The 57,671-nt window shown below is 71.8% G+C and carries 42 protein-coding genes and 1 riboswitch (1 of these 43 running past the window's edge); of the genes, 27 read left to right on the top strand and 15 right to left on the bottom strand.

Annotated features, from left to right (window positions below):
* On the bottom strand, position 1 holds a 1-nt sliver of the coding sequence (locus ACFVW8_RS12735; protein WP_389689027.1) for a WhiB family transcriptional regulator. Its footprint begins 335 nt before the window's first position; a 1-nt sliver of its 336-nt coding sequence is all that appears in the window; only part of the start codon is in view: it crosses the left edge, with 1 base visible at position 1; its stop codon lies beyond the left edge, outside the window.
* A 412-nt stretch (positions 2 to 413) separates the two neighbouring features.
* Here ACFVW8_RS12735 and ACFVW8_RS12730 point away from each other — a divergent pair, with 412 nt between their 5' ends.
* The 4 genes from ACFVW8_RS12730 (at position 414) to ACFVW8_RS12715 (ending at position 4,804) form a co-directional block, all read left to right on the top strand.
* Positions 414 to 1,025 (top strand): response regulator transcription factor, encoded by a 612-nt coding sequence (locus ACFVW8_RS12730; RefSeq protein WP_003948568.1) that lies wholly within the window; start codon positions 414 to 416, stop codon positions 1,023 to 1,025.
* Between the two features lie 342 nt (positions 1,026 to 1,367).
* Positions 1,368 to 1,943, top strand: coding sequence for a sigma-70 family RNA polymerase sigma factor (locus ACFVW8_RS12725; protein ID WP_266365316.1), 576 nt, complete (start codon positions 1,368 to 1,370; stop codon positions 1,941 to 1,943).
* Between the two features lie 128 nt (positions 1,944 to 2,071).
* Positions 2,072 to 3,574 carry an IMP dehydrogenase gene (guaB, locus tag ACFVW8_RS12720; protein ID WP_389689025.1) on the top strand — a complete coding sequence of 501 codons (1,503 nt, stop codon included), beginning with the start codon at positions 2,072 to 2,074 and terminating at the stop codon, positions 3,572 to 3,574.
* A gap of 105 nt (positions 3,575 to 3,679) precedes the next feature.
* The gene (locus ACFVW8_RS12715) at positions 3,680 to 4,804 is read left to right on the top strand and encodes a GuaB3 family IMP dehydrogenase-related protein (RefSeq protein ID WP_097870356.1); all 1,125 of its coding nucleotides are present in this window, start codon (positions 3,680 to 3,682) and stop codon (positions 4,802 to 4,804) included.
* 78 nt (positions 4,805 to 4,882) lie between these two features.
* On the opposite strand, the gene ACFVW8_RS12710 is transcribed toward ACFVW8_RS12715, so the two are convergent.
* Together ACFVW8_RS12710 and ACFVW8_RS12705 are read right to left on the bottom strand one after the other, a co-directional pair.
* Entirely contained in the window at positions 4,883 to 5,488 is a 606-nt protein-coding gene (locus tag ACFVW8_RS12710) for a hypothetical protein (protein WP_389689023.1), read from the bottom strand.
* 106 nt (positions 5,489 to 5,594) lie between these two features.
* On the bottom strand, positions 5,595 to 6,857 hold the full coding sequence (locus tag ACFVW8_RS12705; protein ID WP_389689021.1) for a nucleotide sugar dehydrogenase: 1,263 nt from the start codon (positions 6,855 to 6,857) through the stop codon (positions 5,595 to 5,597).
* Between the two features lie 249 nt (positions 6,858 to 7,106).
* On the opposite strand from ACFVW8_RS12705, the gene ACFVW8_RS12700 reads away from it, so the two are divergent.
* The 7 genes from ACFVW8_RS12700 to ACFVW8_RS12670 all read left to right on the top strand — a co-directional run bounded on the left by ACFVW8_RS12700 (position 7,107) and on the right by ACFVW8_RS12670 (position 21,721).
* Positions 7,107 to 8,813: a glycerol-3-phosphate dehydrogenase/oxidase gene (locus ACFVW8_RS12700; RefSeq protein ID WP_389689019.1), complete on the top strand. Its 1,707-nt coding sequence runs from the start codon at positions 7,107 to 7,109 to the stop codon at positions 8,811 to 8,813.
* A gap of 417 nt (positions 8,814 to 9,230) precedes the next feature.
* Positions 9,231 to 11,192: a serine/threonine-protein kinase gene (locus ACFVW8_RS12695; RefSeq protein WP_389689017.1), complete on the top strand. Its 1,962-nt coding sequence runs from the start codon at positions 9,231 to 9,233 to the stop codon at positions 11,190 to 11,192.
* 179 nt (positions 11,193 to 11,371) lie between these two features.
* Positions 11,372 to 14,245 carry a protein kinase gene (locus ACFVW8_RS12690; RefSeq protein ID WP_389689016.1) on the top strand — a complete coding sequence of 958 codons (2,874 nt, stop codon included), beginning with the start codon at positions 11,372 to 11,374 and terminating at the stop codon, positions 14,243 to 14,245.
* 130 nt (positions 14,246 to 14,375) lie between these two features.
* Positions 14,376 to 16,040 (top strand): serine/threonine-protein kinase, encoded by a 1,665-nt coding sequence (locus tag ACFVW8_RS12685; protein WP_389689014.1) that lies wholly within the window; start codon positions 14,376 to 14,378, stop codon positions 16,038 to 16,040.
* Between the two features lie 147 nt (positions 16,041 to 16,187).
* Positions 16,188 to 17,816 (top strand): succinic semialdehyde dehydrogenase, encoded by a 1,629-nt coding sequence (locus tag ACFVW8_RS12680; RefSeq protein WP_389689012.1) that lies wholly within the window; start codon positions 16,188 to 16,190, stop codon positions 17,814 to 17,816.
* Between the two features lie 47 nt (positions 17,817 to 17,863).
* On the top strand, positions 17,864 to 19,705 hold the full coding sequence (locus tag ACFVW8_RS12675) for a GMC family oxidoreductase N-terminal domain-containing protein (RefSeq protein WP_389689010.1): 1,842 nt from the start codon (positions 17,864 to 17,866) through the stop codon (positions 19,703 to 19,705).
* Between the two features lie 291 nt (positions 19,706 to 19,996).
* Positions 19,997 to 21,721: a peptidase gene (locus tag ACFVW8_RS12670; protein WP_389689008.1), complete on the top strand. Its 1,725-nt coding sequence runs from the start codon at positions 19,997 to 19,999 to the stop codon at positions 21,719 to 21,721.
* 320 nt (positions 21,722 to 22,041) lie between these two features.
* Here the strand turns inward: ACFVW8_RS12670 and ACFVW8_RS12665 are convergent, their stop codons facing one another.
* Complete coding sequence (locus ACFVW8_RS12665) at positions 22,042 to 22,344, bottom strand: chorismate mutase (protein WP_389689006.1); 303 nt, start codon at positions 22,342 to 22,344, stop codon at positions 22,042 to 22,044.
* A 350-nt stretch (positions 22,345 to 22,694) separates the two neighbouring features.
* On the opposite strand from ACFVW8_RS12665, the gene guaA reads away from it, so the two are divergent.
* The 4 genes from guaA (at position 22,695) to ACFVW8_RS12645 (ending at position 27,273) form a co-directional block, all read left to right on the top strand.
* Entirely contained in the window at positions 22,695 to 24,281 is a 1,587-nt protein-coding gene (gene guaA / locus ACFVW8_RS12660; protein WP_389689004.1) for a glutamine-hydrolyzing GMP synthase, read from the top strand.
* A gap of 185 nt (positions 24,282 to 24,466) precedes the next feature.
* Positions 24,467 to 25,237 carry a class II aldolase/adducin family protein gene (locus ACFVW8_RS12655; protein ID WP_389689002.1) on the top strand — a complete coding sequence of 257 codons (771 nt, stop codon included), beginning with the start codon at positions 24,467 to 24,469 and terminating at the stop codon, positions 25,235 to 25,237.
* A gap of 126 nt (positions 25,238 to 25,363) precedes the next feature.
* Complete coding sequence (locus tag ACFVW8_RS12650) at positions 25,364 to 26,629, top strand: hypothetical protein (protein ID WP_389689000.1); 1,266 nt, start codon at positions 25,364 to 25,366, stop codon at positions 26,627 to 26,629.
* Positions 26,630 to 26,766: 137 nt separating this feature from the next.
* The gene (locus tag ACFVW8_RS12645) at positions 26,767 to 27,273 is read left to right on the top strand and encodes a DoxX family protein (RefSeq protein ID WP_389688998.1); all 507 of its coding nucleotides are present in this window, start codon (positions 26,767 to 26,769) and stop codon (positions 27,271 to 27,273) included.
* Here ACFVW8_RS12645 and ACFVW8_RS12640 read toward each other — a convergent pair.
* Both ACFVW8_RS12640 and ACFVW8_RS12635 read right to left on the bottom strand, forming a co-directional pair.
* Complete coding sequence (locus tag ACFVW8_RS12640; protein ID WP_389688996.1) at positions 27,180 to 27,443, bottom strand: hypothetical protein; 264 nt, start codon at positions 27,441 to 27,443, stop codon at positions 27,180 to 27,182. The genes ACFVW8_RS12645 and ACFVW8_RS12640 overlap by 94 nt on opposite strands.
* Positions 27,430 to 28,752: a PspC domain-containing protein gene (locus tag ACFVW8_RS12635; RefSeq protein ID WP_389688994.1), complete on the bottom strand. Its 1,323-nt coding sequence runs from the start codon at positions 28,750 to 28,752 to the stop codon at positions 27,430 to 27,432. The genes ACFVW8_RS12640 and ACFVW8_RS12635 overlap by 14 nt, the downstream gene beginning before the upstream one ends.
* 204 nt (positions 28,753 to 28,956) lie before the next feature.
* Between ACFVW8_RS12635 and ACFVW8_RS12630 the strand changes: the two genes are divergently transcribed.
* Both ACFVW8_RS12630 and ACFVW8_RS12625 read left to right on the top strand, forming a co-directional pair.
* On the top strand, positions 28,957 to 30,255 hold the full coding sequence (locus tag ACFVW8_RS12630; RefSeq protein ID WP_389688992.1) for a PspC domain-containing protein: 1,299 nt from the start codon (positions 28,957 to 28,959) through the stop codon (positions 30,253 to 30,255).
* Positions 30,239 to 30,943 (top strand): LuxR C-terminal-related transcriptional regulator, encoded by a 705-nt coding sequence (locus tag ACFVW8_RS12625; RefSeq protein ID WP_389688990.1) that lies wholly within the window; start codon positions 30,239 to 30,241, stop codon positions 30,941 to 30,943. The genes ACFVW8_RS12630 and ACFVW8_RS12625 overlap by 17 nt, the downstream gene beginning before the upstream one ends.
* 1 nt (position 30,944) lies before the next feature.
* Here ACFVW8_RS12625 and ACFVW8_RS12620 read toward each other — a convergent pair whose 3' ends face one another.
* Positions 30,945 to 31,718, bottom strand: coding sequence for a GNAT family N-acetyltransferase (locus ACFVW8_RS12620; RefSeq protein ID WP_389688988.1), 774 nt, complete (start codon positions 31,716 to 31,718; stop codon positions 30,945 to 30,947).
* Positions 31,719 to 31,760: 42 nt separating this feature from the next.
* On the bottom strand, positions 31,761 to 32,807 hold the full coding sequence (locus ACFVW8_RS12615; RefSeq protein WP_389688986.1) for an NlpC/P60 family protein: 1,047 nt from the start codon (positions 32,805 to 32,807) through the stop codon (positions 31,761 to 31,763).
* Between the two features lie 360 nt (positions 32,808 to 33,167).
* Between ACFVW8_RS12615 and ACFVW8_RS12610 the strand changes: the two genes are divergently transcribed.
* On the top strand, positions 33,168 to 33,521 hold the full coding sequence (locus ACFVW8_RS12610) for a hypothetical protein (protein WP_389688984.1): 354 nt from the start codon (positions 33,168 to 33,170) through the stop codon (positions 33,519 to 33,521).
* A gap of 42 nt (positions 33,522 to 33,563) precedes the next feature.
* Here ACFVW8_RS12610 and ACFVW8_RS12605 read toward each other — a convergent pair whose 3' ends face one another.
* The 3 genes from ACFVW8_RS12605 to ACFVW8_RS12595 form a co-directional block, all read right to left on the bottom strand.
* Positions 33,564 to 34,466, bottom strand: a complete 903-nt coding sequence (locus ACFVW8_RS12605; RefSeq protein ID WP_389688982.1) for a hypothetical protein — start codon at positions 34,464 to 34,466, stop codon at positions 33,564 to 33,566.
* Between the two features lie 97 nt (positions 34,467 to 34,563).
* Positions 34,564 to 36,336: a polymorphic toxin-type HINT domain-containing protein gene (locus ACFVW8_RS12600; RefSeq protein ID WP_389688980.1), complete on the bottom strand. Its 1,773-nt coding sequence runs from the start codon at positions 36,334 to 36,336 to the stop codon at positions 34,564 to 34,566.
* A gap of 86 nt (positions 36,337 to 36,422) precedes the next feature.
* Positions 36,423 to 37,583: an NlpC/P60 family protein gene (locus tag ACFVW8_RS12595; RefSeq protein ID WP_389688978.1), complete on the bottom strand. Its 1,161-nt coding sequence runs from the start codon at positions 37,581 to 37,583 to the stop codon at positions 36,423 to 36,425.
* Positions 37,582 to 37,747: riboswitch (cyclic di-AMP (ydaO/yuaA leader) on the bottom strand. (Overlaps the previous gene by 2 nt.)
* 257 nt (positions 37,748 to 38,004) lie before the next feature.
* On the opposite strand from ACFVW8_RS12595, the gene pcrA reads away from it, so the two are divergent.
* Positions 38,005 to 40,443 (top strand): DNA helicase PcrA, encoded by a 2,439-nt coding sequence (gene pcrA / locus ACFVW8_RS12590; RefSeq protein ID WP_389688976.1) that lies wholly within the window; start codon positions 38,005 to 38,007, stop codon positions 40,441 to 40,443.
* Positions 40,444 to 40,495: 52 nt separating this feature from the next.
* Here the strand turns inward: pcrA and ACFVW8_RS12585 are convergent, their stop codons facing one another.
* Complete coding sequence (locus ACFVW8_RS12585; protein WP_389688974.1) at positions 40,496 to 42,046, bottom strand: peptidoglycan DD-metalloendopeptidase family protein; 1,551 nt, start codon at positions 42,044 to 42,046, stop codon at positions 40,496 to 40,498.
* Between the two features lie 405 nt (positions 42,047 to 42,451).
* Entirely contained in the window at positions 42,452 to 43,321 is an 870-nt protein-coding gene (locus ACFVW8_RS12580) for an esterase/lipase family protein (RefSeq protein ID WP_389688972.1), read from the bottom strand.
* Positions 43,322 to 43,724: 403 nt separating this feature from the next.
* Between ACFVW8_RS12580 and ACFVW8_RS12575 the strand changes: the two genes are divergently transcribed.
* A complete protein-coding gene (locus ACFVW8_RS12575; RefSeq protein WP_389688970.1) occupies positions 43,725 to 44,138 on the top strand; it encodes a cobalamin B12-binding domain-containing protein in 414 nt (137 codons plus the stop codon).
* 169 nt (positions 44,139 to 44,307) lie between these two features.
* On the opposite strand, the gene ACFVW8_RS12570 is transcribed toward ACFVW8_RS12575, so the two are convergent.
* Positions 44,308 to 46,104: a DUF5691 domain-containing protein gene (locus ACFVW8_RS12570; RefSeq protein WP_389689049.1), complete on the bottom strand. Its 1,797-nt coding sequence runs from the start codon at positions 46,102 to 46,104 to the stop codon at positions 44,308 to 44,310.
* Between the two features lie 116 nt (positions 46,105 to 46,220).
* Complete coding sequence (locus ACFVW8_RS12565) at positions 46,221 to 47,678, bottom strand: SWIM zinc finger family protein (RefSeq protein ID WP_389688968.1); 1,458 nt, start codon at positions 47,676 to 47,678, stop codon at positions 46,221 to 46,223.
* A gap of 117 nt (positions 47,679 to 47,795) precedes the next feature.
* On the opposite strand from ACFVW8_RS12565, the gene ACFVW8_RS12560 reads away from it, so the two are divergent.
* From ACFVW8_RS12560 to sucD, 7 genes are all read left to right on the top strand, one after another.
* Positions 47,796 to 48,908, top strand: coding sequence for an AAA family ATPase (locus ACFVW8_RS12560; RefSeq protein WP_389688966.1), 1,113 nt, complete (start codon positions 47,796 to 47,798; stop codon positions 48,906 to 48,908).
* Entirely contained in the window at positions 48,905 to 51,304 is a 2,400-nt protein-coding gene (locus tag ACFVW8_RS12555) for a DUF5682 family protein (RefSeq protein ID WP_389688964.1), read from the top strand. Before ACFVW8_RS12560 ends, ACFVW8_RS12555 begins: the two co-directional genes overlap by 4 nt.
* Positions 51,301 to 52,587 (top strand): vWA domain-containing protein, encoded by a 1,287-nt coding sequence (locus ACFVW8_RS12550; protein ID WP_389688962.1) that lies wholly within the window; start codon positions 51,301 to 51,303, stop codon positions 52,585 to 52,587. Before ACFVW8_RS12555 ends, ACFVW8_RS12550 begins: the two co-directional genes overlap by 4 nt.
* 114 nt (positions 52,588 to 52,701) lie before the next feature.
* Positions 52,702 to 53,841 (top strand): hypothetical protein, encoded by a 1,140-nt coding sequence (locus tag ACFVW8_RS12545; RefSeq protein WP_389688960.1) that lies wholly within the window; start codon positions 52,702 to 52,704, stop codon positions 53,839 to 53,841.
* 109 nt (positions 53,842 to 53,950) lie between these two features.
* A complete protein-coding gene (locus ACFVW8_RS12540) occupies positions 53,951 to 55,144 on the top strand; it encodes a hypothetical protein (RefSeq protein ID WP_389688958.1) in 1,194 nt (397 codons plus the stop codon).
* Positions 55,145 to 55,515: 371 nt separating this feature from the next.
* Positions 55,516 to 56,697, top strand: coding sequence for an ADP-forming succinate--CoA ligase subunit beta (sucC, locus tag ACFVW8_RS12535; protein WP_389688956.1), 1,182 nt, complete (start codon positions 55,516 to 55,518; stop codon positions 56,695 to 56,697).
* 21 nt (positions 56,698 to 56,718) lie between these two features.
* Positions 56,719 to 57,603, top strand: a complete 885-nt coding sequence (sucD, locus tag ACFVW8_RS12530; protein WP_389688954.1) for a succinate--CoA ligase subunit alpha — start codon at positions 56,719 to 56,721, stop codon at positions 57,601 to 57,603.
* Positions 57,604 to 57,671 lie beyond the last annotated feature (68 nt).

Below are 57,671 nucleotides of genomic sequence, written 5' to 3'. Positions count from 1 at the left end.
TTGCTTGTCCCCTCGAAACCGTGCTGAGTCGGAAACGGCGTTGTCGTCCGTCGTCGGCCGTGTTCATGACCGTACATCTACGGTGTTAGTAGATGTAAATATGACTGATTGCGAATCTAGTCACAGACACCAGCAAAAGGGAAGAAAACCCGCTAAATGGGGCATAAGTTCCTGGGAAGGTTCAGTTGACGACTGGACGACCCGTGGCGCTCTCCTCCGTGCACGGTCCCTCACGTAGAGTGCCGAACTCGTCTGTCCGACCCGTAACTCTTTCGAGTGACCATCGTTGAGAGTGCGGAGGCGGTTGACAGAGAAAGCGATCGGGCAGATGTCCGAGAGCGTCAACCGCACAGGTGACGACTTGTAACAGCCTGGAGGCTCAAGGTGACGCGCATCAGCTTCGGAGGGCGGTCATGACATCCGTCCTCGTCTGCGACGACTCCCCGCTTGCCCGAGAGGCGCTCCGTCGCGCGGTCGCGACCGTGCCCGGCGTCGAGCGTGTGACGACGGCGGCCAACGGCGAGGAAGTCCTCCGCCGCTGGGGTGCCGACCGTTCGGATCTGATTCTGATGGACGTGCGCATGCCCGGCCTGGGGGGTGTGGAGACGGTCCGTCGGCTGCTCTCCGCCGACCCCGGGGCGAGGATCATCATGCTGACCGTCGCCGAGGACCTGGACGGTGTCGCGCTCGCGGTCGCCGCCGGGGCCCGCGGCTATCTGCACAAGGACGCCTCCCGGGCCGAGCTCAGGGCGACCGTCACCCAGGCGCTGGCCGATCCGACGTGGCGGCTGGCCCCACGCCGGCTGCGGTCGGCCGAGATGGGTGCGGCCCCCACGCTCACGGCGCGTGAGATCCAGGTGCTCGAAGGGATGAGCCACGGCCGCTCCAACGCGGAGATCGGCCGTGAGCTGTTCCTCTCCGAGGACACGGTGAAGACACACGCCAGGCGTCTGTTCAAGAAGCTCGGAGCCTCGGACCGGGCGCACGCCGTCGCGCTCGGCTTCCGTTGGGGCCTGGTCCGCTAGTCCGTTCACGGCCGCGGTGGATCCATCCCCCGCCCGCACACCGGCGGGCGGGGCGGTCCGGGCCAGGGGCGCGTGGCAGGGCCGGTTCCGAGGCCCCGCCCACCGTGCGGCGTCCGGTGCGCACGCTCGTGGCGCCGTCGGATCCCCGGTGGTCCCTTCCCGGTATGTGACGCTTCCCGGCGGATGACGCATCCTTGAGATGTGGAGTTCCTCGGGAACGATTCGGTCGAGCGGAAGGGGAGGGCGCAGGACATGACTTCCGGCGCACCCGCTCATAACGCTTCGGTGCACAACTACGGACGCGGTGCCGCGGATGATGCGGCACCGAGGCACCATGGTCCGATGCGCGACGACGGAACGACGGTGATCGGTGCTCTGGTGCACCGCGCCGTCGAGGGCGACGCGCAGGCCACTCACGATCTGCTGGCTCATGTCCACCCCCTCGCCCTGCGCTACTGCAGGTCCCGGCTGAACCGGCTGCCCGGTGATGCCCGCCACTTCGTGGAGGACCTGGCGCAGGAGGTCTGTGTCGCGGTGCTGATGGCGCTGCCGCGGTACAAGGACACCGGCAGACCCTTCGAAGCCTTCGTCTTCGCCATCGCCGGCCACAAGGTGGCCGACCTCCAGCGGGCCGCGATGCGGCACCCGGGATCGACCGCCGTGCCCTCCGACGAGATGCCGGAGCGGCCGGACGATTCACTCGGGCCCGAGGAGCGTGCGCTGCTCAGCAGCGATGCCGCCTGGGCCAAGAAGCTGCTCGCCAACCTTCCGGACAACCAGCGTGAGCTGCTGGTCCTGCGCGTCGCGGTCGGTCTGACCGCGGAGGAGACCGGGCAGATGCTGGGGATGTCGCCGGGCGCCGTCCGGGTCGCCCAGCACCGTGCGCTGAGCAGGCTGCGGGCACTCGCGGAGCAGTGAGCCGTGATCCGTCGCGGCTCCGTACGAAGCTACAGAACCTCCAGGTGATCTTGCTCGTGGAATGAGACACCCGTGGAGGCCGTTAGCATGGACATCCGCACCGATCAAGGCCATTTGGGGAAGGTGTCATGACTGCAAACGTCGACGGAGTGCCCGAGAAATTCGCGACGCTCGGGCTGACATACGACGACGTGCTGCTGCTGCCGGGCGCATCTGACGTGCTGCCCAACGCGGTCGACACCTCGTCGCTCATCTCGCGGAACGTACGGGTGAACATCCCGCTGCTCTCCGCCGCGATGGACAAGGTGACCGAGGCCCGTATGGCCATCGCCATGGCCCGTCAGGGCGGCGTCGGAGTACTGCACCGCAATCTCTCGGTCGAGGACCAGGTCAACCAGGTCGACCTGGTGAAGCGGTCCGAGTCCGGCATGGTCACCGACCCGATCACGGTCAGCCCCGACGCCACGCTCGGCGAGGCGGACGCGCTCTGCGCCAAGTTCCGCATCAGCGGCGTCCCGGTCACCGACCCGGCGGGCAAGCTGCTCGGCATCGTCACCAACCGCGACATGGCCTTCGAGTCGGACCGTACGCGCCAGGTGCGCGAGGTCATGACGCCGATGCCGCTGGTCACGGGCAAGGTCGGCATCTCCGGCGTGGACGCCATGCAGCTGCTGCGCCGCCACAAGATCGAGAAGCTTCCGCTGGTCGACGAGGCGGGCATCCTCAAGGGCCTCATCACGGTCAAGGACTTCAAGAAGGCCGAGCAGTACCCGAACGCGGCCAAGGACGCCGAGGGCCGTCTGCTCGTCGGCGCTGCCGTCGGCGCCAGCCCGGAGGCGCTGGACCGCGCCCAGGCGCTGGCCGGGGCCGGTGTGGACTTCCTGATCGTCGACACCTCACACGGCCACAACAGCAACGCCCTCAACTGGATGGCGAAGATCAAGTCGTCCGTGAACGTGGACGTCATCGGCGGCAACGTCGCGACCCGCGACGGCGCCCAGGCCCTGGTCGACGCCGGCGTGGACGGCGTCAAGGTGGGCGTGGGGCCCGGTTCGATCTGCACCACCCGTGTGGTCGCCGGTATCGGCGTCCCGCAGGTCACCGCGATCTACGAGGCCGCGCTCGCGGCCCGTGCGGCGGGCGTCCCGGTCATCGGCGACGGCGGCCTGCAGTACTCCGGCGACATCGGCAAGGCCCTGGTGGCCGGCGCCGACGCGGTGATGCTCGGCTCGCTGCTCGCGGGCTGCGAGGAGTCCCCGGGCGAGCTGCTCTTCATCAACGGCAAGCAGTTCAAGTCGTACCGCGGCATGGGTTCGCTGGGTGCGATGCAGTCCCGCGGGCAGGGCCGCTCGTACTCGAAGGACCGCTACTTCCAGGCCGAGGTGTCCTCCGACGACAAGCTCGTCCCCGAGGGCATCGAGGGCCAGGTGCCCTATCGCGGCCCGCTGGGCAACGTGCTGCACCAGCTCGTCGGCGGTCTCCGCCAGACGATGGGGTACGTGGGTGCGGCCTCGGTCGACGAGATGGAGAGCAAGGGCCGCTTCGTGCGGATCACCTCGGCGGGTCTCAAGGAGAGCCACCCGCACGACATCCAGATGACGGTCGAAGCGCCGAACTACAGCAGGAAGTAACACGACAGCGCAGGTGAGGGGCGGTACCGGGAACTCCGGTCCGCCCCTCAGCCGTGTGTCGGGGATACTGGTCAGCGCAGACGTAGAGGGAAAGGCCACACCATCGTGACTGAGATCGAGATCGGGCGCGGCAAGCGCGGCCGCCGGGCATACGCATTCGACGACATCGCCGTCGTCCCGAGCCGCCGGACCCGTGACCCGAAGGAGGTCTCGATCGCCTGGCAGATCGATGCCTACCGCTTCGAGCTGCCGTTCCTGGCCGCTCCCATGGACTCCGTCGTCTCCCCGCAGCACGCCATCCGCATCGGTGAGCTCGGCGGCCTCGGCGTGCTCAACCTGGAAGGCCTGTGGACCCGGCACGCCGACCCGCAGCCGCTGCTCGACGAGATCGCCGGAATGCCGGTCGAGTCCGCCACCCGCCGGCTCCAGGAGATCTACTCCGCCCCCATCCAGGAGGAGCTGATCGGGCAGCGCATCAAGGAGGTGCGCGACTCCGGGGTCGTCACCGCCGCCGCGCTCTCCCCGCAGCGCACCGCCCAGTTCTCCAAGGCCGTCGTCGACGCGGGTGTGGACATCTTCGTCATCCGCGGTACGACCGTCTCCGCCGAGCACGTCTCGGGTGCGGCCGAGCCGCTCAACCTGAAGCAGTTCATCTACGAGCTGGACGTCCCGGTGATCGTCGGCGGCTGCGCCACGTACACCGCGGCCCTGCACCTGATGCGTACGGGCGCGGCCGGTGTCCTCGTCGGCTTCGGCGGCGGCGCCGCGCACACCACGCGCAACGTCTTCGGCATCCAGGTCCCGATGGCCACCGCGGTCGCCGATGTGGCCGGTGCCCGCCGCGACTACATGGACGAGTCCGGCGGCCGGTACGTGCACGTGATCGCGGACGGCGGCGTCGGCTGGTCCGGCGACCTGCCGAAGGCCATCGCCTGCGGTGCGGACGCCGTGATGATGGGCTCCCCGCTCGCCCGCGCTACGGACGCGCCGGGCCGCGGCCGGCACTGGGGCATGGAGGCCGTCCACGAGGACGTGCCGCGCGGCAAGTTGGTCGACCTCGGCTCGGTCGGGACGACGGAGGAGGTCCTCACCGGTCCTTCGCACACCCCCGACGGCTCGATGAACATCTTCGGCGCGCTGCGCCGGGCGATGGCGACGACGGGCTACAGCGACCTCAAGGAGTTCCAGCGCGTCGAGGTGACGGTCGCGGACTCGCAGCACCGGCGCTGAGTGGTCCCTGCATGACGGGAGGGCCCGGACCGCGTGTGCGGTCCGGGCCCTCCCGTGTGTGCGGGATGCGGTCCGCGACTAGTCGGCCGTCTTCTTGGCCGTGGAGAACGCCACCACGGCGGCGACCACGAAGAAGAGGATGCTGATGAAGTCGGAGTCTTCCTTCCACACCGTGTTCAGATCGCTGAAGTGCTCCGTGAAGATCTGCGTGACGGAGTACGGGGACCCGGGCAGCTTGCTGATCATGATCGCCTCACCGAGCAGCTGCCCGGCGTAGACGCCGATCAGGGCGAACAGGCCGCCGAGCACCGGCAGGGCGGGATTGCGGCCGCCGACCTTGCCCGCGGCGAAGCCGACGATGGCGCCGACGCCCACGGCCGCGTAGCCGATCTCGTGCTTGGTGGCGCCGATGATGGCGCCGTAGATCCCCGCGGCGACGATGGCCGCCACGAACGCGGCGAGCAGGCCGAGCCCGACGTTGTCACGCGCCGGTGCCACCGGGGCGAAGGGCGTGCCGCCGCCGAACTGCGGGCCGGGCTGACCGTACGGGCCCGGCTGCTGCTCACCGAACGGGTTGCCGGTCGGGGTGCCCGGCTGGGGCTGACCGTACGGGTTGCCGCCCTGCTGGGGCGGGCCGCCGTACGGCTGCTGCGGCTGGTTCGGCGGTGGTACGGGCTGGCTCATGACGCGATCCCCCTGGGACGGTTGCGCACGACTGTGCGAGAAGTGACGCCGCAGGCTAGCAGTCGCGTCGGACATCGGCCCACGTAAATCCTTGGGGGAACTGCGCTCAGAGCCGGTGCGCGGCTCCGGCGGGGGTCGCGCCGCGGGTGTCGAGAAGGAGTTGCGCCTTCACGGCGAGGCCCTGGAGGTCGTAGGTGCGGTGGTGCTGGAGCAGCACCGTGAGATCGGCGCTGGAGGCCGCTTCGTAGAGCGAATCGGCGCGGGGCACCGGGAGTTCACGTACGCGCCAGTCCAGGACGTGCGGGTCGTGGTAGCCGATCTGGGCCCCCATGTCCATCAGCCGGGTGGCGATCTCGCGGGCGGGGGAGGCCTCCTGGTCGGCGAGGTCCGGCTTGTAGGTGACGCCGAGGAGGAGGATCCGGGCACCCCGTACGGACTTCCCGTGCTCGTTGAGGAGGGTGGCGCAGCGCTGGATCACGTACTGCGGCATCCGGTCGTTGATCTCCTGGGCGAGCGAGACCATGCGCAGCGGGTGTCCGGGGGTGCGGCTGTTGTACGGGAGGTAGCCCGGGTCGACCGGGGCTCCGTGGCCGCCGACACCGGGGCCGGGGCGGAAGGGCTGGAAGCCGAAGGGCTTGGTCTCGGCGCACCGGATGACGTCCCACAGGTCGACGCCGAGGTCGTGGCAGAGCACGGCCATCTCGTTGACCAGGGCGATGTTGACGTGCCGGAAGTTGGTCTCCAGGACCTTCGTCATCTCGGCCTCGCGCGGGCCGCGGGCGCGTACAACCTTGTCGGTGAGCCGGCCGTAGAAGGCCGCGGCCGATTCGGTGCAGGCGGGGGTGAGGCCGCCGATGACCTTGGGGGTGTTGGCGTAGACGTGGGTGCGGTTGCCCGGGTCGAGCCGGGTGGGGGAGTGGGCGAGGTGGAAGTCGCGTCCGCCGCGCAGCCCGGAGCCCTCTTCGAGGAGGGGGAGCAGGAAGTTCTCGGTGGTGCCGGGGGGCACGGCCGATTCCAGCAGCACCGTGGTGTGCGGGCGCAGCCGGGCGGCGAGGGCGCGGGCCGCGTCGCCGACGGCGGCGAGGTCCAGGGTGCGGTCGGGGCCGAGCGGCGTGGGCGCGCAGATCACGGCCGTACGCACCCGGCCGAGCTCGGCCTCGTTGGTGGTGGGGCGGAATCCCCCGGAGAGCATGCGCCGGATGTCGGACGCGGTGAGCGATCCCTCGACGGGGGTGCGGCCCGCGGACAGCTCCGCGAAGGCCCGGGGGTCGGTGTCGTAGCCGACGGTCTGGATACCGGCTGCGACGGCGGCCTGGGCGAGGGGCAGGCCGAGGTGACCGAGTCCGATGACGGCGAGGTCTGCAGGCACGTGGGTGGCCGTCCTTCCCTAAGACCATGGGACAGAAAGTGCAACTGCTGGGGACAGCGCAATGTCAGACTAGGCGTAAATATGACCTATATGTCGCATTGTGTGGCCTTGATCGTCCGGGTGTTGTCCACAGGCGGTGGCTGAAGTCGCGGAGCGCGGACAGAATCGAGAGGTGGGCACGGGCACCCGACCCCACGGTCGGACCGCATCCCCGTGCTCAGGACCACCCCGATCTACCGGGAGGCAGCAGTGAGGACAGCGACACTGGGACCCGCAGAGCGCGGCGAGGCGCTCGCAGCGATGGCCGAGCGAGAACTGGACGTGCTGGTCGTGGGGGCGGGCGTGGTCGGCGCCGGGACGGCACTCGACGCGGCCACGAGAGGGCTCTCGACCGGCCTGGTCGAGGCGCGCGACTGGGCGTCCGGCACGTCGAGCAGGTCGAGCAAGCTGATCCACGGCGGGCTGCGCTATCTGGAGATGCTCGACTTCGCGCTCGTCCGGGAGGCGCTGAAGGAGCGCGGACTGCTGCTGGAGCGGCTGGCGCCGCACCTGGTGAAGCCGGTGCCGTTCCTGTATCCGTTGCAGCACAAGGGCTGGGAGCGGCTGTACGCCGGCTCGGGCGTGGCGCTGTACGACGCGATGTCGGTGTCGTCCGGGCACGGCCGGGGGCTGCCCGTACACCGGCACCTCTCCCGCCGCCACGCCCTGCAGGTCGCGCCCGCGCTGAAGCGGGATGCCCTGGTGGGGGCCCTGCAGTACTACGACGCCCAGATGGACGATGCCCGCTATGTGGCGACGCTGGTGCGCACCGCCGCCGGGTACGGCGCCCATGTGGCGAACCGGGCCCGGGTGACCGCTTTCCTCCGGGAGGGCGAGCGGGTCGTCGGCGTCCGGGTGGAGGACGTCGAGGCGGGTGGCGAGTACGAGGTCAGGGCCAAACAGGTGGTCAACGCCACGGGCGTCTGGACGGATGACACCCAGGCGCTGATCGGCGAGCGCGGCCAGTTCCACGTCCGGGCGTCCAAGGGCATCCACCTGGTCGTCCCGAAGGACCGCATCCACTCCTCCAGCGGCCTGATCCTGCGCACCGAGAAGTCCGTGCTCTTCGTCATTCCGTGGGGCCGGCACTGGATCGTCGGCACCACGGACACCGACTGGGATCTGGACAAGGCCCATCCGGCGGCGTCCAGCGCGGATATCGACTATCTGCTGGAACACGTCAATTCGGTGTTGGCCACCCCGCTGACCAGGGACGACGTCCAGGGGGTCTATGCGGGGCTGCGGCCGTTGCTGGCCGGTGAGTCGGACGCCACCAGCAAGCTCTCGCGCGAGCACACGGTGGCGCACCCGCTGCCGGGCCTCGTGGTCGTCGCGGGCGGGAAGTACACCACGTACCGGGTGATGGCCAAGGACGCCGTCGACGAGGCGGTGCACGGCCTCGACCAGCGGGTGGCCGAATGCGTCACCGAGGACATCCCGCTGCTGGGCGCCGAGGGCTACCACGCCCTGTGGAACGCCCGGGCCAGGATCGCCGCCCGCACCGGACTGCACGTCGCCCGGGTGGAGCATCTGCTGAACCGGTTCGGAGCCATGACCGAGGAGATCCTGGACCTGATCGTCGCCGACCCGGCGCTGGGCGAACCGCTGCCGGCCGCCGACGACTACCTCAAGGCCGAGATCGTCTACGCGGCCTCGCACGAAGGGGCCCGGCACCTCGACGACGTGCTGACCCGGCGGACCCGGATCTCCATCGAGACCTTCGACCGGGGCACACGGTCCGCCCGGCTCTGTGCGGAACTGATGGCTCCGGTGCTCGGCTGGGACAAGGGCCAGATCGACCGGGAGGTCGCGCACTACGAGAAGCGGGTGGAGGCGGAACGGGAGTCGCAGCGCCAGCCCGACGACCTGACGGCGGACGCGGCGCGGCTCGGTGCGCAGGACATCGTGCCCCTCTAGGGCTGTCGTCGAATTGCCGGGCCGGTCCCGGGCCGTTCCGAGCCGTGTCTCTACGGGACGGCTCGGAACGGGGCGGAACTCCACTGCCAGGAGTGCGGGTTCGGGAGCCCTGCCGTCGTCCGGGGGAGGAAGCGCGTTCCAGGATTGTCGCAGTGGGCGCATCGCCCTGGACGACGAGCCGTGGAAGGTAGGAGGCTGCGGGCGTGAGGTGTGGTTCGCTGGGCAGGCTCGCCGTTCCGGGGCCGGGCACGGCAATCACCAGCAGGGTGGCGAGCGGCGCCCTGAGCGCCGGCACGGCAGGGAGTCACTTCCTCCGGCCGCATCATGTGTGTGGACCCGGGCCCCGGCACCAGGACCGGTCCCGGGGTGAGGGACAATGAACGCTCTGCCAGGGCGGGTTGATCGCAGAGGGGACGCATGTCGGAGGCGGAGCAGGCACGGGAGCCCCAACGGGACAAGGACGGACGTCTCCTTGCGGGGCGGTACCGGCTCGGGGAGGTGCTCGGCCGGGGCGGTATGGGCACGGTCCACCGCGCCGTCGACGAGACGCTGGGGCGCACGGTCGCGGTCAAGGAACTGCGGTTCCCGACAGCCATCGACGACGACGAGAAGCGCCGTCTCATCACGCGCACGCTGCGCGAGGCGAAGGCGATCGCCCGGATCCGCAACAACGGCGCGGTCACGGTCTACGACGTGGTCGACGAGGACGACCGCCCGTGGATCGTCATGGAGCTCATCGAGGGCAGGTCGCTGGCCGAGGCGGTGCGCGAGGACGGTGTCCTGACGCCGAGACGGGCGGCCGAGGTCGGCCTCGCCATACTCGACGTGCTGCGCTCGGCGCACCGCGAGGGCATCCTGCACCGTGACGTGAAGCCGTCCAACGTGCTGATCTCCGAGGACGGCCGGGTCGTGCTGACCGACTTCGGGATCGCCCAGGTCGAGGGCGACCCCTCCGTCACCTCTACAGGCATGCTCGTCGGCGCCCCCTCGTACATCTCGCCGGAGCGGGCCCGCGGGCACAAGCCGGGACCGCCTGCCGACCTGTGGTCGCTCGGCGGACTGCTGTACGCGAGCGTTGAGGGCTGCCCGCCCTACGACAAGGGCTCCGCCATCGCGACCCTGACGGCGGTGATGACCGAGCCGCTCGACCCGCCGAAGAACGCCGGCCCGCTGGAGGAGGTCATCTACGGCCTGCTCGCCCGGGATCCCGAGCAGCGGCTCGACGACGCCGGTGCGCGCGCCCTGCTCAACGATGTGATCAACGCCCCCGAGCAGCCTGAGACCCCGGTTCCGCCGCCGGCCGATGCCACCCAGGTGATGGCGCTGCCCAAGGTGCCCGCCCCCGCCAGGCCCGCGTCGAAGCCGGGCGAGACGGGCGAGGGCGCCCGCGACCGGCTGCGCGGGGCACTGCGCTCCGTGCGGAACGCGAAGGCGCCCGTCGCCGCGGCGGGCGCCGAGTCCGCCACCCCGGCCGCCGCACCGTCCGCGCCGGCCCGGCCCGCCGCGGCTCCCGCGACGGCCACCGCCTCGGCCTCCGGAGCGGTGCCGCCGCCGCGTCCGGCCACCTCGCCGACCACCCCGCCCCGGGCCTCCCTCACGGATGTGGTGCCGCGCCGCACCCTGGCGATCATCGCGGCCGTCATCGTGCTCGCCGTGCTCGGCACGGTCCTCGCGCTCACCCTGGGCGGCGACGACAAGGGCACCGACAACGCGGGCAACGGCAAGGACGGCGCAGCCGCATCGGCCGGCGCCTCGGCGGCCGGCGGCTCCGCCGCGACCGCCGGTACGGAACAGGGCGGCAGCGGCAAGGGCCAGGGTCAGGGCGAGAACGGCGACGGCCAGGACAAGGGCAAGGCCGACGACTCCGGCAAGGGGTCGGGCAAGGGCGACGACGATGACGCGCCGGATGCCGAGGACGCACTGCCCGCCGGGTACAAGTGGGTCACCGACAAGCGGTTCCACTTCACCATGGCGATGCCGAAGGGCTTCGAGCGCAATTCGATCGCGGGCAGCAACTCCGGCGGCATCTACAACGTCGACAAGGGCTTCCCGCGCGTCCAGATCGACTACAACAGCTCGCCGGGCGATGACGCGGCCTCCGCCTGGAACGCGCTGAAGGGCGCGGTTGCGGGCAGCAGCAGCGGGTACCAGCACCTGGGTATAAAGAAGGTCCAGTACAACGGGTACCCGACCGTCGCCGACTGGCAGTTCGAGCGCAACGAGCACGGCCAGCGCAGCCGCATCCTGAACCGCGGTTTCAAGGTCGACGCCAAGCGCGGCTACTCGATCATGATCAGCTGCAAGGCCGACGCATGGGACGGCAAGGCGTGCGAGACGCTGCGGAAGACGGCGTTCGGCACGTTCAAGCCGCTCGACTGACACGACTGCCCGGCCGGGTTGCGCCGACCCTGCCGCGCGGCCGCCGGTTGCCACGTATTGTGAGAGCTCGAAGACCGTACGCAGCCGAAACCGTAAGTCAATTGCACAGTAAGTGACCGCAATTGGTGGGTTTCGTGCGGTCTACGTGACCGGGGGACAGCGCGCTCTGGGGAGGCGTCGTGGACGACTATGCGGGTCGGGTGCTTGCCGACCGCTACCGCCTTCCGCTGCCCCCGTCCGATGCGTACGAACTGGTCGAGACCCGGGCGTTTGACACCTACAGCGGACAGGAAGTCCTGGTCCGCCAGGTGCCGTTGCCCGAGGTCGTGGACGCGGAGGTGCTCGACGCCGACGGTCTGCCCACACCGGCCCGGCGGACCAGCGGGCGCACGGTGCGGCGGTCCACCGATCCGGCGGTCCGGCGCGCCATAGAGGCCGCCCAGGCGGCGGCCCAGGTACCCGACCACCCGCGGCTCGACCAGGTCTTCGACGTGTTCGCCGAGGCGGGTTCGCTCTGGATAGTGAGTGAACTGGTCGCGGCCCGCCCGCTTGCCGCGCTGCTCGCGGAGCGCCCGCTCAATCCGTACCGGGCCGCGGAGATCGGCTCCGACGTTCTGACGGCGCTGCGCGTGCTGCACGCCCACGGCTGGACCCATCGCAACATCACCGTGCGCACGGTGCTCATCTGCGACGACGGACGCGTCGTGCTGACCGGACTGGCGGCCGGGGCGGCGGAGGAGGCCCTCTGCGGCTACGTGCCCGTACCGCGCCCCGACGACGACGCCGCCGAGGAGGACGGGCAGTACGGCCGCCCCGCGGTGGAGTCGGGCCCCACCGGCCCGTACGTGCCGCCGATGGCGGAGGCGGGGTCCGAGGATCCGTACGCGCCGATGGTGGAGTCCGGTTCCGGCGACCCCTACGCGCCACCGGTGGTCGAGGCGGGTTCCGACGATCCGTACGCGCTGCCGATGGCCGGTTCCGGCGATCCGTATGAGCCGCCCGCCGCGCACGCGCCCTTCCGGCCGCCCGCGCCCCCGCCGCCCGCCGAGGTGCCCGGTTCCCGCGGAGCCGCCGCCATCGAGTCGGCGTCCGATGGCGGATCCGGCGGCCCGCACGGCCCCGGTGAGCTGGAGTCCGTACGCCGTCCGGCGCCGGCCGGCCGGCCGGTCCCCGCACCTGAGCCCGGCAGCGCCGCTCAGGCGCGCGCCGCGCGTGCCGGTGCCATCGCCGCGTACCGCGCGGGCGCCCGCGCCGCCGCCCGCATCAGCGAGGAGGAGCGCCAAGCCGGTACGGACGAGGCGCGCGACACCGGCACCCTGCCGGTCCAGCGTGAAGGTGCGGGCCCCGCCGTCCCCCAGCCGCCGGCCGGCTGGAGCCGCCCGCCCGAGTCCCAGGACCTCTACGACTACGACTACGACTACGACGACGACGATGAGGACGACGACGAGGACGAGGGCCCGTACGACGACGAGGACGACGAGAGCGACGGCGGTCAGGCACCGCCCCGGCGGCTGCATCTGACCGGTTCCTGGGACGACGGCCCCGGCTACGGCCGCCCGGTGCCCGCAGGCGGTTCCAGTGAGGACGCGCTGCGCGCCGATTCCCGCCGCCGGGGCGGCACTCCGGCCGTCCGTCCGCAGCAGCCCGTGGAGCCCCGGGAGACCGCCCCCGGCCGCTGGGACGAGATCGTCGCCGGGAACCGCGACACCTCGCCCTACCGGGGCCCCGCCACCACCCTGGCGGCCGAGCGCGCCCGGCAGGCCCGGATCGCCGTCGTCGGCGCGGTCACCGAGCGCTGGGCGCCCGAGCAGGCCGGACCGGTCCACGAGAACTGGCAGCTGGCGCCGCCCATCGGCCCCTCCACCGACCTCTGGGCACTGGGTGCGCTGCTCTACCGCGCCGTCCAGGGCCACGCCCCGTATCCGGAGGAGAACGCCGCCGAGCTCGTCCAGATGGTCTGCGGCGAGCCGCCGGCCTTCGCCGAGGAGTGCGGCGCGCTGCGGCCCGTGGTCGAGTCGCTGCTGCGGCAGGACCCCACCGAGCGGCCGGACTTCGAGGAGCTGCGCGGCTGGCTGCGCTCCCTCGTACGCGCGGCGCCCGAGCCCGAGGCCGGTCTCGACGTCGTGCCGCTGCCGTCCGTGGACGACACCCGGCTGCCCGTCGTGCGCCGCCGCGGTGAGCTCGTCCGCAAGCGCCGCGGCCGCCGCAACGGTCCGGCGCACGGCCGGCACCGCCAGGGCAAGGGACGGCTGGAGGCGGAGCCCGCCGAGCTCCGCGCACCCAGAGCCGCCAAACCGCCGCGCGAGCCCAAGGGCCCCAAGGCGCTGCGCACCCCGCCCCGTCCGCAGCCGGACGGGCAGCGCGCGCCACGACGGCTCGGCCGGCTGCTGCTCGTCCTGATCCTGCTGGTCCTGGTCGCGGCGATCGTGTACGCCGTGATGTTCATGCCCAAGTCCGGTTCGCAGTCCGGAGCGGGCGCCGACCCCTCCCGTACGGCGTCCGGGGCGCCGGATCCCGGCTCCGGCAGCTCGGACGAGCCGTCGCCCACCGGGTCGGCCGGTGCGCAGAAGCCGCAGACCAGCCGGTCCGCCGTCGCGCTCGCACCCGGCTACGTCCTGCGCAAGGACGCCGAGGGATTCGAGGTCGCGGTGCCCAAGGGCTGGCAGCGCAGCCCCGCCGGCGCGGACCGGCAGATCCGCTACGGCAGCGACGGCTACACCGTGCTGATCGTGCCCGGACGCGACACCGTCAAGGCGAACGGCGCCGACCCGCTCGACTACCAGCGGGACAAGGAGCCGGAGTTGAAGCCGTTCCGGGATTCCAGCTGGTCGTCGGCGAGCGGGCTGCGCCGGATCGACGTCGGCCGACAGGCCATGGCGGAAGGTCAGTTCACCTGGCAGGACGGATCCGGGCGCGAGGTGTACGTGCGCAACCTCGCGATGGTCGTCGGTGGCCGCTACCACATCGTCCAGGTCATCGGCCCGGAGAGCGGGCGTGACAAGGTGTCGGACATCTACCAACAAGCCATCGCTTCCTACCGTGTGACACCCTGATACGCAGCAGGTCCACGGAGCAACGGGCCGACGGGACAAGCATCACAGTGCGATCTCGTGCGCGGTGCGAGGTTCCATGGCCGCATGTCCCATCCGTAACCTGTCATCCGAAGGAACGGGGCAGGGACACGTGGATCGATCACAGAGCACGGACGCAGGACTGGTGCTGGCCGGGCGATACCGACTGGGCGAAGTCCTCGGGCGCGGCGGCATGGGCAAGGTCTGGCGGGCGCACGACGAGGTGCTGCACCGCACCGTCGCCGTCAAGGAGCTGACTGCCGGGCTGTACGTGGCCGAGGCGGACCGGGTGGTGCTGCACGCCCGCACCCAGAAGGAGGCCCGCGCCGCAGCCCGCATCACCCACCCCGGCGTGGTCACCGTCCACGACGTCATCGAGTACGACAACCGGCCGTGGATCGTCATGCAGTACGTCGACGGGCCGTCACTCGCCGACGCCGCGAAGGAATCCGGCGAGGTGGAGCCCCGCGAGGCCGCCAGGATCGGCCTCCATGTGCTGGGCGCGCTGCGCGCCGCGCACAGTGCCGGAGTGCTGCACCGCGATGTGAAGCCGGGCAACGTGCTGCTCGCCCGGGACGGCCAGGTGCTGCTCACCGACTTCGGGATAGCCGCGATAGAGGGCGACTCGACCATCACCAGGACCGGTGAACTGGTCGGCTCCATCGACTATCTGGCACCCGAGCGGGTGCGCGGCGGCGATCCGGGCCCCGCATCCGACCTGTGGTCGCTGGGCGCCACGCTGTACACCGCGGTCGAGGGCACTTCGCCGTTCCGCCGCACCTCCCCGATATCCACCATGCAGGCCGTCGTCGCCGAGGAACCCCAGCCGCCCGTCCGGGCCGGTGCGCTCGGCCCCGTCATCACCGCGCTGCTCCGCAAGGAACCCGCGGAGCGGCCGTCGGCCGCGGAGACGGAACGGATGCTGCTGGAGGCCATGGAGGGGCGCCAGCCCCGGGCGGCCCAGGAATTCGTCCCGACGCAGCGGGTGCCGGACGAGCTGTTGAACGGGCTCGGCGCCGAGGGAGCGACCGGCGGCACGGCCCAACTGCCCTATCCCGGGCCGGGCCCCGCCCAGGCCCCCGGGACCGCGCCGGTGACGACCCGGCGCCGCCGCAGCCGGTGGCGCACGGCGATCCTGGTCATCGCCCTGGCCGCGCTGATCGGCGGCGGTGCGGGGATCGTCGCGATGAAGTACCGCGGCCACTCGGAGAGCGGCAGCGTGAGCGGCGGCACCGGCGCAGGGGACACGGCTTCGCCGGAGGCGGGGAAGCAGAAGCCGTCGAAGAAACCCTCGCCGAAGCCCGATCCGACGAAGAAGGACGTACCGGACGGCTGGCACCGCGCGCAGGACCCCGCGGGGTTCACCGTCGTCGTACCGGACGGCTGGGTGCGCAAGCCGGCCGAGACGTACACCGACTACACCCCGGACAACGGTGTGCACTACCTGCGCATCAGCGTCGACGAGGCACCCGACTTCGAGAACCCGCTGCTGCACATGAAGAACCTGGAAGCGGGTCTGCAGAAGCGGCTGCCGGACTACCGGAACCTGGGCATGCAGGCCAACGCCTACCGTGACCACGACGGCTCGCTCTGGGAGTTCACCTGGACCGAGAAGCCCGGCGAGCCGCGGCACGCCATCGACCAGATGTACTACGCGGACGACGGCGGCCCGGAATACGCGCTGTACATGACGGGTCCGGCAGCGGACTGGGACACCACCCGGGACCAGTTCAACACCATGCTGCGAGGCTGGCGCGCCCCGGGAGACAGCGGCTGACGCCCGAAGATAGCCGCTGATCAGCACTTATGTAGCCAGTAGACACTGGCTCGATCAGTGGGTCCCTGAGCAGGCCTGTTGTGGGGACTGTGAAAAGCTGTTACCCACGGGTACCCAAAGCATCCGGCTGGACGTACTCTCGCCCTCATGACGGACTCGCAGGCCTCCACGCCCACCTCCGCCGCCGGTGTCGGCACCAACCCGGTGGCGGCAGCGCCCGCGGGCGTGCGCACGGCCGCCGATGTGGTGACCCCCGAGGTGATCGCCCAGCTGACCCGTGACGTCGTGGGCGCAGGCCGTACGGCCAACCACACCCCGTTCACCGGGGAGAAGCTGGCCGACCTGCCGGAGTCCACCCCCGAGGACGTGGCGACGGCCTTCGGGCGGGCCCGTGCGGCCCAGCCCGCCTGGGCCGCGCTGCCCGTCCGCGCCAGGGCCGCCGTGCTGCTGCGCTTCCACGATCTCGTCCTCGGCCGACAGTCCGAGGTCCTCGACCTCATCCAGCTGGAGACCGGCAAGGCCCGGCTGCACGCCCACGAGGAGGTGCAGGCGGTCACCGTCGCCGCCCGGCACTACGGACGCAAGGCCGCCTCGTATCTGCGGCCCAAGCGGCACACCGGTGTCGTACCGACCCTCACCAAGGTCACCGAGCTGCGCCAGCCGCGTGGGGTCATCGGTCAGATCGCGCCCTGGAACTACCCGCTGGAGCTGTCCGTCGGCGATGCCCTGCCCGCGTTCGTCTCCGGCAACGCGGTGGTGATGAAGCCGGACACGGAGACCGCGCTGACCGCACTGTGGGCCCGTGACCTGCTGATCGAGGCCGGGCTTCCGGCCGAGGTGTTCCAGGTCGTGCTCGGCGACGGACCCGTCGTCGGCCCCGAGATCGTCAAGCACGCCGACTACGTCTCGTTCACCGGCTCCACCCGCACCGGCCGCGAGGTCGCCCAGGGCGCCGCGGCCCGGCTGGTCGGCGTCTCGCTGGAGCTCGGCGGCAAGAACGCGATGCTGGTCCTGAAGGACGCCGACGTGGAGAAGGCCGCCGCCGGCGCCGTCCGGGCCTGCTTCTCCTCCGCCGGCCAGCTCTGCATCTCCATCGAGCGGCTGTACGTCCACGAGTCCGTCGCCGACGCCTTCGTGGAGCGGTTCGCCGCCCGGACGAAGGCGATGCGGCTCGGCAACTCCCTGGCCTACGGGGCCGATATGGGATCGCTGGTCGGCGAACGCCAGCTGGAGACCGTCAGCCGGCATGTCGCGGAAGCCGTCGAGAAGGGCGCCAAGCTCGTCGCGGGCGGCGTCGCCCGCCCCGACATCGGCCCGCTCTTCTACGAGCCGACCATCCTCGACGGCGTCGAGGCGCCGATGGCCGTCTGCACCGAGGAGACCTTCGGGCCGGTCGTCTCCCTCTACCGGTTCAGTGACGAGGACGAGGTCATCGGCCTCGCCAACGCCACCCCGTACGGTCTCAACTCCAGTGTCTGGACCAAGGACAGCAGGCGCGGCCACCAGGTCGCCGCCCGGCTGCGGACCGGCACGGTCAACATCAACGAGGGCTACGCCCCCGCGTACGGCAGTGTGCAGTCCCCGATGGGCGGCATGAAGGAATCCGGCCTCGGCCGCAGGCACGGCTCCGAGGGCATCCTCAAGTACACCGAGGCCCAGACGGTCGCCCAGCAGCGGCTGATCCCGCTCGCCCCGTCCTTCGGGATGGACGACGAGAAGTACGCGGCCTTCATGAGCCGCAGCCTGAAGGCGATGAAGGCGTTCCACCTGCGCTGACCCCCCACCGGCGCAGCATTTCTGTCCTTTTCGTACCGAGGAGAGCCATGTCCCAGGACAGCCCTGCCCAGAACCAGGCCGGACCGGCCGGCTCGGCCGACGACGACGCCGCGTACGACTACGACGTACTGGTCGTCGGTTCGGGCTTCGGCGGCGCGGTCTCGGCCCTGCGGCTGACCGAGAAGGGGTACCGGGTCGGCGTCCTGGAAGCGGGGCGCCGGTTCAGCCCCGGCACCCTGCCCAAGAACTCCTGGGACCTGAAGAACTACCTCTGGGCCCCCGCCCTGGGCCTCTTCGGCATCCAGCGGGTGCACCTGCTCGGCAACGTCATGGTGCTGGCCGGCGCGGGGGTCGGCGGTGGCTCGCTGAACTACGCCAACACGCTGTACGTGCCCCCGACGCCGTTCTTCGAGGACCAGCAGTGGGCGCACATCACCGACTGGCAGGACGAGCTGAAGCCGTACTACGACCAGGCCCAGCGGATGCTCGGCGTCCGGCTCAACCCGACGACGACACCGTCGGACGTCCATCTGAAGGCGGTCGCCGAGGCCATGGGCGTCGGCGACACCTTCCATCTGGCCCCGGTCGGCGTCTTCTTCGGTGACGGCAAGGACGCCGACGGTACGACGAGGGCGAAGCCCGGCGGCACGGTCGCCGACCCGTACTTCGGCGGTGCCGGCCCCGCCCGCAAGGCCTGCACGGAGTGCGGCGAATGCATGACGGGCTGCCGGCACGGGGCGAAGAACACCCTCAACGAGAACTACCTCCACCTCGCCGAGAAGGCCGGCGCGGTCATCCACCCGATGACCTCCGTCGTCGGGATCACCGACGACCCGGAGGGCGGCTACCGTGTCACCACCGTCCCGACCGACCGCCGCAGGAAGGCGAAGCCGGCGCGGCTGCGCGCCCGCAAGGTGGTCGTGGCGGCCGGTACGTACGGAACCCAGACCCTGCTGCATACGATGAAGGACCGTGGACTGCTGCCCCGGGTCTCCTCCCGGCTCGGCGAGCTGACCCGGACCAACTCCGAAGGGCTCGTCGGAGCGCAGACCTCCGACCGGCGCTACCGCAAGAAGCACGGCGGCAAGGCCGACTTCACCAAGGGCGTCGCCATCACCTCGTCGATCCACCCCGACGAGAACACCCACATCGAACCGGTCCGCTACGGCAAGGGATCCAACGCGATGGGCGGGATGACCATCCTCCAGGTCCCGTACAGCACCCACCGGGTACTGGCATGGCTCGGCAACATCGCCAAGCACCCGACGCTCGCCGTCCGCTCGCTCTCCAACCGGCGCTGGTCCGAGCGGACCATCATCGGGCTCGTCATGCAGTCGCTGGACAACTCCCTCACCGCGTACCGCAAGCCCAGCGGCATCGGGAAGGGGCTGCTCACCGCCCGGCAGGGGCACGGCGCCCCCAACCCGACCCAGATCTCCGAGGCGACCCGGAGCGCCTCGCTGCTGGCCGACGAGATCAACGGCTTCCCCGGCTCCAACATCGGCGAACTGATGGGCACCCCGCTCACCGCGCACTTCCTCGGCGGCTGCCCGATCGGCGTGAGCGCCGATGACGGGGTGATCGACGCGTACCACCGGCTCCACGGACACCCGGGCATCTCGGTGGTCGACGGTTCGGCGGTCTCCGCCAACCTCGGCGTCAACCCTTCGCTGACCATCACCGCGCAGGCCGAACGGGCCATGTCCTTCTGGCCGAACAAGGGCGAGCAGGACCCGCGCCCGGCGCCGGGCGAGGCCTACGAGCGGCTGGCGGCGGTCGAGCCGCAGGCGCCGGCCGTTCCGAAGGAGGCGTTCGGCGCGCTGAGGCTGCCGTTCCTCGGGATGCCGGCGGTACCGCCGAAGAACGCGGGCAAGGCGGGCAAGGCCTGACCAGGCACGGAACAGCAGAAGGGGCTGCACCCCCCTCCGAGTGCAGCCCCTCACGCTCTACCGGTGAAGCCGAGTTACGGATGTGACCGGTGGTTCCGCATGCATGACCTGCAAGGCGTCCCGATGGTTGTCCTGGGACTCACAGAATTCTTATGTGACGCCGCTCACGTCTGAGGCTGTGCTCAATCCGTGACCTGGGTCCGCGCAACTCTTCGTACGGCCCCGGGGTCGAACTCGTACCGCTGCCACAGCGGCCGCACAGTTCCGACGCCCCCCTCAGAAGGTCCCGCGATGACAAGCACGACCCCGAGAGCCGCTCTGCGCCGCGCCGCGGGAAGTCTCGCCGCCGTCGGCCTGCTGGCCGCCGGAGCGTTCGTCCTGGCCGCCCCCGCCCACGCCGGTGAACCCGTCCTGGGCTTCGGCGGGCCCGCCGCTACCGCCCTGTACCCGTACCCGGCGAACGGGGAGCCGCGGCAGGCCTCCGTCGCCGTCACCGTCGACAACCCGTCCCAGGATGAGGAGCACGGCGGTTTCGACGGCGAGTACACCGTGACCTTCGACCTCAGCGGGATCGCGGGCGTCGCCGACGCCGTCTTCGGCGAGCAGGGCGGCGCGGACTGCGCGATCACCGGCACCACCGGCGTCTGCCACGGCTCGGGTGTCCGGCCGGGAGCGAACCCGCTGCCCGAACTCCGTGTCACCGCCGCCGAGGGCAGCGAGGACGGGGACTCCGGCAGCATCCGGGTCACCGGTACGGCGGACGGAGCGACCTTCACCCCGTTCTCCACCAGGATCGGTGTCGGAGGCCCCGACCTGGTGATGGAGCGGGCCCCGCTGAAGCAGGAACTGAAGCCGGGCGGCACCCAGCCGGTCACGCTCGCCTTCTCCAACAACGGCAGCCGCGCCGCCGAAGGCGTGCTGCTCACCCTCGTGTACACGCACGGCATCGAGTTCACCGAGCGGTACCAGAACTGCGAGTACCGGGAGGACGACGCAGGTCAGGGCGTCCCTGTCCGGACCACCGCACGCTGCTCGGTCGAAGGCAGCTACGAGGCGGGCGCCACCTACGAGCTCGCCGAACCGCTGACGCTCCGGGCCACACAGCGCGCCTACCGGGACAGCCTCGTCTACCGGGTCGACGAGGGCGGCCCGGCCGCGCTGGCCGCCGAGCGGGCCGGTGCACGCTTCTCGCCGGGCGCCAAGGGGAACGTGCTCACCCTGAAGGAGCTCCCCACCGCCCGCTCCGCCGATCTGAACCCGGGTGACAACCAGCAGGAGACCGACTTCAGCACGGCGAACACCGCCGACTTCGTGGCCGACGGCGATTCGGCGAGGGGCGTGCGGGGCAGCAGGGTCGAGGCCAATATCGGCTTCCACAACGAGGGGCCGGCCTGGATCGCCGACCTGCGCTCCGGCGACCCCGTCGCCACCCTCGACTTCACCGTCCCCGACGGGGCCTCGGTCACCGAATGGCCCGGCAGCTGCCGGGGCGTCACGGCCGACGGGCAGTACCGCAAGGAGCAGACCGGCGCACCGCGTTATCTCTGCGAGACGGCGACGGCCTTCGGGGAGGACCAGTACTTCGCGCTGCACTTCGATATGAAGGTCACCGAGGTCGTCGCGGGTGCCTCCGGCGCGGTCGTCGTCCGCAACGTTCGGCTGCAGGACCCGCTGCTGCCGTTCGACCCGAAGCGGGAGAACAACACCGCGGCCTTCGTCCTGAACGCCGACGGCCCGGGCGGCTCCGGAACCGGGAGTACGGGAGCCGCGACCTCGGGCTCCCCCGACGGCTCCTCCACCACGGGCGGCTCGGCGGGCGGTTCCGGCGGCGACGGCGGTGCCACGGCGGACGGCTCGTCCGCGACGGGCTCCACGGCTTCGACCGGTTCGGCGGGTTCGGGCGGCGGTCTGGCCGCCACCGGCACGACGGCGCTGACGGCCGCGGCCGCGGCGGCGGCCGCGCTGCTGGCGGGCGGCGTGCTGTACCTGACGGCGCGGCGGCGCGCGGCCCGGTAGCGGGCGGGGAGCCGGCCGGACGCAGATACGGCCGCCTCCAGGCGTCCCCGGAGGCGGCCGTATGCGGGTGACCGGGCTGCTGTCCCCTGCCGACCGGTCACGCACGCCGGTGCGCGGTCCCACGGCGTACATGCAGTACGCCACACGCCCCGGCGGAGCCACGCGTGGTTTCTTCACTCAGCCGCCCCTGGCTGGCACGGACACCGGGACCAACGAAGCCGTGCCGGGCCCGGTCACGCGCCGTACGGGTGAGAGTCCGCCCGAACTGGGATACGCCCTTACAGCCCTGCCGCCCCTTGGGGCGCCTGACCTGCGGTGCGTCACACGCGGCCGCGGCACAGCTCCAGCAGGGTCATCGCCAGGGAGGTGCCGGGCCTGCCGAGCGCGTCCCGGTACTGGCCGAGGATCTCCATCTCGCGGGAGAGGTTCACCCGGCGGCCCCCGGAGGTGATCCGGGCCTCCTGGATGACCGAGGAGACCGCCATCCGTTCCTGGACGAGACCGATGATCCGGTCGTCGAGGGTGTCGATGCGCGACCGGGCGTCGCCGATCAGGGACGCGGCCTCGTCGGTGTGCGCGCCGGTCACCTCGGTGGCGGTGCGGGCGGCTGCGGTGCTGCTCATGGTGGGTCTCCCGGTGGGGTGCGGCTCCCGCCGGCCGACCGGGCCCGGAACGCCGAAACGCCCCGGGCCTGTCGGCCCGGGGCGCCTGGAACGTTGCTTGTCAGTTGCTCAAGCAGCACGACCATGGCAGCCGGCGGGCCGGTTGCCATAGGTAAAGACGAAGGTCGTGTGCTGAAGCATGCCGACAGTATGGACCGGGCGCGGGGCGGGAGCCAACGCGCGGCCCGGATGCTGAGACAGCCGCACCCCGGTGCGGGGGCCCGCCCCGCGCCCGGTGCGAGAAGAGGTGCTCCCGGCCGCCGGTAGAATCGGGAGGACCGACCCCCTCTCCACCGCCGGAAGGCCGCCCCGTGCCAGCAGCACCCCCCGCCGCCCCCGACACCACCACCGACGTGGTCCTCGTTGTCGACTTCGGCGCGCAGTACGCCCAGCTCATCGCCCGCCGCGTCCGTGAGGCCCGGGTCTACAGCGAGATCGTGCCCTCCACGATGCCGGTGGCCGAGATGCTGGCCAAGAACCCGCGCGCGATCATCCTGTCGGGCGGCCCGTCCTCCGTGTACGCCGAGGGCGCGCCCTCGCTCGACCGCGCGCTGTTCGAGGCCGGGGTTCCCGTCTTCGGCATGTGCTACGGCTTCCAGCTGATGGCCACGACGCTCGGCGGCACCGTCGACGACAACGGTGCCCGTGAGTACGGCCGTACCGCGCTCGCCGTCTCCAAGGCCGGCTCGACCCTCTTCGAGGGCACGCCGTCCGAGCAGTCGGTGTGGATGTCGCACGGCGACGCCTGCTCCGCCGCCCCCGAGGGCTTCACCGTCACCGCGTCCACCGACGTCGTGCCGGTCGCCGCCTTCGAGAACGACGAGAAGAAGCTGTACGGCGTCCAGTACCACCCGGAGGTCCTGCACTCCACGCACGGGCAGCAGGTCCTGGAGCACTTCCTGTACCGCGGTGCCGGCATCGAGCCGAACTGGACGACCACCAACGTCGTCGAGGAGCAGGTCGCCCTGATCCGCGAGCAGGTCGGCAGCAAGCGCGCCATCTGCGGGCTTTCCGGCGGTGTGGACTCGGCGGTCGCCGCGGCCCTTGTGCAGAAGGCCATCGGCTCCCAGCTGACCTGCGTGTACGTCGACCACGGGCTGATGCGCAAGGGTGAGACGGAGCAGGTCGAGAAGGACTTCGTGGCCGCGACCGGCGCGAAGCTGAAGGTCGTCGACGCGGAGAAGCGCTTCCTCGACGCCCTGGCCGGTGTGTCCGACCCGGAGCAGAAGCGGAAGATCATCGGCCGCGAGTTCATCCGCGTCTTCGAGCAGGCCCAGCTGGAGATCCTCCAGGAGGACGGCCCCGAGGTCGCCTTCCTCGTCCAGGGCACGCTCTACCCGGACGTCGTCGAGTCCGGCGGCGGCACCGGCACCGCCAACATCAAGTCCCACCACAACGTGGGCGGGCTCCCCGACGACATCGAGTTCCAGCTCGTCGAGCCGCTGCGCCAGCTGTTCAAGGACGAGGTCCGGATGGTCGGTCAGGAGCTGGGCCTGCCGGACGAGATCGTCCAGCGCCAGCCCTTCCCCGGCCCCGGTCTCGGTATCCGGATCGTCGGCGAGGTCACCAAGGAGCGGCTCGACCTGCTGCGCGATGCCGACGCCATCGCCCGCGAGGAGCTGACCGCGGCCGGCCTGGACCGTGACATCTGGCAGTGCCCGGTGGTCCTCCTCGCGGACGTCCGCAGCGTCGGTGTCCAGGGCGACGGCCGCACCTACGGCCACCCGATCGTGCTGCGTCCGGTCTCCTCCGAGGACGCCATGACGGCGGACTGGTCCCGCCTGCCGTACGAGACCCTCGCCAAGATCTCCACCCGCATCACCAACGAGGTCGCCGACGTCAACCGCGTCGTCCTCGACGTGACGAGCAAGCCCCCGGGCACCATCGAGTGGGAGTAACCAACCCCACCCTGCTCCGTGCCGATGCCGCCGTCCGTTCCCACGGGCGGCGGCATCGCCGCGTTCCCGCCGCGAATCGGTGGCCCATTCCTCTGGTCACCTGCGGCAACCGGCGGTAACTTCCGATCCCGTACGCCTGATCCGTATGCCTGATCCCGTATGCCTGGGAGCCACGAGGAGCCGCCATGCCCGAGCCCACACCCATACCCGTGGAGCAGCTCCACTTCGCGATGCCGCCCGTGCACGCCACCGCCGGCGAGGAGCGCGCATACCGCAAGGAACGGCTGGCCGGGGCGTTGCGGCTGTTCGGTGAGTACGGGTACGAGGACGGCGTCTCCGGGCACATCACGGCCCGCGACCCCGAATTCAACGACTGCTTCTGGGTCAACCCGTTCGGCGCCCCCTTCGGGGGGCTGCGGCCGGAAGAGCTGATCCTGGTGAACGGGGAGGGCCAGGTCGTCGAGGGGCGCCACCACGTCAACCAGGCGGCGTTCGCCGTCCACGCCCAGGTGCACCGGGCCCGCCCGGACGTCGTGGCCGTCGCGCACACCCACTCCGTGCACGGCCGCGCGCTGGCCGCGCTGGGGGAGCTCATCGAGCCGATCACACAGGAGTCCTGCGCCTTCTACGAGGACCACGCCCTCTACGACGCGTACACCGGCGTCGTCGTGGACGAGGACGAGGGGCGCCGGATCGCGGCGGCGCTCGGCGGCCGCAAGGCGGTCATCCTGCGCAACCACGGGCTGCTGACCGTGGGCGACTCGGTGGACGCGGCGGCCTGGTGGTTCCTCACCATGGAGCGGTCCTGCCAGGTGCAGCTGGCCGCGCGGGCGGCCGGGAAGCCCGTGCTGATCGAGCACCGGGACGCGGTCGCCACCCGGGAACAGCTCGGCAGCGACCTGGTCGCCTGGATCAACTACCAGCCCCAGTGGCAGCGCATCGCTCGAACGTTCTGACGATCCCACCCGCCCGGTGCGCCCCGATGCGGGAGCAGCCCGTCCCGTACGGCACAATTCGCAGCAATCACAGCTGAGTTGGATTGAGCGACAGTTGTACCGGGGCGGGAAAGGGCGGCGTTCTCCGTGGCGTTGGACGAGGCACGACAAGGCACGCACGGCGGAAGCTGTACGTGCGGTGACTGCCCGCACGGAGCGGGTGAGGGGCACCGGCGCGCGGTAGCGGCGTTCCTGGCCAAGCGGGACGAACTCGCCGCGGGCCAGGGGCTGCCCACCGGGGTCGCCCAGTCCGCCTCCGCGACCAGGCAGTGGGTCTCGGACGAGCTCACCCAGTCCGCCCGCACGGTCGCCGACCGCGGCCGGGAGGCGGGCGACGCCTGGCTGTACCGGGTGTGGCAGCGCACCCTGGTCATCGTGTGGGGCGCCGTCGCCGTACTGGCCGTCGTCGAGGCCGCGACCGCCATCGGGGCGGGCTGGAGCCATGCCCGGACCGCCGGCCTGGTCGCCGGACTCGTCACCGCGGGGCTGCTCACCGCGGCCGCCCACGTCCACCGGGCGCGTGGCGGCCTCCTCGCCCCGCTGATCGGCGAGGACAACCGGCTCTCCACCTCCCGCGCGGTCGCCGCGTCCTGGGTGCTGCTCGCGGTCTTCGCCGTGCTCGTCCTCGCGCTCCAGCTGGCGGTCGCCTCCGGCCACGCGCAGCGCGACGAGCTGATCGAGGGCCTGGACCTGGCGCGCGGCGCCGGCGTGGTCACGGTGCTGGCGCTGGTGTGCGCCATCGCCGTGGTGGTCCGGCGGGTGGTGAGCGTACGGGTGCTGTCCGGGCGGCTGCAGAAGCTGCGGGCCGACCGGCCGCGCGCCGCCGATCTGCTGACCGACGACTCCGGGCGCGGCGGCTTCGCCGATGTGAGTTACGTGCTGGTGTCCACCGTCGCCGTGGTCTTCGCCGGGGTCCGGCTCGCCCGTCGGCCCGAGCAACTTCCCGACCTTCCCTGGGGGCTTGCCCTGCTGGTGGCCGTCTCCGCGGCGGTGTACTTCGCCGGGAAGTACACCGAGTCCGGCCGGCCGGTGGTGCTGTCGGTGGTCAGGGCCCGTGAGGCCGGCGATCTGGACGCCCCGATCCGTACCGGCGACGACATCGAGATCCGTGGCGCGGGCTTCGTCCCGCCCGGCGCCGGGGCCCCCGACCGGCTGGCCCGCATGGTCGTCCGGATCGGCCCGGTCCACGTCCACGTACCGCTGGTCCCGGTCCCCGGCGGCTTCGCCAACCCGACCGACACCGTGCTGACCGTGCCGGTGCCGGTGGAGGTGGAGCCGGGAGTGGTCGACGTACAGGTGGTCACTGCGGCCGGCACGGAGTCGAACCGGGTCGAGATCGACGTGACGGACTAGGGCCTTCGGGGCCCCGGGAGCCGGCCACGCGGAAGGCCGTAGGGTCTGGTGACGGGTCGAACGGTCCGGCGAGGGTCGAATGGCTCTGTGGGCGGGACCGGGCGGTCCGCCGCGGGGCCGCGGGAGGCGGGACAACCATGCACTACGGCATGAACGGGCGCGGGCTGGGCGAGCCGAAGAGCCTGCGGGAGCTGGCACGGGAGCACGCCCTGCTGCCGTTGCGGATCTTCCTCGGGGTCACCTTCGTCTACGCCGGGCTCGACAAGCTGACCGACAGCGCCTTCTTCCACACCGCCGGCACCGGCTCCATCGGCGAGACGATGAACGCGGTCCGTGACTCCGCCGCGATCCCGGCCCTCGTCGACCTCGCGCTCAAGAGCCCGTCCGGCTTCGGCTACGCCATCGCGATCGGTGAACTCCTCGTCGGGATCGGCACGCTCCTCGGCCTGTGGACCAGGATCGCCGCACTCGGCGGTGCGCTGATCTCGCTGAGCCTGTGGCTGACCGTCAGCTGGGGGACCGAGCCGTACTACCTCGGCAACGACCTGATCTACCTCATGGCCTGGCTGCCGCTGCTGCTCGGCGGGGCCACGTCGTTCTCGGTGGACGGCGTGCTCCCGCCGCGCCGGCGCCGGATCCGGTAGGCCACCCAGGTCGTCAGCACGGCGATCCCGAGGCCGCCGGCGAACAGCGCGACGAAGAACACCAGCGGGGCGTTCCAGAGGCCCGCGGCATCGGCTGCGTAACCGGCAGCCAGGCCCAGCATCACCAGGCCCGCCACGGCCCGTCCCGGCCGGATCTCATGACGCAGCACGGTTGACCTCCACCTGTCCGAAACCGGCTTCCAGATCCAGCTCGACCGTGCCGCCCGGCTTGCTGCCCTCGGCCGGCCGCAGTGTCTGATGTTCGTTCTGCGAGGAACGGATGTCCACATCGACTCTGCGCCGGCCGTCCAGCAGCATGATCACGCCGAGGTCCGTCCGCGCGTGCACCTTCACGGTGACGGTCTTCGGAACGTGCACCAGGACCCGGCCCGCCCGGACCTCCACCCGGGTCCTGACCGTGTCGCCCTTGGGGACGGCGATCCGGCTGAGGTCGAGCTCCGCCATTCCGGAGGCCACCTCGTAACGCGGCTGCACGGCGGCGACCGTCGCCGGCCGCCACTCCTCACGCACCCATCTGGTGGGGATGTCCTTGGGGAGCGCGGACGCGCCCGCCAGCAGACCCGCCGTGATCACCGCGAGCAGGATCGTGCCGAAACCGGTCCGGCCGAGGAAGGCGCTGACCAGCAGCCCGGCAGCGAACACCGCGAGTGCGGCGGCCAGACCGATCTGCAGACTCGTGCCGAGCGGTTGGGAGTCCCAGCCCAGCCCCGTGCCAAGACCGCCCGCCACCAGTGCGAGCAGGAAGACACCACCGGCGATGGAGGTCGGCCCCTGGCGCGCCTTCTCCCGAGGCGGGCGGGGCGCCCGGAACGGGGCATTCGCCGTCGCCCCGCGCGGCCCGGCCGCCCGGCTGTCCATCGTCGTGTCGGCCGGCCCCCACAGATAGCCGGGGCCCACCGGCCCCGATGTGCCGTCCTTGATGATCGGGTCCCGCCACCAGGACGGGCTGTTCGGCCGCGGCGGCGCCTTGACCTCGGGCGGCGCGTCCGACACGGCCTGCGCGGCCGCCGGATTGAGCGGGCCCTGCGGATCGGCCGTCCTGCGGTGCTGCGTCCAGACCGAGAAACCGATCACGGCGACGGACAGCATCGCGGAGAACGCCAGCGTGCCGCCGTTGCTCAGCATGGACAGGAACACACCGCAGCCGACCAGCGCCAGCAGCACCGCGATCAGCGACGCCCCCTCGACCCGGCCCGACAGCAGCCGGCGCGCCTCGTTCTCCTCCTCGTCCTCCAGCGGAACCAGCAGCCACGCGAAGCCGTAGAAGATCAGCCCGAGACCGCCGGTCACGGAGAGCACACCGAGCACGATCCGGAAGATCACCGGGTCGACGTCGCAGTACCGGCCGAGTCCGCCGCATACCCCGGCCACCATCTTCTGCCGCGGGCTCCGCCGCAGCCGGGGGCCGGGCCCTGCGGGCGGTGCGGCGCCGGGCGGCGCATCCTGGGGAACGGTCATGGCTCCATGGTGACGGGCGCCCGGCCCGTCCGGCACCCGGCCCGACCCTGGCCGATCCCTGATATTGGCCCGCCGGACCCTGAGGGGGCCGCATCCCCGCCCCGGCCCCCCGGCCCCCCGGTTCCGTCCGCGTCCCGGCTCTCAGGGTCGAAGTGGGGGCCGACCCTGATGCCACCACTCGCCCGCGCGTGTGACGATCGGTTCATGCCAGCCGCCACCACCCGAGCCGCCAGCTCCCTCACCCCCGACCCGGAGGAGCCGCCGCAGCGCAAGCTGTACCGCAGCGCCGACGGGCGGCTGCTCGGCGGCGTCGCACGCGGCCTCGCCGGACACCTCGGGCTGCCGGTCGCCTGGGTGCGGTTCGTCTTCCTCGGGCTGTTCTTCGCGGACGGTCTCGGCGCGCTCCTGTACGCCGTGTTCTGGATCGTCGTCCCGCTCGGCGTCGGCGGCGTGGACAGCCCCAGGTCCGTCTTCGAGACCGCGCCCGACGGCAGACGCCGGCTCCGCAAGCCCGACCGCGGCCAGGTCTTCGCCCTCGTCGCGCTGCTCGTCGGCGCCGTGATCTTCGTCGGCAACGTCGACATGGGCAGCAAGGCCGACCGCTACATCTGGCCCACGCTGCTCATCGGCGCCGGTTCCGTCCTGGTGTGGCGGCAGGCCGACAACGCCCGCCGGGCCCGCTGGATGGAGGTCGGCAGCCGCCGCCGGGTGCTGCACCTGGCCCGGGCGCTCGCCGGCGTCGCCCTGGTCGGCCTGGGCCTGGCCGGCTTCATGGTGGTACGCGGCTCCGCCGCCCAGCTCGGCAACGTCATCACCGCGGCCATCGCGGTGCTCACCGGCATCGCCCTGCTGGCCGGGCCCTATCTCGTACGGATGACCCAGGACCTCTCCGAGGAACGCCTGATGCGCATCAGGGCCCAGGAGCGGGCCGAGGTCGCCGCTCACGTCCACGACTCCGTGCTGCACACCCTCACCCTGATCCAGCGCAACGCGGAGGAGCCCGGCGAGGTGCGCAGGCTGGCCCGCGCCCAGGAACGGGAGCTGCGCAACTGGCTCTACAACCCCGAGGGCACCGGCAAGGACGAGGACGACGAACCGGAGACCCTGGCCGAGGCCGTCAAACGCGCCGCCGCCGAGGTCGAGGACAAGCACGGCGTCCCGCTGGAGGTCGTCGTCGTCGGCGACTGCCCCCTCGACGAGAAGCTGACCGCACAGATGCAGGCCGCACGCGAGGCGATGGTCAACGCCGCCAAGTACGGTGGCGAGGGCGGCGCCGTACAGGTCTACGCGGAGGTCGAGGGCCGCACGGTCTTCGTCTCGGTGCGCGACCGGGGGCCGGGATTCGATCTGGACTCCGTGCCGGGGGACAGAATGGGCGTACGAGAATCAATCATCGGCCGGATGCAGCGCAACGGCGGTACCGCCCGGCTGCGTTCGGTGCCCGGCGGGGGCACGGAAGTCGAGCTGGAAATGGAGAGGACGAGCGATGAACGGGACCACTGAGGCGACCGGGGGCCACGAAGGCCCGGAGCGCCGGGTACGAGTCGTGCTCGTCGACGACCACCGGATGTTCCGCACCGGAGTACAGGCCGAGATCGGCCGCACCGAGGAGACCGGCGTCGAGGTCGTCGGCGAGGCCGCCGACGTCGACCAGGCGGTCACCGTCATCACGGCGACCCGGCCCGAGGTCGTCCTCCTCGACGTCCACCTCCCGGGCGGCGGCGGCGTCGAGGTGCTGCGCCGCTGCGCTCCCTTCATGGGCGCGGTGGAGAACCCGGTGCGCTTCCTGGCGCTGTCCGTGTCGGACGCCGCCGAGGACGTCATCGGAGTCATCCGCGGCGGCGCCCGGGGCTACGTCACCAAGACCATCACCGGCACCGACCTGGTCGACTCGGTGTTCCGGGTCCAGGACGGCGACGCCGTGTTCTCGCCCCGGCTGGCCGGCTTCGTCCTCGACGCCTTCGCCTCGACGGACGCGCCCCCGGTCGACGAGGACCTCGACCGGCTGACCCAGCGCGAGCGCGAGGTACTGCGGCTGATCGCCCGCGGCTACGCGTACAAGGAGATCGCCAAGCAGCTGTTCATCTCGGTGAAGACGGTCGAGTCGCACGTCTCGGCGGTGCTGCGCAAGCTCCAGCTCTCCAACCGGCACGAGCTGACCCGGTGGGCGACGGCCCGGCGGCTGGTCTGAGTCAGACGTCTTCGCGGTCGGGGTCGAGCGAGATGTTCAGCTTCTCGCCGACCCTGCGGAAGCCGATGCCCGCGTAGATCCGCTCCACGTCCGCGTCGCCCGGCTCCAGCCACACGGCCCGGCAGCCCCGGGCGAACGCCGTCTCCGTCAGGTGTACGGACAAGGCGGCCCCGATGCCGCGGCGGCGGAAGTCCGCGGCGACCGCGAGCCCGGCCAGCTCGCTGAGCCCGTCGACCGGCACCGAACACCCGCCCGCGCCCGCCGGAACGCCGTCGACGGTGGCGAGGGCGGCGACCCCGCCGTCCGACGCGGCGGTGCGCAGCCACTGGGCCGTACCGGCTTCCGGTTCGCCCGTGCCGCCGTAGCCCAGGTGCTGGACGAGGGCCGCGGCGTCGAACTCCGCGTCCGTGGCGGGTTCGGCCATCACCAGGCCGTCGACCGGCTTCGGCGGCAGCAGACCGCCCGGGGCACAGGCCAGCAGCGGAGCCCGGTTCTCGACGGTGAACCCGGCGGCCAGCAGAGCGGGTTCGACCGCGGGCGCCCAGCCGGGCAGATACTCCAGACGCGGCATCCGGTCCAGCTCGCGGAAGGCGGCGATCAGGTCGGCGAGTTCGCCGGGCGTCGGATCCGCGCCCTGGTCGGGGATGGCGTAATTGGCGTACTTCAGCGACCAGTCCGGGTTGTAGCGGATGGCGAACCGGCCGACCCGGACGTGGTCCGGGGAGCGGAGGGTGAGCGTGCGGGCATGGGTCTGGACGTCGACGTCCATGGGCATGTGCGGGTGTCCTTCGGTCCGGTGGGCAGGAAGGACGGGAGCCTATGCCACCCGGGTCGCTCCGGCGAAGGGCATTTCGTCGATCGGCGCGATACGGACCGGGGCCCCGGGGCGCGGGGCGTGGATCATCCGGCCGTTGCCGATGTAGAGGCCGACATGGCTGACGCCCGAGTAGAAGAACACCAGGTCCCCCGGCGCGAGTTCGGACCTCCCGATCCGCCGGCCGGCGTTGATCTGGGTGTACGTGGTGCGGGGGAGCGAGACACCCGCGGAGCGCCAGGCGGCCTGGGTGAGGCCGGAGCAGTCGAACGAGGAGGGGCCGGTGGCGCCCCAGACGTACGGCTTGCCGAGGGCTCCGTACGCGAACGCGACGGCTTCGGCGGCGCGGGCGTTCGGTGCGCGGCCGGAGCCGCGCGGGGCGCTGCGGTCGGCGTGGCCGGAGCCGCGGCCGCCGTCCGAGGCGTCGTACGCGGCGCGCTGGGCGGGGGAGAGGCGGGCGAGCAGCTTACGGGCCTCGGACAGCTTGGCCCGGACCGTCGCCTTGTGCTTCTTCAGGTCGGCCTGGCGGGCGGTGAGCTCGGTCAGCCGGCCCGCGGCCTCGGAGCGCAGCTGGGCCACTTCGGCGACCTGGCGCCGCACGGTACGGATCTCGGCGGCCCGGCCGTCGGCGGCGCGCTCCACGTACGAGGCGCGCTGGAGGTACTGGTCCGGGTCCGAGGAGAGCGCCAGCTGCACGGACGGGTCGAGGCCGCCCGAGCGGTACTGCGCGGCGGCGTACGCACCCAGCTCATCGCGCGAGGCGTTGAGCCGCTCGGTCCTGCGGGCGGCCTCGTCGCGCAGGGCGTCGATGGACTCGGCGGTGGTGGATGCCTTCTCCTTCGCACCGTTGTACTGCTCGGTGGCGACCTCCGCCTCCCGGTAGAGCCGGCCCACCTCGGCCTTGACCTGGGCGGCGGTGGGCGTCGGGTCGGCGTGCGCGGATCCCGGCAGCGCGGCAGCGGTCGCGGCCCCGGCGAGGGCGAGTGTCGCTGCGGTGCGGGCAGCAGAGCCGGTGTACAGGCGCTGCTTGGGTTTCCGGTGCGCGGCCACGAGGGCGGGGGTCCTTCCTGTCGACTGCCCGTCGGGGCCTACCGGCGGGCCCGCCCGGGTCCTGCGGCGGGTCACCAACAGGGGGAGTGGCCCGCCGCCGGATCTCACGGCGGGGTGACCGGAGGACGCCGTCCGGGTGCGGAGCGGCGGTGAAGCCGGTCACCTGGGTAGGGACGCTAAACCCGGGACACGGGGAAGAGTCGTCATGACGCTTATTGCCCGAATTTGGCGCTGAGTTGTTTCTGGATGACAGGAAAAATTGCACCAGAGTCAGGCAATTGGTGCATTCGGCAGTCAAGTAGTCAGTAAGTCTCACCTGGCTGCGGGAGGCTGATATGGCCCGGACTAAGGTGCGGAACCATGCGTGTACTCATCGATGTCTTCGTCGCCCTGCACATCATCGGAATCGCCGCCCTGCTGGGCGGTTTCCTCACCCAGATGAAGGCGATGGGGGCGGGGACGGCACGCTTCGTGCCGGGGATGCTGCACGGCGCACTCACCATGCTGGTCACCGGCATCGCGCTGGTCGGGCTCGACCAGGCCGACGACCACCCCGTGAACAACGTCAAGATCGGCATCAAGCTGCTGATCCTGGTCGTCATCCTCGGGCTCGTCTACGTCAAGCGCGACGAGGAGAAGGTCGACAAGGGCCTCTTCGCGGCGGTGGGCGGTCTGACGGTCGTGAACATCTTCATCGCCACGCTCTGGACCTGAGCGGGCACCGGTGGCCGGTGACGCGTCACCGGCCACCGGCCGTCACGGCGCGGCGTCCCAGTCGACCTGCCGGCCCTCCCGCCGCAGCGCCTCCTCCACACCGGCCCAGTCCTCGACCCACTCGCCGACACAGTCCCGGGTCATCGCCGGGTCGGCCGCCACGAGGATGTCCACCCCGGCAGCCTCGGCCCGCTCCTCGGGCGTCTCGGCCAGATCGGCCAGCCGGTCGACGCGGAGGTAGTGCCCCGCGTCGGAGCCGGCCGTGATCCGGCCCACCACCCCGTACCGGGCGCGCTGCTCGGCCGCCGCCGCATCGCCGCGGTCGACGGTGGCGGTGACCCGTACCTGGCCCGGACCGGCCCCGTGCGGCGCCCCGCCGCCGAGGCCGAAGCGGGACTCCGCCGCCGCGAGCCGCTCACGCCCCGTCTCCGCCGCCGCCGCGCGCAAGCCGTGGACGTGCCGGGTCTGCTCCTGCGGGCTCCACGACATGATCCACTCGACGTCCCGGTCCTGGACCACGTCCTCCTCCGCGGCCGTCGCACCGTCCCGCGCGTCCAGCACGCGGGCCAGCTCCCGCGCCGACTCGGACGGCCCGACCGCGCCGTCCGGGCCCTGGTCGATCAGCATCGCGACGCCGCCGAACAGGGCCCTGAGCCCGAGCACCGCGGCCGCCCGGACACCGTCCGGCCGGAGTTCCGGATCGAGCTCGGGCAGCACGCTCAGCCGGCGGTGCATCGCGGCGGCCACCTGCTCGTCCGGCGGCGAGGTGTCCCAGAGCAGCTCCAGGGCGGCCACACAGGTGTCCTGGTCCGCCGGCCGCCCCTCGTCGGCGAGGTACCGCAGGAGCACCCCCGCGGTGCGCTCGGCGCAGGCCGCCGAGAACAGCCTGGCCTGGCCGAAGGTCCCCAGGAAGGCCAGGCCCCGGACGCTTTCCAAGATCTTCACGGTCGTTCGCTCCTGCTGGTGCTGGTGCTGGTCCTGTGCGGCGGGGTGCCCCTCCGGTTCCGGGCGCCCTTGCGCACGGTACCCGGCACCGGTCCGGTCACGGCCACCAGAACGTCTTGTACTTCCGTCCGCCCCGCCCGGTCACATTGCCGCTGACGACGCCCTCGGAGCCCTTGATGAGCGGCCCGCAGACATCCGGGCAGACCTCGCGCGAGGCCCCGCCCGCGATGGGTCTGCCGCCCAGCTTGTCGATCTCCAGCAGGGCGTTCTGCTCGGCGTGCGTGGCGCCCTGGACGTTGACGCGGACCGGGACGTCACCCTGTTTCGCAATGGCGCTCAGCTGCGCCGGGGACAGTCCCTGACCACTGCTGGAGACCACATTGCGCTCCACCCACTGTCCCGGCTTGCCGGGCACCGGGAAGCGGGCCCGGACGACGGAGGTGGTGTTCGTCTTCTCCGCCCACTCGACCGCCTTCTCGATCTCCTCCGGGCTCTTGCCCTTGGCCTTCGCCTCGCGCCGTACCTCGTCCAGGAAGACGTCCTGGTAGTCCCGTGCCGACTGGGCGTTCTGCTCGGCGAGCTTCTTCAGTTCGGCGGGGGTCCGCTTCTTCGGCCCGCAGTCGTTGTTGTGGACCAGGACGTTCCCCCGGCCGACCGCCACGTAGTAGGAGTGCGTGGTGTCGACCGTCAGGTCGTGGGTGCGCTGACGCTGCGTGTGCCGGCTGACCGAGGTGACGGTGAGCGCGCCGCCGTCGGGCAGCCGCAGCGCGTCGCCCGTGGCGATCCGGCCCGCGTCGGTCCAGCGCCCCTTGTTCACCAGCCAGAACGGGTGGGTGTCCGTGGCGGTCAGGGTCGCCGTGCGGCCGTGCTCCGCCACCGTGACCCGGGTGAAGTGCTTGTCGTCCTCGGTGCTGATGGTGTCCGTCACCGTGCGTGCGGCGCTCCGGCCGTCCGCGGGGTCGGTGGCCAGCACCAGATCGCCCACCCGCACGTCCTCGATGGCGCGGCGGGTGCCGTCGGCGAGCAGGACGGGCGTGCCCGGAGGGAAGCTGTGACTGACCGGGCAGTCCGGCTTCTTCTCCTCGGGTTTGTCGTCCTTCTTGGGCGGGCTCTTCTTCTCGCCGTCGAGCTTCTTGCCGGCGTTCTCGAGGGCCTTCTCGGCGTCCTTGACCTTCTTCCGGCTCTTGACCAGGCCCTTCAGGCCGTCATAGAGGTCACCGCCGTGCTTCTTCAAGCTCTTGATGAGCTTGTAGGCCTTCTTCCACTTCCAGGGCGCCCCGTACTTCGCCCCCAGCTTCCCCACCGCGCCGCCGATCAGACTCAGCAGCACGTTGATCAGCGTCTCGGTACAGGCCCCCATGTCGCCCTTGAGGACGCAGTCCAGTGCGTCGGTGATGCCCAGCTCGTCGGCGAGGATCTTCGCGAGTTCCTTCGCGGCCTCGATCGCCTTGTCCCCGTTGGACTTCTCGTCCTTCTTCGCGTCGTCGAGGGCCTTCTGCGCCTTGTCGTACTCGATCTGCGCCGGAGACTTCGGCGAACCGTCCGGATTCTTGTCGGATGCCGGGTCGCCCTTGCCGGGCTGCCCGGAATCGCCGCCCTTCGACTCGGCGTTGCCGTCGCCGCCGCAGTTCCCGCCGCCGGTGATGCGGCAGACCTGGACCCCGATCTTCTCGGACAGATCCGCACCGATCCCGGTCGCGACCAGCGCACCGATGACCGCCACGACCACCAGCACCAGACCCAGGTACTCCAGCGCGCCCTGCCCCCGGTCACGCCGCCGGCGCAGCCCCAGCACACGCGCCTGCGTCCGCGGCACGGCGTGCCGCACGCGGCGGCGTACCCGGCGCCGTAACTCCCCCATGAGTGGCATGGGAATACGCTAACGGGCTTACGGGGCCCGTGTCTTGGGCCTTTCAATCCGCGACACGGGTCCCGTCCCCGGTCTCCCGGGGGACCCTAGCCCGGCCGAACGCTGCCGTAGATCGGCATGTAGTAGATCGACTCCTCGCGCACGTTCGCCCCCGGCTTGGGCGCGTGGATCATCATGCCGTCGCCCTTGTAGATGCCGACGTGGCTGATGTCGTCGTAGAAGAAGACCAGGTCCCCGGGCTGCAGATCCGCCGTCGCGATCCGGGTGCCGACGTTCACCTGGTCCCAGGTGGTCCGCGGAATGCTGACGCCCGCAGCCTTCCAGGCCGCCTGGGTGAGCCCCGAGCAGTCGTACGAGGCCGGGCCTGTCGCCCCCCAGACGTACGGCTTGCCCATCTGGGCCCTGGCGAACGCGAGTACCTTCTCGGCCTTCGTCGTGGCGCTGCTGTCCGAACCGGAACCGGAACCGGAACCCGACCCCGTCCCGGTGCCCGTGCCGCCGCCGTCGGCCTCCTTGGCCTTGCGCTCGGCCTCAGCCTTCGCGGCGGCCTGCTTCTTCGCCAGCTCCGCCGCCTTGCGTTTGGCCTCCGCCTTCTTCTTCCGCTCCAGCTCCGCCAGGCGCGCCTTCTCCTCGGCGGTCAGCTTCGACAGCAGCGTGCGGGCCTCGGTCAGCTTGTTCTGCACGTTCTGCTTGCTGGTGCGCAGCGCGGTCTGCGACTCGGTGAGCGTTTCCAGGCTCGTCACCGCCTCGGCACGCTTCTTGGACGCCTCGGCCTGCTTCGTACGGAAGTCCGAGACGGCCTGCTGCTGGTTCTTGGCCATCCGGTCCATGAGGTGCGTCTGGTCGAAGAACGACTGCGGGTCGTTGGCCAGGAAGAAGGTGGCGGTCGGCGCGAGCGCGCCGTCGCGGTACTGCGCGGCGGCGTAGTTGCCGAGCGTCCGGCGGGCCTCGTTCAGCTTGTCGGCCCGCTCGGCGATGTCGTCCAGCAGTGTGTCCACCTTGGTCCGCTGCTTGGCGGTGGCTTCCTTCGCCTGGTCGTAGTGCTGGGTGGCGGTACCCGCCTGCCGGTAGAGGGCGTCGACCTTCTTCTGGACGTCCTCGATGCTGGGCTTCGGTGCCGGGGCCGCCAGCGCGCTCTGCGTGGACAGCAGGGTCACCGAGGCGAGTGCCGCCGTCGTGAACCCGACGGCCGGTGTGGTGCTGCGCACCCGGGGGCGCGGTTTGCGATGCGACGCCAAGGCCGGCATCTCCTTCCGTGGACCGCCTACCGGGTTAGCTGTCGGGTTCGGGCGGAACGGAAGGCTGCCCTACGGTCCTTATGGGGGATTCGGACCGATTCACCCCGGTGATGCGTGTGGGTCCCCGGTTCCGGACTCCCGTACGGGCAGCCCGGATTCGGCGTGGGCGTCCGCTCGGCGTGGTTCGCCTCTGGGGGTACGGGCCACCCGAACGAGCACGCTAGCCAACTCATGGTGCCGCTGTGAAGGTTGATGTTCGATATGCCCGATACATTTTCGTGACCTTGTGGAACCCGTGTGCTCAGGCCGGGGGCGCCACGGGCTTTTCCTACGCAGCGTGGGCCGGCCCTCGCTGTGCGTGTCCCCGGGCGGTGCGCGTTCTCTCATGCGGCCCCGGGGTGTCAGTGCGGCCGCCTAGACTCGGACAGCGATGAGCAGCCTCTTTGACGACAGTTTCCTGGCCGGCCTCCAGCACACGGAGGACGGGCCCCCGCCGCCCCCCGAGGACTCCGCACCCGAAGCGGTGCCGGAGGACCTCTTCTCGGGTGTGTTCGACGGACCCCCGCCGCCCCGTGACGCGTACTACCGCGACGGGGCCCACCGCCCTGTCGTCGACGCCGCCGCGCTGCTCGACGGGCTGAACACCGAGCAGCGCGCCGCCGTCGTGCACGCGGGCTCCCCCCTGCTCATCGTCGCCGGGGCGGGTTCGGGCAAGACCCGGGTGCTGACCCACCGCATCGCCCATCTGCTGGCCGAGCGGGGGGTGCACCCCGGCCAGATCCTGGCGATCACCTTCACCAACAAGGCCGCCGGCGAGATGAAGGAGCGCGTCGAACAGCTCGTCGGGCCCCGGGCCAACGCCATGTGGGTCATGACCTTCCACAGCGCGTGCGTACGGATCCTGCGCCGCGAGTCGAAGAAGCTCGGCTTCACCTCGTCGTTCTCGATCTACGACGCCGCGGACTCCAAGCGGCTGATGGCCCTGGTCTGCCGCGATCTCGACCTCGACCCGAAGCGCTTCCCGCCGAAGTCGTTCACGGCGAAGGTGTCGAACCTCAAGAACGAGCTGATCGACGAGGAGACCTTCGCCGGCCAGGCCGCGGACGGCTTCGAGAAGACGCTCGCCCAGGCCTACGCGCTGTACCAGTCACGGCTGCGCGAGGCCAACGCCCTGGACTTCGACGACATCATCATGACGACGGTGCACCTGCTCCAGGCGTTCCCCGATGTCGCCGAGCACTACCGCCGCCGCTTCCGGCACGTCATGGTCGACGAGTACCAGGACACCAACCACGCGCAGTACACCCTCGTGCGCGAGCTCGTGGGCCCGGCGGGCGAGGGCGACGCCCCGGGCGAGCTGTGCGTCGTCGGTGACGCGGACCAGTCGATCTACGCCTTCCGCGGCGCCACGATCCGCAACATCCTCCAGTTCGAGGAGGACTACCCGGACGCGACCACGATCCTGCTGGAGCAGAACTACCGCTCCACCCAGACGATCCTGTCCGCCGCCAACGCCGTCATCGAGCGCAACGAGAGCCGCCGCCCGAAGAACCTCTGGACCAACGCCGGCTCCGGCGCCCGGATCACCGGCTACGTCGCGGACACCGAGCACGACGAGGCGCAGTTCGTCGCCGACGAGATCGACCGGCTGACCGACGCGGGCGACGCCAAGGCCGGCGACGTCGCGATCTTCTACCGGACGAACGCGCAGTCCCGTGTCTTCGAGGAGATCTTCATCCGGGTCGGCCTGCCCTACAAGGTCGTCGGCGGGGTGCGCTTCTACGAGCGCAAGGAGGTCAGGGACGTGCTGGCCTACCTCCGGGTCCTGTCCAACCCGGAGGACACCGTCCCGCTGCGCCGCATCCTCAACGTGCCCAAGCGTGGCATCGGCGACCGGGCCGAGGCCATGATCGACGCCCTGTCGATGCGCGAGAAGATCTCCTTCCCGCAGGCGCTGCGCCGGGTCGACGAGGCGTACGGCATGGCCGCCCGCTCGTCGAACGCGGTGAAGCGGTTCAACACGCTGATGGAGGAGCTCCGCACGATCGTGGAGTCCGGTGCCGGACCGGCGGTCGTGCTGGAGGCCGTCATGGAGCGGACCGGCTATCTCGCCGAACTCCAGGCGTCCACCGATCCGCAGGACGAGACCCGCATCGAGAACCTCCAGGAGCTCGCGTCCGTCGCCCTCGAGTTCGAGCAGGAGCGGGCGGAGGAGGAGGGCGCGGGCACGCTCGCCGAGTTCCTGGAGAAGGTCGCGCTCGTCGCCGACGCCGACCAGATCCCCGACGAGGACGAGGACGGCTCCGGCGTCGTCACGCTGATGACGCTGCACACGGCCAAGGGCCTCGAATTCCCGGTGGTCTTCCTGACCGGCATGGAGGACGGCGTCTTCCCGCACATGCGGGCGCTGGGACAGGTGAAGGAGCTGGAGGAGGAGCGCCGGCTCGCCTACGTCGGCATCACCCGAGCCCGCGAGCGTCTCTATCTGACCCGGGCCGCGATGCGCAGCGCATGGGGCCAGCCCTCGTACAACCCACCGTCGCGGTTCCTGGAGGAGATCCCGGAGCAGCACCTGGACTGGAAGCGGAAGGGCCCCATGGCGGCCCCCGCGGGACCGACGTCGGGCATCACCTCCTCGCTGTCCGCGTCCCGTTCGCGCTCCGGCCCCTCGGGCTTCGCGACCCGGCGCACCTCGGACAGGCCGACGATCACGCTGGTGGCCGGCGACCGGGTCACCCACGACCAGTTCGGTCTGGGCACGGTGACGGCGGTCGAGGGCATCGGCGACCAGGCGAAGGCCACGGTCGACTTCGGGGACGAGCGGCCGAAGAAGCTGCTGCTGCGCTACGCACCGGTCCAGAAGCTGTAGTGCCCCTCCCGGCGGACGGCAGCGGCCGTCCGCCGGCTCAAGGCCGGGCGGCTCAGGTCGGGTCGATGCCGTGGCTGCGGAGCCAGGGCAGCGGGTCGACGGCCGCGCCGCCGCCGGGCCGCACCTCGAAGTGCATGTGCGGGCCGGTCGAGTTGCCGGAACTCCCGGAGTACGCGATGACGTCACCGGCCTTGACCTGGCCCGAGCGGATCCTGGTGCTGCTGAGGTGGCAGTACCAGGTCTCGGTGCCGTCGGCCATCGTGACGATGGCCATGTTGCCGTAGGCGGTGTTGTACTGCGTACGAACGGTGCCGTCGGTCGCGGCCATCACCGGTGTGCCGTACTGGACGGGGAAGTCGATGCCCGTGTGCACGGACATCCAGTTGACGCCCGCCTGGCCGAAGTACGCGCTGAGGCCGTGGTCCTTGACCGGCATCACGTACTTGGGGCGCAGGGCCTCCTTGCGGGCTGCCTCCTCCGCACGCTTCTTCTTCTCGGCTGCCTGCCGCTCCTTCAGGTCGATGCGCTCCTGGGTGCGGCTGGCGCGATCGGCGAAGTTCTCCGCGTCGGCGCTGAGGTTGGCGAGCTGGGTGTCCAGCTTGTTGTTGGCCGCGACCGGCTTGACCGAGCCGGGGTCGACGGCCGCCATCGACGTGGTGTCGTCCTTCTTCTCCTCGCCACCGCCCATTCCGCCCACGGAGGCGGCGGCGATACCGGCCACGCTCATCACACAGGCGGACGGAACGGCGACGGTGAGGAGCGCCGAACGCTTGGCGGGCGAACGCCTGCGGCTGCGGCTGCCGCCACTGCGGGAGACCGGACGGCCTGCGGGGGAGCGGTCCGCTCCGCTGTCGGGGCTGTCGGGGCCGTCGGCGTCGGGATCCGGGAGGCTGAACTCGGCGGTCCGGTAGGGCTCGTACGGATCGAAGGAGGCCGGATCGGCGGCAGCCGTGGCAGCCGGCTCATGGACGGGGTCGTGCCCCCGGTCCTGTGCGCCGCCTTCGTGGGACTCGTACGTGTCGTACGGATGCTGCGCCGTCTGTTCGGGTTCGTACGAGCCGGTCGCGCTTTGCGAATTTTGCTGTGCGTACTCGGGCGTGGCGCCGGTGTTCCAAGCGGTGGCGTCGTACGCGCCGGTGTCGTATGCCGCCGTGTCGGTGCTTGCCCACTGGCCGTTCGCGTACCAGCCGGAGGTGTCCCACTGGCCGGAGGAGTCCGGCGCGCCGCCCTGCGCCGGGATGTTCGCGGTATAGCCGTCGGCCGGTAGCCAGGTCGCGCCGGTGTCGTACTGCTGCGGGGCCGCGTCGTACTGCGGGGCCGCGTCGTACTGGGGATGCTGCTGAGGGTGGGGGGTGTAGGCCGTGTAGTCGGCGGGGTGGCCGTACTCGGCGGTCGGGTGTGTGCCCGTGTCCCACTGGACGGAGTCGTACTGGCCGCTGTACCCGGCCTGCCCGCCGTCGTACGGAACGGCGTAGCCGGACGTGGTGTCGTACGAGCCGTTGTAGCTGCCGGGGAGGGAGCCGAAGAGCGGGTCGCTGTCGAAACTGCCCGTGGGGTGACTGTCGTATCCGACGTACCCGGCGTGGGGGTGCTGGTCGTTCACCAACTTCTCTCTCGCCTCGGCAGCAGGACCTGCACCCGGCGGGTCCGGTGGGGGACTCCGGGGGGAAAGCAGTGGCCGCGACTGTACCCGGCGGTATGCGACGCCGACAATCTTCCACGGCTCGTCAGCGCTCAGGAAACGGGCAATCGGCCGTCTTTCGACGGGCCGCTCACACAGCCTTGGCTCTATGTTCGAAACCCGTTCTATTAGTGGGCGGGGTGAGCTGTTGACGCGGCGTCGATGGGCTGCCGTCGAGTGGTGCCGGACGGCCACCGGCGGCCACCGAGGGTTACTGCCGACCCGTCTGCCGCCCCGTTCGCCGCTGCCGGGTGGCGGCTCTGCGCGGCGCTCTCTCCGGCGCATCTGACGCCGCGCGCTGATCCACCAGGGATGACGGGACAGCCCTCAGGCCACGGATACGGCACCGGTGGTCTCGCGGGCCGACTCGTCCGCGTCGAGCGCCTGCCGGATCCCGGCAGCCACGGCCGGGTGCACGGGCAGTGCGAGATGGCCGATCCCGCTGACCCGGACGTTCGTCACGTCGAGGTCCGGGTGGTCGATGCAGGCCGCTTCGGCGGGGACGATCACCTGGTCCAGCTCGCTCCAGAAGCTGACGAACCGGGTGCGGCAGCCGGGCGCCGGAAGCCGCAGCTCCTCGATCGGGGCCGAACCGCTGCGCATCTGCCGCACGATCGGGTGGGCGCTGGCCAGTGGGGCGACGGCGGTGCCGGAGTGCGGAGTGCCGAGAGTGACCAGGGTGCGGACCCGGTGGTCACCGCCCAGTCGCTGTACGTAGTAGCGCGCTATCAGCCCGCCGAGGCTGTGCCCGACGATGTCGACCCGGCGGTGTCCGGTGCGGGCGCAGATCTCCTCGATGTGCCGGCCGAGCAGCTCGGCGGCCGTGCGGATGTCGCAGGTCAGCGGGGAGTAGTTGAGCGACTCCAGATGGCGCCAGCCGTGCCGGGCGAGGGAGCGGCGCAGCAGGACGAAGACCGAGCGGTTGTCGATGAAGCCGTGCAGGAGGACGACGGGCGGCCGGTCGGGGTGCGCGGTGGGCAGGGCGGCAGTCCCGGACGGCGCGGGGGCCGGACCGGCCGCCGGGCGGGGCGGGGTGTGCCGCTCGCCGGTGATGCCGGTCGGATAGAGCAGTGCGTGCCCGGCGAGCACGACCAGCTCCAGCGCGCTCGCTCTCAGCAGCGCGGACGACAGCCAGGTGGCGCGCAGACAGGGCCGGCGCAGCAGTAGCGGAAGAAAGGGCAGGGCCTGGGCCTTCATGGTCGACCTCCTGCTCCGGCACCCGGGGAGAGGCGGCTCCTGCCCCGTATGCCCTCATGGGGCGCCGTGTCGGAGGCCGGGCGGCAGCTCACCGTCCGGGACCGCCGCCCGCCGTGCCTTCCGTGTCACCTTCGGTGACCGGTCGGTGGGCGGTCGGTGAGTCGTACCACCGTGCCGTGCGGCTGACGGCGCGGTGATACGACGACCTCGTGCGGCTCCCCTGGCGGCCGGTCCCGCACGGCAGGGATGCCGCGTGCTGCGGGAAACGGTGCCCGGTGAACATGTCCCATGTGTGATTTCCCCCTCCCCGCCCACCGCGAAACAGCGGCTTGCGGGATGCTGTGGATAACGTTCGTTCACATCCCCGGCTCCTCAGGGCCGGAAGACGCGTGTGGAGGCAGTGATGGGTGTGACCGGTCCGATCCGTGTGGTGGTGGCCAAGCCGGGCCTCGACGGCCATGACCGCGGGGCCAAGGTGATCGCGCGGGCGCTGCGCGACGCCGGTATGGAGGTCATCTACACCGGCCTCCACCAGACGCCCGAGCAGATCGTGGACACCGCGATCCAGGAGGACGCCGACGCGATCGGCCTCTCGATCCTCTCCGGCGCCCACAACACGCTCTTCGCCAAGGTGATCGCCCTGCTCAAGGAGCGCGAGGCGGAGGACATCAAGGTCTTCGGCGGCGGCATCATTCCGGAGGCGGACATCGCACCGCTGAAGGAGCAGGGCGTCGCGGAGATCTTCACCCCTGGTGCGACGACGGTCGAGATCGTCGCCTGGGTCAACGCGAACGTCCGCCAGCCGGCACAGGCCTGAGCCGCGCGGCACAGGCCTGAGCCGCGCGGCTCAGGGCTGGACCGGCCTGGGCCGGGTGGGGCTTGAGCCGTGATCCGTTGCGGGGCCGGGCGGGGACCATCGTCGTACCGGCGGAAGGCCGGGTGCGGCGGCCGCAGGCCGGGCAGGGCTGACCGAGCCCTGCCCGATCTCACCGGTCCGGCGTCAGTTCCGCGTCCATCGCCGCGCGGAGCCGGAGGGTGGAGACCAGGCGCTGGAACGCCTCCGACCAGTAGCCGTTCGCTCCGGGGGAGGCGTCCGCCGGTTCGTCCGGGGTCGTGGTGAGGACCTCCAGGCGGTCGGCCTCGGCCGGATCCAGACAGCGTTCGGCGAGGCCCATCACTCCGCTGAAGCTCCAGGGGTAACTTCCGGCGTCCCGGGCGATGTCGAGTGCGTCGACGACGGAGCGGCCGAGCGGCTCCGCCCAGGGGGTCGGACAGACCCCCAGCAGCTGGAACGCCTCCGACAGACCATGAGCGGCGATGAACTCGGCTACCCATCCGGCCCGTTCGGCGGCGGGCAGCACGATCAGCAGCTTCGAACGCTCGGCGAGCGACGCCGTGCCGGGGCCGTTCGACGGGGGCGTCGAGGGGGCGCCGAGCAGCGCCCGCGCCCATTCCGGGTCCCGCTGCCGGACGGCGGCCCGGCACCAGGACGCGTGGAGCTCCTCCGTCCAGCCGTCGGCCACGGGCAGGGCGACGATCTCCCGCGCATCGCGGCCACCGAACCGCGCCGGCCAGACGGTGAGCGGTGACGCCTCCACTAACTGGCCGAGCCACCAGGACCGTTCGCCCCGCCCGGACGGTGGGAGCGCCACCACTCCGTCGCGCTGCATCGCCGCATCGCACTCGTGCGGGGCCTCCACGGCCACGGACGGCTCGGTGCCGGTGAGACCGGGACTCACGCAGGACAGGGCGCGGGCCGCCATCCGGCGGGCGAGCGCCGATTCGGGAAGGGCGGACAGCAGCTCGGCGGCCGTCGCGCGGACATTGCGGCTCCGGTCGGCGAGGGCCTGCTCCAGGAAGCCCTCGTCGGCGCCGGACAGCCCGGTGCGCAGGGAGTCGACGAACATCAGCCGGTCCTCGGCACGCTCGGTGGACCAGGTGGTGGCGAGCAGGGCGAGGGCGGCACCGGCATCGTGCGTCCGTACCGCCGCGAGCAGGGCGACCCGTTCGGCGAACAGACCCTCTTCCCACAGCCGGCGGACATCCTCCGGATCGGTCACGTCGGGCAGCAGCGATGTGCCGGACGAGCCCCGCAGCGCGAACTTCCACTCGGGGTTCAGCCCGGCCAGCCACAGCCCGCGCGGACCGGCGAACGCCAGGGCCTGCGGACGAAGGTCGGTCCGCGCCCGTGCCGCGTCCAGCAGGGCCGGCAGCGTCGCGTCCGGTGCCCGGTAGCCGTGCAGATGGGCGGTGGCCAGCCACTGCGGGATCAGTTCCGTCAGATCGGGTGCCGTGCCGCGTCTGCCTCCCGAACCGCCCGGCGCCGACCGGTCGGCGAGCAGCCGGTCCAGTCGGCTCCGGGCGGCCTCCGGCAGGGGTGGCCGCGGGTCGGCAGGGGCTGGTTCGGGCCGGGGGGCGGCGGGAGCGGGCAGCAGACCGGCCCGGCGGCGCACGGTGTGCAGGGCGGCGGCATTCAGCAGCACGGCCGCCGCACCGCCCGGGCCCGCGTGCTGCGAGGCACCGCCAGGCATGATTTCTGGACCGGTGCCGGTGCCGGACGCTGCCGCGAGAGGGCGGCGGTCCGTGCCGAGCAGCGCCGAGGTGACGAGCTCCTCCCACGGGGTGGACGCGAGCCGTCCGGTGGGGCCGGGCGCTGCGCCGACCCCCGCCGTGTTGTCGCCCTCCCCCCCGGGGGTGGAGGGTCGCGGGGGGGGGGGGCGGGCCGCCGCGGCGGGGGGGGGGCCCGCCCCCGCCCCCCCGGCCGAGGGACGTGCGCCGGGCACCCGCGCGGGACCGTCGGCAGCGGTAGCGATGGTGGTGGCGGTTGTGGTCGTGTCGGTCGTGGTCGTGTCGTTCGTGGTGGTACGAGACATACGAGGCATCGCTCCTCCTCCAGGAGTCAGATGAGCGGCACGGTCTCGGCGGCGACCGGCGCGGTGTGCGGGGCAGGGGCAGGCGCCGAATCCGTGCCTCCGCCCCCGCCCCCGCCCGCGGCCGGCCAGGCGGCGAGTGGATCGAAACCGCGGTGGCCGCATGCGCCGAAGACCGTGAGCGGCCCGCCGCCGGACAGCGCCACGAGCTTCCACAGCGCGGGCCGGGACAGCGCGGCCTGGGCGACGGGAAGGGCCGCATCGCCTTCCGCGTCCGCCAGTTGCCAGCCCTGCGCCGACGGTACGGGTATGACATCGCGCAGCGTCACCGGCCAGGAATCCAGCCAGGGATCGTCGGCCAGGGCCCGCCCGTACGCGGCGACCGCCCCGGTGACCGTGACACCCGGCGGGCGCGCCCCTGTCTGCTCCGGCGTACCGAACTGCGTTCTCAGCTCGGCCCGTAGCTGCCCGGACCCCGGGTACGGCGTGAGCTCGGCATCCAGCGTGACGCCCACCGGCAGGGCCTGCCCGGGGGAGCGGCCGGCGGCCCCGAAGGACAGCAGCAGCGCCGTCCGGCCCGATTCCCGCCCGTACAGCCAGATGCGGCGGGCGACGATCTTTCCCTCGGGGGTGTCGTACTGCGCGAGGACCAGCCAGTGGTCACGGACCGGCGGGCCCGCGGCGGGGGCCGTCAGCCCGACCCGGGTACGGACCGTGGCCGCCAGCGGGCCCGGCAGTCCGTCGATGCCCTGCCAGGCCGTGTCCAGCAGATGCAGCAGCGCGCACTCCTCCAGCAGCCGTACCGGCCAGCCGGGGCCGGATGCCGGGATCGCGCCCAACTCCCGCACCCGGCCCGCCAGGCCGGGCGCCTGGGCGTCGACCATGCGAGCCGCCGTCTCGTCCCACAGCCCGTATCCCGACTGCTCGGCCGCGGCCAGGCCGCCGCGCACCAGGTCGGTCAGGCGCTGCTCCAGCTCCTGCACGCCGCCGCCGATCCGCTCCGCCCGGCGCTCGGCCCGCCGCAGGGCGGCAACCGGATCGGCGGGTCCTGCCGCAGGGACTTCGCCCCCCTCCGCCTGTTCCTCCGCCGACGCCACCTCGTCGGCGCGACGGCGCCGGCCCTCCAGCCACTCGCCGGCCCAGCCGGGCGGATCGGCCACGGGCACGGCTGCCTCGTCGGACGCCCTGAGCAGCAGCAGGCCCAGCGCGTGCTTGCACGGGAACTTCCGGCTGGGGCAACTGCACTTGTACGCCGGGCCGGTGGTGTCGACCACCGTCCGGTACGGCTTGCTTCCGCTGCCCCTGCACAGCCCCCACACCGCGCCCGGTCCGTCCCGCCCGGTGTCCGACCACGGCCCGGCCGAACCGAGCTTGTTCCCCGCCTTGCGTGAAGCGTCGTCAGGAGCCAGGGCCAGGACCTGCTCCACCGTCCAGCGCGCCGCCGGAGCGGCGGTGCGCAAGGGTTCTCCCCCGTCAGTCAGCAGCATGGATACGACGGTAGGCCGCGCCACTGACAACAGGTCCCGACCTGCGAAAACGTCGATTGTCAGTGCCATGGTGCACCGTGGGAACCACATCGGGCCGACCGATCTGGAGGGGGATCCATGACCGTGTCCGAAACCACCACAGCCGCGGGCGCCGAGGCGCTGCGCCCGCACGCCGAGGACGCCTTCGCCGATGAGCTGAAGGCGCTCACGGCCGCCGACGACCGCCCGCGGCCCGCCCGTTGGCGGCTGTCGCCCTGGGCCGTCGCCACCTACCTGCTGGGTGGCGCCCTGCCGGACGGCACGGTGATCACACCCAAGTACGTGGGCCCGCGCCGCCTCGTCGAGGTCGCCGTCACCACGCTCGCCACCGACCGTGCGCTGCTGCTCCTCGGCGTGCCCGGCACCGCCAAGACCTGGGTCTCCGAGCATCTCGCGGCCGCCGTCAGCGGCGATTCGACCCTCCTCGTCCAGGGCACCGCGGGCACCCCCGAGGAAGCGGTCCGCTACGGGTGGAACTACGCGGAGCTGCTCGCGCACGGGCCCAGCCGCGAGGCGCTGGTGCCCAGCCCGCTGATGCGCGCCATGTCCGAAGGCATGACCGCGCGGATCGAGGAGCTCACGCGCATCCCCGCCGATGTGCAGGACTCACTGATCACCATCCTGTCCGAGAAGACGCTGCCGCTCCCCGAACTGGGCCAGGAGGTCCAGGCCGTCCGCGGATTCAACGTCATCGCCACCGCCAACGACCGCGACCGCGGGGTCAACGAGCTGTCCAGCGCGCTGCGCCGCCGGTTCAACACGGTGGTCCTGCCGCTGCCTGCCACACCCGAGGCGGAGGTCGACATCGTCTCCCGGCGCGTCGACCAGGTGGGCCGCTCGCTCGATCTGCCGCCCGCGCCGGACGGGCTCGCGGAGATCCGCCGTGTGGTGACCGTCTTCCGTGAGCTGCGCGACGGGGTCACCACCGACGGCCGCACCAAGCTCAAGTCCCCCTCGGGGACGCTGTCCACGGCCGAGGCCATCTCGGTCGTCACCAACGGCCTCGCGCTCGCCGCCCACTTCGGCGACGGGGTGCTGCGCGCCGGGGATGTCGCGGCCGGCATCCTCGGCGCGGTCGTCCGGGACCCGGCTGCCGACCGGGTGGTCTGGCAGGAGTACCTGGAGACCGTGGTGCGTGAGCGGGACGGCTGGAAGGACTTCTACCGCGCCTGCCGTGAGGCGTCCGCATGACCGCCACCCCGGGTCAGGAGGGTCCGCTGCTGCTGGGGGTCCGGCACCACGGCCCCGGTTCGGCCCGCGCCGTCGGCGCCGCGCTCGACGCTGTCCGTCCGAAGGCGGTTCTCATCGAGGGCCCGCCCGAGGGCGACGCGCTGCTGCCGCTCGCCGCCGACGAGCAGATGCGGCCGCCCGTCGCCCTGCTCGCCCACGCGGTGGACGATCCGGGCCGGGCGGCGTTCTGGCCGCTCGCCGAGTTCTCGCCCGAATGGGTCGCGATCCGCTGGGCCCTGGCGCACGGTGTCCCGGTCCGCTTCATCGACCTCCCGGCCGCTCACTCGCTGGCCATGGCAGCGGCAGCGGATGAGGAGGAAGAGGCGGAACGCCGGGGGCCGGCGGAACAGGCCGGGGAGGCGGGTCTGTCGGCCGCCCCGGTCGATCCCGTCCGGGTGCTGGCCGAGACCGCGGGCTACGACGACCCCGAGCGCTGGTGGGAGGACGTCGTCGAACACCGCGCCCACGACGGCGGCCCGGGCGACCCGTTGGCCGCCTTCGCCGCGCTCGGCGACGCGATGGCCGCCCTGCGCGAGGTGTACGGGGACGGCGGCCACCCCAGGGACGGGGTCCGCGAGGCGTACATGCGGATCCAGTTGCGCACGGCACGCAAGGAGTTCGGCGACGACTTCGCCGTGGTCTGCGGCGCCTGGCACATGCCCGCGCTCGAAACGAGAACGACACTCGCCGCCGACCGGGCGGTCCTCAAGGGGCTGCCCAAGGTCAAGGCCGAGCTGACCTGGGTGCCCTGGACCCACCACAGGCTCGCCCGGCACAGCGGATACGGGGCCGGGATCGATTCACCCGGCTGGTACGCCCACCTCTTCGCATCCCCGGACCGCCCGGTCGAACGGTGGATGACCAAGGTCGCCGGACTCCTGCGTGACGAGGACCAGTTCGTGTCGTCCGCCCATGTCATCGAAGCCGTCCGGCTCGCCACGACCCTCGCCGCCATGCGCGGCCGGCCGCTCGCCGGTCTGAGCGAGGCGACCGACGCCGTCCGGGCCGTGATGTGCGAGGGGTCCGACGTACCGCTGGCACTCGTCCGGGACCGGCTGACCGTCGGCCGGAGGCTCGGCGAGGTGCCGGACACCGCCCCGGCCGTGCCGCTCCAGCGCGACCTCACCCGGCAGCAGCGCACCCTGAGGCTCAAACCGGAGGCGTCGGAGCGGGACATCGAGCTCGACCTCCGCAAGGACGCCGACGCGGCCCGCAGCCGGCTGCTGCACCGGCTGCGCATCCTCGGCGTCGGCTGGGGCGAGCCCACCGAGGGCCGGGGGAGCACCGGCACGTTCCGGGAGAGCTGGCGGCTTCGCTGGGAGCCCGAGTTGTACGTGCGCGTCGCGGAGGCCGGCGTATGGGGCACCACCGTGCTCTCCGCCGCGACCGCCCGTGCCGAGGCGGACGCCCTGTCGGCCACCGCGCTCGCCGAGGTCACCGCGCTCGCCGAGAAGTGCCTGCTGGCCGAACTGCCCGAGGCGCTGCCCGTCGTGATGCGGGTGCTGGCCGACCGCGCCGCGCTCGACACGGACGTGGGCCATCTCGCCGATGCCCTGCCGTCCCTGGCCCGGACGCTGCGCTACGGGGACGTCCGCGCCACGGACACCGCGGCGCTCGGGGAGGTCGCGGCCGGGCTCGCGGAGCGGATCTGCGTCGGACTGCCACCCGCCTGCACGGGACTCGACGCCGACGGGGCCGCCGAGCTGCGCCGTCAGGTGGACGGCGTGCACACGGCGGTCGGGCTGCTCGCCGGTGCCGCACCGGACAACGCGGACGGGCTGCGCGAACGCTGGAGAGCGGTGCTGCACAAGCTCGCCGCCCGGGACACGGTCGCGGGCGTGATCCGCGGCCGCGCCGCCCGGTTGCTGCTCGACGACGGACACCTCGAACAGGACGATGCCGCCCGGCTGATGGGCCTGGCCCTGTCACCCGGCACCCCGCCCGCCGACGCCGCCGCGTGGATCGAGGGCTTCGTCGGCGGGGCGGCCGGCGGCGGCATGCTCCTGGTCCATGACGAGAAGCTGCTCGCCCTGGTCGACTCCTGGCTGACCGGAGTCCCGGCAGACACGTTCACCGATGTGCTGCCCCTGCTGCGCCGCACCTTCTCGGCGTACGAGCCGGGCGTCCGGCGCACGCTGGGCGAACTCGTCCGGCGCGGCCCGGCCGCCGGGGGAGAGCCACGGGCCGGTGCGCTCCCGGGCGGCGAGGCGAGTGCCCCCGGCTTCGGACCCGGCCTGGACACGGCACGGGCGGACGCGGTGATGCCGGTGCTGTGCCTGCTGCTCGGGCTGGATGGCCCGGACAGGGGAGCGGCAGCGACGGAGAACGACGAGCAAGCTCTGGGGGCGACGGGATGACGACGGACGGGGCCACGGCCACGGACAGGGCCACGGACACGGGCAGGGCCACGGCCACGGGCACGGACACGGACAGGGACAGGGACAAGGCCACAGACACCAAGGGGGAGGCCGGCGAGCGGCTGCGGCGCTGGCGCATGGTCCTGGGCGCGGACAGCGCGGAGAGCACCGGCTGCACCCTCACCGGGCGCGACGCCGCGATGGACGGCGCGCTGACCGCGCTGTACGAGGGCGGGGGCAGACAGCCAGGCGGACGGGGCAGGAGCGGCCGTTCGGCAGGCCTCGGCGCCTCCGCACCCTCCGTGGCCCGCTGGCTCGGCGACATCCGTACGTACTTCCCCAGCTCCGTCGTCCAGGTCATGCAGCGTGATGCCATCGACCGCCTCGGCCTCTCCACGCTTCTGCTCGAACCGGAGATGCTGGAGGCCGTGGAGGCCGATGTCCATCTCGTCGGCACCCTGCTCTCGCTCAACAAGGTCATGCCCGAGACGACGAAGGAGACCGCACGGGCCGTTGTGCGCAAGGTCGTGGAGCAGCTGGAGAACCGGCTCACCTCGCGCACCCGGGCCGCGCTGACGGGGGCGCTGGACCGCTCGGCGAAGGTCAGCCGGCCGCGCCACCACGACATCGACTGGAACCGCACCATCCGGGCCAACCTCAAGAACTACCTGACCCTGCCCGGGGAGGACGGGGCCGGCACGATCGTGCCCGAGCGGCTCATCGGCTACGGACGCGCGGCGCAGTCCGTGAAGAAGGACGTCATCCTCTGTATCGACCAGTCCGGTTCGATGGCGGCCTCTGTGGTGTACGCCTCGGTCTTTGGAGCCGTACTCGCCTCCATGCGCGCCCTGCGGACCAGGCTCGTCGTCTTCGACACGGCCGTCGTCGACCTCACCGACCAGCTCGACGATCCGGTGGACGTGCTCTTCGGCACCCAGCTCGGCGGCGGAACCGACATCAACCGGGCGCTCGCCTACTGCCAGTCGAGGATCACCCGCCCCGCCGACACCGTCGTCGTGCTCATCAGCGACCTCTACGAGGGCGGCATCCGCAACGAGATGCTGAAGCGGGTTGCCGCGATGAAGGCGTCCGGCGTGCAGTTCGTGACCCTGCTCGCGCTCTCCGACGAGGGCGCGCCCGCCTATGACCGTGACCACGCGACGGCACTCTCCGCGCTGGGCGCCCCGGCCTTCGCCTGTACCCCGGACCTCTTTCCGGAGGTGATGGCGGCCGCCATCGAGAAGCGGGCACTGCCCATACCGGACAAGGAGACCCATCAGTAACAGGGGGCTTGCGCGACACCGGGCGTCTCGTGCAAGCATCGTCCCGTCGTCCGCGGAGGGCTGCATTCCGCGCAATTCGGCGAACGTACCGTCCGGAGAGGACTCACTACCCACGTGACCACCGCAGTTGTCCGACCCGGCACCGAACCGCGCCTCCGGCGCGGGCCGGCCGGTCGGCGTGTGCTGCAGGTGGTGCTCTTCGTCGGCGGTCTGCTGGCACTGGGCCTGCTCTTCGGAGCCCGCGCCCAAGCGGTCGATCAGCCGGTGCCGCAGCTGCACGACGCCGTATCCGGGGCGGCCGCGGCCGTGCGGGAGCCTGCGTCGTCGGTCGTGCGCACGTCGGCTCCGGTCGCGCCCAAGTCGGCGTCGGTCATACCGGAGTCGGCCTCGGCGGTACCCGAGCAGGCGCCGGCCCCGGCAGCAGGAAAGCAGGCGCCGGTCGGGCACAAGTCCGCGCCGCCCGCACCGGCCACCCCGTCCGTACCCGCGCCCCGGGCCGAAGAGGCCTCGGCCCGTAAGGACCGGTCCGTTCCGGCAGACGCTGCGACCGGCAGGTCGCAGCGAGCGCCGGAGCCCGTACCGGAGAAGCGTCACAAACAGCGCTTGGCCCCGACAACGCTGCCCGCATCCGGGTCTGTGCCCACGCCCACCGTTCTCCGGCAGTTGGCGGAGCCGAAGAGTGAGCCGGCACGCCCCGTCGCCGGGAAGGCTCTCGGGACTGCCGTCACCGGCGCCCTCGATGCCACGCGGACCGTCACTCGGACGGCCACCCGGCTGCTCCCGTCCGGACCTTCCCTGGCGGATCTTCCGCTGCGGCTGCTGCCGTTGCCGCAACTGCCGCTCCCGGGACAGTCGTCACCGGCCACCCCGCAGGCTCCGGGCAGCGGCTCGCACACCGTGCCCGGCGCCACCGCCGGCGGTGACGGGCACCCGGCCGCGCCACGGCCCGCGCCCGTGTCGATGTCCCCGGCCGGTTCCGCGCCCGACGGGTTCTCCGTCGCGCGCGAGGCGACGGGCGCCTCTCACCGGGCAGTGGCAGCGGACCACCGGCCGGAGCACCGGGAGCCCTTCGGCCCTCATGGTGACCGGAGCGGTTCCTCGTCCGCCGAGTTCCACCCGCCCCGCGGCGGTGACCAGCCCGCAGTCTCCTTCACGGACGGCATCTCCTTCGGACTCGTCCGCGGCGCCGGCCTCCCGGCGACCGCCGCACCGGTCCGTGACAGATCGGGCGACATCCTCGAATTCCCCGGCTAGGGCAGACCGTTCCCCCCGCCCCGACCTGCCGCGCGGGGGCGGAGCAGGTCTGCCCGCCGTCCGGACGTACTCCGGATCGAGACGCGAATTCGAAGGATCTGACACACACATGCACAAGAACATCCGCCGTTCCATAGCCGTCGCCGCCACGGCCACCGGTATGTGGGCCCTCGGCACCGCCGCCGCAAGCGCGGACGAACTGCCCGTGTCCCTCCCGCTGTCCACCCCCGACCACGCGGCCGACGTCTCCGATGCCGCCGACGCGGTCAACGGCATCGACGGCGACGACGTCGTCGGCAAGGACGTCGTGGGCAAGGCCGAAGGACTCAAGGACACCGCACAGGCAAAGGCGGCCGACGCGACGGCCGACGCGAAGTCCGCGGCCCGGCGCGCAGCGGCCGGCCACGCGACCGACCGGGCGTCCGCCAACGCACACACCCAGAAGGCCGCCCACCAGAAGGTCGCCCAGGAGGTAAGGGACCAGGTCACGGGCACGGTCGAGAACGCCGCGGGCAGCACCGCGGAGAGGGTCGCCGGCAGCAGTGTCGCCGCCCCCGCCTCCGAGGCGCCCGTCGACTACCTCTTCGGTCCGATCGAGCAGCTCCCCGGGTACGGACCGGACCAGCTGCGGACGCCGGCGCCCGGCGCCCTGGACACCGGTCTGGACACGGCCCTGACCGCGACGCAGGGCACGGCCAGGACCACCGCCGAAGGAGCTCTCACCCAGGCCGCGCCGGTCGTAGGAGAGACGTCCGACGCCGTTCTGCCGCCCGTGGCCGCCGACGCGGTCTCCACCGTGCTGCCGGTCGTCGGACAGGCCCTCGGTGATGTCTCCACCCTCGTCCAGGGGGTCACCGGGGAGGTCGCACCGTTCGCCGACGGAGTCGTGACACAGGCCGCCGTGCCCTTCGTGCAGGGCGTGACGACCGGGGTCCAGCCGCTGGCGTACGGAGTGACCGGCGCGGTCCAGCCGTTCGCCGAGGGGGTCGTCTCCGAGGTCCAGCCGCTGGCCCAGGGCCTGACCGGCGACGCGGTCGGCCCGTTCGCACAGGGCGTGACCACCCGGGTGATGCCGCTGGCCCAGGGCGTCGGCGCCGAGGTCCGGCCCTTCGCGGGCGGTCTCGTGGGCACGGTCGGCGACGACGCCCGTCCGACCGTGGCGAACGCGGCCCGCGGCGCCCAGGGACTGACCTCGGTCACCCCGGACTACGTCTCCGGAACCGTCGCGTCGGTCGCGTCGGTGGCGCAGACGGCTCCGGCGCACTCCCTCACCGCTCCGGTGCACACCGTGCAGGGGATCTGAGGGCCGTCGCGCGTCACCCGTAGCGCCGGGAACCGCTTCCGGTGATGTGCCGGGCGGGCTCCCCCTGGTCCGGACCCAGCGTGGTCCGGACCAGGGGGCCGCCCGGTCCACGGCTTGCCGCGCCACCCCCGTACCCGTGCCGATTTGTCCACGGCGAACCGGCCACCAGCGCGATCTGTGACCGTAATCACCGCCCAGGTGTGATCTGCGATTTAGGGTCCTGCGGGGCTCGGGGATAACCTGCGAGACGGACATGCCGCGTATTCGGTCACCGTGTGCGCCTTCCTAGTGACAGAGCAGTCACGTTGCCCCTCGCGGCACGCCCACGCAGAAAACCAACCGCGAGACCATTTGATAAGGGACGGACGCGCGTGGACCTGTTCGAGTACCAGGCGAGGGACCTCTTCGCCAAGCACGGTGTACCGGTGCTGGCCGGTGAAGTGATCGAGACGCCTGAGGCAGCCCGCGAGGCGACCGAGCGGCTGGGCGGCAAGTCGGTCGTCAAGGCACAGGTGAAGGTCGGCGGCCGAGGCAAGGCCGGTGGCGTCAAGCTGGCCGCCAACGCCGACGAGGCGGTCGCCCGGGCGACCGACATCCTCGGCATGGACATCAAGGGCCACACGGTCCACAAGGTGATGATCGCCGAGCTGTCCCCGGAGATCGAGGCGGAGTACTACGTCTCGTACCTCCTCGACCGCACCAACCGCACCTTCCTGGCCATGGCCTCGGTGCAGGGTGGCATGGACATCGAGGAGGTCGCGGAGAAGACCCCCGAGGCCCTCGCGAAGGTTCCGGTCAACGCTGTCGACGGGGTCGACATCGTCAAGGCCCGCGAGATCGTGGCCCAGGCGAAGTTCCCGGCCGAGGTGGCCGAGGGTGTCGCCGAGGCCATGGTGACCCTGTGGGACACCTTCGTCGCCGAGGACGCCCTCCTCGTCGAGGTCAACCCGCTGGTGAAGACCAAGGACGGCCGGATCCTGGCCCTGGACGGAAAGGTGTCTCTCGACGAGAACGCCGACTTCCGTCAGCCCGAGCACGAGGCGCTCGAGGACAAGGCCGCAGCCAACCCGCTCGAAGCTGCGGCCAAGGCCAAGAACCTCAACTACGTCAAGCTCGACGGCGAGGTCGGCATCATCGGTAACGGTGCCGGTCTGGTCATGTCGACCCTGGACGTCGTCGCGTACGCCGGTGAGAACCACGGCAGCGTGAAGCCCGCCAACTTCCTCGACATCGGTGGCGGCGCCTCCGCAGAGGTCATGGCGAACGGCCTGGAGATCATCCTCGGCGACCCGGACGTCAAGTCCGTCTTCGTCAACGTCTTCGGTGGCATCACCGCCTGTGACGAGGTCGCCAACGGCATCGTCCAGGCGCTCGAGCTGCTCAAGTCCAAGGGCGAGGCGGTCACCAAGCCGCTCGTCGTGCGGCTCGACGGCAACAACGCGGAGCTGGGTCGCAAGATCCTCTCCGACGCCAACCACCCGCTCGTTCAGCGCGTGGACACCATGGACGGCGCGGCCGACAAGGCCGCCGAGCTCGCCGCGGCTGCGAAGTAAGGAAGAGGGACTCAGACCACCATGGCTATCTTCCTCACCAAGGACAGCAAGGTCATCGTCCAGGGGATGACCGGCGCGACGGGCATGAAGCACACCAAGCTCATGCTCGCCGACGGCACCAACATCGTCGGCGGCGTGAACCCGCGCAAGGCCGGCACCTCCGTCGACTTCGACGGCAACGAGGTTCCGGTCTTCGGTTCCGTCAAGGAAGCGATGGAGAAGACCGGCGCGAACGTGTCCGTCCTCTTCGTGCCGCCGGCCTTCTCGAAGGCCGCCGTCGTCGAGGCGATCGACGCCGAGATCCCCCTCGCCGTCGTGATCACCGAGGGCATCGCGGTGCACGACTCGGCCGCCTTCTGGGCGTACGCCAAGGCGAAGGGCAACAAGACCCGGATCATCGGTCCGAACTGCCCCGGCCTGATCACCCCTGGTCAGTCCAACGCCGGCATCATCCCGGGCGACATCACCAAGCCCGGCCGCATCGGTCTCGTGTCGAAGTCCGGCACGCTGACCTACCAGATGATGTACGAGCTCCGTGACATCGGCTTCTCCTCCGCCGTCGGCATCGGTGGCGACCCGGTCATCGGTACGACGCACATCGACGCCCTCGCGGCGTTCGAGGCCGACCCCGAGACCGACCTGATCGTCATGATCGGCGAGATCGGCGGCGACGCCGAGGAGCGTGCGGCGGACTTCATCGCGAAGAGCGTCACCAAGCCGGTCGTCGGTTACGTCGCGGGCTTCACCGCCCCCGAGGGCAAGACCATGGGCCACGCCGGCGCCATCGTCTCCGGCTCCTCCGGCACCGCGCAGGCGAAGAAGGAGGCCCTCGAGGCCGCCGGCGTCAAGGTCGGCAAGACGCCGACCGAGACCGCCAAGCTCGCGCGCGAGATCCTCGGCGCCTGACGCCTCACCGCGTCGGAGCACCACCGCAGGAACGCGCCACCGCGCACAAGGACGCGGGCCCGTACCCC

The sequence above is a fragment of the Streptomyces sp. NPDC058221 genome (assembly GCF_042882365.1).
In the GTDB taxonomy this organism is placed as follows: Bacteria; Actinomycetota; Actinomycetes; order Streptomycetales; family Streptomycetaceae; genus Streptomyces.
This window is presented reverse-complemented; position numbering and strand designations above follow the sequence as displayed.

Bases quoted from the DNA above. Each gene is read 5' to 3' on its own strand.
- ACFVW8_RS12730 (WP_003948568.1), top strand. From the start codon at position 414: ATGACATCCGTCCTCGTCTGCGACGACTCCCCGCTTGCCCGAGAGGCG.
- ACFVW8_RS12725 (WP_266365316.1), top strand. From the start codon at position 1,368: ATGCGCGACGACGGAACGACGGTGATCGGTGCTCTGGTGCACCGCGCC.
- guaB (WP_389689025.1), top strand. From the start codon at position 2,072: ATGACTGCAAACGTCGACGGAGTGCCCGAGAAATTCGCGACGCTCGGG.
- ACFVW8_RS12710 (WP_389689023.1), bottom strand. From the start codon at position 5,488: ATGAGCCAGCCCGTACCACCGCCGAACCAGCCGCAGCAGCCGTACGGC.
- ACFVW8_RS12695 (WP_389689017.1), top strand. From the start codon at position 9,231: ATGTCGGAGGCGGAGCAGGCACGGGAGCCCCAACGGGACAAGGACGGA.
- ACFVW8_RS12680 (WP_389689012.1), top strand. From the start codon at position 16,188: ATGACGGACTCGCAGGCCTCCACGCCCACCTCCGCCGCCGGTGTCGGC.
- ACFVW8_RS12675 (WP_389689010.1), top strand. From the start codon at position 17,864: ATGTCCCAGGACAGCCCTGCCCAGAACCAGGCCGGACCGGCCGGCTCG.
- ACFVW8_RS12670 (WP_389689008.1), top strand. From the start codon at position 19,997: ATGACAAGCACGACCCCGAGAGCCGCTCTGCGCCGCGCCGCGGGAAGT.
- ACFVW8_RS12665 (WP_389689006.1), bottom strand. From the start codon at position 22,344: ATGAGCAGCACCGCAGCCGCCCGCACCGCCACCGAGGTGACCGGCGCG.
- ACFVW8_RS12655 (WP_389689002.1), top strand. From the start codon at position 24,467: ATGCCCGAGCCCACACCCATACCCGTGGAGCAGCTCCACTTCGCGATG.
- ACFVW8_RS12645 (WP_389688998.1), top strand. From the start codon at position 26,767: ATGCACTACGGCATGAACGGGCGCGGGCTGGGCGAGCCGAAGAGCCTG.
- ACFVW8_RS12635 (WP_389688994.1), bottom strand. From the start codon at position 28,752: ATGACCGTTCCCCAGGATGCGCCGCCCGGCGCCGCACCGCCCGCAGGG.
- ACFVW8_RS12630 (WP_389688992.1), top strand. From the start codon at position 28,957: ATGCCAGCCGCCACCACCCGAGCCGCCAGCTCCCTCACCCCCGACCCG.
- ACFVW8_RS12625 (WP_389688990.1), top strand. From the start codon at position 30,239: ATGAACGGGACCACTGAGGCGACCGGGGGCCACGAAGGCCCGGAGCGC.
- ACFVW8_RS12620 (WP_389688988.1), bottom strand. From the start codon at position 31,718: ATGCCCATGGACGTCGACGTCCAGACCCATGCCCGCACGCTCACCCTC.
- ACFVW8_RS12610 (WP_389688984.1), top strand. From the start codon at position 33,168: ATGCGTGTACTCATCGATGTCTTCGTCGCCCTGCACATCATCGGAATC.
- ACFVW8_RS12600 (WP_389688980.1), bottom strand. From the start codon at position 36,336: ATGCCACTCATGGGGGAGTTACGGCGCCGGGTACGCCGCCGCGTGCGG.
- ACFVW8_RS12595 (WP_389688978.1), bottom strand. From the start codon at position 37,583: ATGCCGGCCTTGGCGTCGCATCGCAAACCGCGCCCCCGGGTGCGCAGC.
- pcrA (WP_389688976.1), top strand. From the start codon at position 38,005: ATGAGCAGCCTCTTTGACGACAGTTTCCTGGCCGGCCTCCAGCACACG.
- ACFVW8_RS12580 (WP_389688972.1), bottom strand. From the start codon at position 43,321: ATGAAGGCCCAGGCCCTGCCCTTTCTTCCGCTACTGCTGCGCCGGCCC.
- ACFVW8_RS12575 (WP_389688970.1), top strand. From the start codon at position 43,725: ATGGGTGTGACCGGTCCGATCCGTGTGGTGGTGGCCAAGCCGGGCCTC.
- ACFVW8_RS12565 (WP_389688968.1), bottom strand. From the start codon at position 47,678: ATGCTGCTGACTGACGGGGGAGAACCCTTGCGCACCGCCGCTCCGGCG.
- ACFVW8_RS12560 (WP_389688966.1), top strand. From the start codon at position 47,796: ATGACCGTGTCCGAAACCACCACAGCCGCGGGCGCCGAGGCGCTGCGC.
- ACFVW8_RS12555 (WP_389688964.1), top strand. From the start codon at position 48,905: ATGACCGCCACCCCGGGTCAGGAGGGTCCGCTGCTGCTGGGGGTCCGG.
- ACFVW8_RS12550 (WP_389688962.1), top strand. From the start codon at position 51,301: ATGACGACGGACGGGGCCACGGCCACGGACAGGGCCACGGACACGGGC.
- ACFVW8_RS12540 (WP_389688958.1), top strand. From the start codon at position 53,951: ATGCACAAGAACATCCGCCGTTCCATAGCCGTCGCCGCCACGGCCACC.
- sucD (WP_389688954.1), top strand. From the start codon at position 56,719: ATGGCTATCTTCCTCACCAAGGACAGCAAGGTCATCGTCCAGGGGATG.